Here is a 57,671-nt window from a genome sequence, read left to right on the forward strand (position 1 = left end):
ATCGAGCTGCGGAAGTAGTGCTACATCATGAGTAGGCGCGAGCGGAGCGAGCACGCAGCGGCGGACCGCGAACCGGCCGTCGGCGCGCTCCCGACCGGAGGGTGGGCACCGTGCGGATGTACCCGGAGCCGACAGGCGAGGTGCGCATGAGTCTGTCACTGCGCTTCGCCGCCGGATCGCACAAAGGCATGATCCGGGAGGGCAACGAGGACTCCGGCTACGCCGGTCCGCGCCTGCTCGCCATCGCCGACGGCATGGGCGGCCAGGCGGCGGGCGAGGTCGCCTCCTCCGAGGTGATCTCCACGCTGGTCACGCTCGACGACGACGTACCCGGCTCCGACATCCTCACCTCCCTCGGCGCCGCCGTGCAGCGCGCCAACGACCAGCTGCGCGCCATGGTCGAGGAGGACCCGCAGCTGGAGGGCATGGGCACCACGCTCACCGCCCTGCTGTGGACCGGTCAGCGCCTCGGCCTGGTGCACGTCGGCGACTCCCGCGCCTATCTGCTGCGCGACGGCGTGCTCACGCAGATCACACAGGACCACACCTGGGTGCAGCGCCTCGTCGACGAGGGCCGGATCACCGAGGAGGAGGCGACCACGCACCCGCAGCGGTCCCTCCTCATGCGGGCGCTGGGCAGCGGCGACCACGTCGAGCCCGACCTGTCCATCCGCGAGGTCCGCGCCGGCGACCGCTATCTGATCTGCTCCGACGGCCTCTCCGGCGTCGTCTCCCACCAGACGATGGAGGAGACACTCGCCAGCTACCAGGGCCCGCAGGAGACCGTGCAGGAGCTGATCCAGCTCGCGCTGCGCGGCGGCGGCCCCGACAACATCACCGTCATCATCGCCGACGTCCTCGACCTGGACACCGGCGACACCCTCGCCGGCCAGCTCTCCGACACCCCCGTGGTGGTCGGCGCGGTCGCCGAGAACCAGCTCCACCTGCAGGACAACGGCATCATGCAGACCCCGGCCGGCCGCGCCTCGCACCTGGGACGCCGGGGGCACGGCCAGGGCGGCGGCGAGTTCGGCCCGCCCGGATCCGGCGACACCACCGGCTACATCCCGGCGGGCAGCTTCGGCGACTACACCGACGACGACTTCGTCAAGCCGCGCAAGGGCCGCAAGTGGCTGAAGCGATCCCTCTACGGCGGTCTCGCCCTCGCCGTCATCGGCGGCGGCCTGTACGGCGGCTACCGCTGGACGCAGACGCAGTACTACGTCGGCGCGAACGGCGAGCACGTCGCGCTGTACCGCGGCATCAACCAGGACCTGGCCTGGGTGTCGCTGTCGAAGGTCGAGAAGGACCACCCCGAGATCGAACTCAAGTACCTGCCGCCCTACCAGCAGAAGCAGGTAAAAAACACGATCCCGCAGGGCGACCTCGTGAAGGCCCAGTCGAAGGTCCATGAGCTGTCCGTGCAGGCCTCCGCCTGCAAGAAGGAGGCCGAGCACACGGCCGCCGAGAGCCGGAAGAACTCCAAGACGGGCCAGGGCGAGGCCGGCGGCACCACGGGAACCACGAAGACCTCCCTGACGTCCAAAGCCTCACCGACACCCAACCCGTCGAACTCGGCACCTTCCTCGACGTCCCCGAAGTCTCCGTCCTCGACCCCGTCCGCGACCGCGACCCCCAGCCCCGGGCCCACGCTCTCGGAGGATGAGCAGCAGGTCGTCTCGCTGTGCGGTAAGCAGTAGGCAAGCCGTGAGAGGCCACGTCACACGATGAGCAGTACTTCCAACACGTCGACGCACCACACGTCCACGATCGGCGCCATCGGCGCACCGAGCCGGCGCAACACCGAGCTCGCGCTGCTGGTGTTCGCCGTGGTCATCCCGGTGTTCGCCTACGCCAACGTGGGCCTGGCCATCAGCAACCGGGTGCCTGCCGGGCTGCTGGGGTACGGCCTCGGGCTCGGTCTGCTGGCCGGTGTCGCCCATCTCGGCGTGCGGAAGTTCGCCCCGTACGCCGATCCGCTGCTGCTGCCGCTGGCCACCCTGCTCAACGGGCTCGGGCTCGTCGTCATCTGGCGCCTCGACCAGTCGAAGCTGCTGCAGTCGCTGCCCGACTTCGCCCCGGCGGCAACCCGCCAGCTGCTCTACACCGCGCTCGGCATCGCCATGTTCTGCGTGGTGCTGTTCTTCCTCAAGGACCACCGGGTCCTCCAGCGCTACACCTACATCTCGATGTTCGGCGCCCTGGTCCTGCTCATGCTGCCGCTGGTCCCGGGGCTCGGGGCCAACATCTACGGCGCCAAGATCTGGATCAACATCCCCGGCCTCGGTTCCCTGCAGCCGGGTGAGTTCGCGAAGATCGTCCTCGCCGTCTTCTTCGCCGGCTACCTGATGGTCAAGCGGGACGCGCTGGCCCTCGCCAGCCGCCGCTTCATGGGCCTGTACCTGCCGCGCGGCCGCGACCTCGGCCCGATCCTGGTCGTCTGGGGGATCTCGATCCTCATCCTGGTCTTCGAGACCGACCTCGGTACCTCGCTGCTGTTCTTCGGCATGTTCGTGATCATGCTGTACGTCGCCACCGAGCGGACCAGCTGGATCGTCTTCGGTCTGCTGATGTCCGCGGCCGGCGCGGTCGGCGTGGCGAGCTTCGAGCCGCACGTCAAGAGTCGCGTCGACTCCTGGCTCGACCCGATGAAGGAGTTCACGCTCAGCCGCCAGGGCGTCGCCGGTCACTCCGAGCAGCTGCAGCAGGCCCTGTGGGCCTTCGGCTCCGGCGGCACCCTCGGCACCGGCTGGGGCCAGGGCCACTCGGACCTGATCCGGTTCGCCGCCAACTCCGACTTCGTCCTCGCCACCTTCGGCGAGGAGCTGGGGCTGGCCGGCATCATGGCGATCCTGCTGGTCTACGGCCTGATCGTGGAGCGCGGTGTGCGCACCGCCCTCGCCGCCCGCGACCCGTTCGGCAAGCTGCTCGCCGTCGGCCTGTCCGGCGCCTTCGCCCTGCAGGTGTTCGTCGTGGCCGGCGGTGTCATGGGTCTCATCCCACTGACCGGTATGACGATGCCGTTCCTCGCGTACGGCGGCTCGTCCGTGCTGGCCAACTGGGCACTGATCGGCATCCTCATCCGCATCAGCGACACCGCCCGCCGCCCCGCGCCCAGCCCCGCCGCCAGCCCCGACGCCGAGATGACCCAGGTGGTACGCCCCGGAAGCTCCGGTCCCACCGCCGGATGACCGTGCGACGGACGGCTTCCGGTCCCGGCACTCGCCGGGACCGGAAGCCGTCCGCGTTTTCCGGAACCCGTCACACCTGCGGCGCGTCTACTGATCAGCTGTTGTCGACGGCCCGCCCTGAAGGCACAGCCACTGCCTCTAGACTGTGGGCGGCCGAGGATGAGCGCCAGCACCAGCGACACCGAGAGACTGAAGCGAACAGGCGCACCTGTTAGCTTGTGGAAAGGCCGGACGTGAACAAGCCACTGCGCCGAATCGCGATCTTCTGCGGACTCCTGGTCCTGGCGCTGCTGATCCGTGACAACTGGCTTCAGTACGCCCAGGCCGACAAACTGCGCACCGACCCGAAGAACCGCCGTGTGGCCATCGAGCGGTACGCATACCCGCGGGGCGACATCATCGTCGACGGCAACCCCATAACCGGCTCGGTCGAGGCCAAGAGCGGCGACTACAAGTACAAGCGCACCTACAAGAACGGGCCCATGTGGGCCCCGGTCACCGGCTACTCCTCGCAGGCCTTCGACGGCAGCTTCCTGGAGAAGATCGACGACGGCATCCTCACCGGCAACGACGACCGGCTCTTCTTCCGCAAGACCCTCGACATGATCACGGGCAAGCCGCAGCAGGGCGGCAACGTCGTCACCACGCTGAACGCCGCCGCACAGAAGGCGGCGTTCAGCGGCCTGTCGAAGCAGGGCGGCAAGGGCGCGGTGGTCGCCCTGGAGCCGTCCACCGGCAAGATCCTGGCGCTGGCCTCCTACCCGTCGTACGACCCCTCGACCTTCGCGGGTGACAGGAACAGCGACGCCGCGGCCTGGAAGAAGCTCCAGAAGAAGTACAACCCGGCCGACCCGATGCTGAACCGGGCGCTGCGCGAGACCTACCCGCCGGGCTCCACCTTCAAGGTGGTCACCGCGGCCGCCGCGCTGGAGAACGGCAAGTACAAGTCGGCGGACGAGAACACCGACTCGCCGCTGCCGTGGATCATGCCGGGCACCACGACCCCGCTGAAGAACGAGGGCAACATCCCCTGCAAGAACGCGACCATGCGTATCGCGCTGCGGTACTCCTGCAACACGGTCTTCGGCAAGATCGGCGCGGATCTGGGCAACGACGCGATGCTGGCGGAGGCGAAGAAGTTCGGCTTCGGCGCCGAGCAGTTCGTCCCGACCCGCTCCAGCGCCTCGGTCTTCTCCTCCGGCATGAACAAGTCGCAGACCGCGCTGTCCTCGATCGGCCAGTACAACACCGCCGCGACCCCGCTGCAGATGGCCATGGTCGCCTCGGCCGTCGCCAACGGCGGCAAGCTCATGAAGCCGTACATGGTCGACAAGCTCCAGTCCTCGAACGTCGACACCGTCGCGCAGACCGACCCCCAGGAGCTCAGCCAGCCGCTGACCTCGGAGAACGCGCAGATCCTGCAGAACATGATGGAGACGGTCGTCAAGGAGGGCACGGGCAAGAACGCCCAGATCGACGGCGTCACCGTGGGCGGCAAGACCGGTACCGCCCAGCACGGCGTGGAGAACAGCGAGAACCCCTACGCCTGGTTCATCTCGTACGCCAAGCTCAGCGACGGCAGCTCGCCAGTCGCCGTCGCGGTCGTCATCGAGGACGACAACGCCAACCGTGACGACATCTCCGGCGGCGGCCTCGCGGCGCCGATCGCGAAGAGCGTGATGGAGGCGGTCATCAACTCCAAGAAGTGACCCCGCTCACGTCCCCTTCACATCGGTGCACGTTGCGATACCGGTCCTGTATCGGGTGACGGGCTTGGCCAGGTCACACACAGCTAGCCGGGTACGGTAGGCCCGGACGGCAGCCTCCGGCCGCACACACGTGCCGGTCGGGACCGACGGAGAGGGCTGGTAGGTAGCTATGGAAGAGCCGCGTCGCCTCGGCGGCCGGTACGAGCTGGGCCACGTGCTCGGCCGTGGTGGCATGGCTGAGGTCTACCTCGCGCATGACACCCGCCTCGGCCGCACCGTGGCGGTGAAGACGCTGCGCGCCGACCTCGCGCGCGACCCGTCCTTCCAGGCCCGGTTCCGCCGGGAGGCCCAGTCGGCCGCCTCGCTCAACCATCCCGCGATCGTCGCGGTCTACGACACGGGCGAGGACTACATCGACGGGGTCTCGATCCCGTACATCGTCATGGAGTACGTCGACGGCTCCACGCTCCGTGAGCTTCTCCACAGCGGCCGCAAGCTGCTGCCGGAGCGGGCCATGGAGATGACCATCGGCATCCTCCAGGGCCTGGAGTACGCCCACCGCAGCGGCATCGTCCACCGTGACATCAAGCCGGCGAACGTCATGCTGACGCGCAACGGCCAGGTCAAGGTCATGGACTTCGGTATCGCCCGCGCCATGGGCGACTCCGGCATGACGATGACACAGACGGCCGCGGTCATCGGCACCGCCCAGTACCTGTCTCCCGAGCAGGCGAAGGGCGAGCAGGTCGACGCCCGCTCGGACCTGTACTCTGCGGGCTGCCTGCTCTACGAGCTGCTGACGGTCCGGCCCCCGTTCGTCGGCGACTCCCCGGTCGCGGTCGCCTACCAGCACGTCCGCGAGGAACCGCAGCCCCCGAGCGTCTTCGACCCCGAGATCACGCCCGAGATGGACGCCATCGTCCTGAAGGCACTGGTCAAGGACCCGAACTACCGCTACCAGTCCGCCGACGAGATGCGCGCCGACATCGAGGCCTGCCTCGACGGCCAGCCGGTCGCGGCCACGGCGGCCATGGGCACGGTCGGCTACGGCGGCTACCCCGACGACCAGCCGACGACGGCCCTGCGCGCGGACGCCGGCGCCACGTCGATGCTGCCGCCGATGAACCCGGACGACGGCGGCTACGGCTACGACGACCGCCCCGACCGCCGCCGCCAGCAGCAGAAGAAGAGCAACACCTCCACGATCCTCCTGATCGTCGCGGGCGTCCTGGTCCTCATCGGCGCGATCCTGATCGGGAAGTACGCGGTCAACGGAAGCGGGGGCGCGGACAAGCCCTTCGCCGCTCCGGACTTCCGGAGTCACACCGTGGCCGAGGCCAAGAGCATGGCCAACAACGTCGACCTGAAGCTGTCGATTACCAAGAAGCCCTGCGACGACCAGCCCAAGGGCAAGGTCTGCTCGCAGGATCCGAAGCAGGGCACCAAGGTCAAGAAGAACTCCACGATCAACCTGGTGGTCTCGACGGGCGCACCGAAGGTCACCGTGCCGGACGTGCGCGGCATCCAGTACGACCAGGCCGAAACTCAGCTCAGAGACAAGGGCTTCCAGGTCGAGAAGAAGACCCAGGTGTCGACCCAGACGCCCGGCGTAGTCATCACCCAGGACCCGAAGGGCGGCGTGTCGGAGCAGAAGGGCACTGTCATCACCCTCACGGTCGCCAAGGCCGAGGAGAAGTCGACCGTCCCGGACGTCACCGGCCAGACCTGTGACGCGGCCAAGGCCCAGATGACGGCCAACAACCTGACCGGCAACTGCGTCGAGGTGGACACCAGCGACCCGAACCAGGTCGGCAAGGTCATCTCGACCAACCCGCAGGCAGGTCAGCAGATCAGCAAGAACTCCACGGTGCAGATCCAGGTCGGCAAGGCCCAGCAGCAGAAGACCCAGGTCCCGGACGTCCGCGGCCGGACGGTGGCGGTGGCCAGGCAGATCCTGAACGCGGCGGGCTTCACCAACATCCAGTTCGCCAACGGCAGCGACCAGAGCGACACGGCGTTCGTCTCCGATCAGGACCCGAAGCAGAACCAGCAGGTCGACGACCCCGCCAACACCACGATCACCCTGACGACCGTGAGCGTCGGCAACGGCAACAACGGCGGCAACAACGGCGGTACCAACCTCTTCGGCGGTGTGACCGGCTGACCGCATACCGAAAGAGCCCCGGCACCCTTCTCACACGGGTGCCGGGGCTCTTGAGTAACGTGGCCGATGCACCTGTGCATGGTGGGTTTCCGCGGACCAGGAGACCTGACGAGGCGCATCCAGTCGTTGTCCGCAAGAAGGCTTGCGGCATGTGGGGGTAGGTAAACAGTGATACAACGGGTGCTTGCGGCGGGAGCCGCCGCGGCAGTGGCATCCGTGATTTTCAGCGCTCCTCCGGCGAGCGCGGCGAATACGTTCTGCGTCCAGACAACCGACAAACACACGGGGTACCCGGCAGGCGGGGAGGCCTGTTGGACGCCCAACGGGGACAAGCTCTCGGCCTGCGACCTTGAGGCGGGTCAACGACCTCCGTGAAGGCACCCGGGTCACGGTGAAGGTGTGCCTGAAGGACGGCGATGCCGGCCGAGAGGTGTACTGCAACTCGGAGAGTGGCTACGCGTAGGACTTCTCCCGGCAGGGCCGCCGGAGGTCCGGTTGACGGGTAGCCGGCCCCGCAGCGCGGAGTGGGGTCGCCGCGCTGGCCTGGTGGCTCGCGCGCAAGCGGCCTTGACCGTTCTGGCAACTACCTCGGCATTTCGTGACGGCTCGTCAGTTCAACTGGCGAGCCGTTTCGGCTTGTCCGGCTCACGTCCGCGCAGGCAGTCCCCCTCCAGAGCGAACTGGCTTTGAAAGCGCCAGGTCAGTGACTCGGCCTCGCAAAGGGGATTGGTCACGTCAGCCGAGCTCCTTCGGCGGCGTCCGCTTGCGGTCCACCTTCTCCACCCGCTCCAGTTCAGCCCCACACCACATACCGGTAGCGCGAGGTGTACACCGGCGTGCACGTCGTCAGGGTGATGTACGACGCAATCAGGTGATTGGCTCGCACGCCAGTTCTTCCGCCCATCGTGTCTTGCCATGCCACCGACTCGTTGACCGGTCAGGGTGGGGAATCGTGTCTCCGCCCCGGCCGAACGGCTACAGCCGAGTGAGAGGGGCAGAACGTGATCAACGAATCGGCGCTGCTGGAATCGAAGACCCTGCGCGACAGCGTGCTGGAGCGCACCGAGGTACTGGACCGCGTGAAGGTGCTGTCACTGCTGCCGGACGGGATGCATGTGACGACGGCGATGGCGGCGGCGTACTTCGGGATCACGCTCGAAGCCATCCGCCAGCTGACCAAACGCCACCGCGAAGAGCTGGAAGCCAACGGCATGGTAGTGCTGCGAGGCGCTGACCTGCGGAAATTCGAGAGTGACAACATGTCACTCTCGCTGGGCAGTTATCCACAAGCGCGCCGAAGTCTCACCATCTACTCACGCCGAGCCGTCCTCAACGTCGCCATGCTCCTCCGCGACAGCGATGTCGCCCGTCAGGTGCGTACCTACCTCCTCGACATGGAGTACCTGGCGCGTACACAGCCTGTGGAAAACCTGCCCCAGCCGGAAACGCTCTCCCTCGACGACCGCATCGACCAGCGCATCACCCACATCCTCGGCAAGACCGTCGTCCCCATGTTCAACGCCCTCATCGAGACATCGGGCGAGCACCGCAAGGAGCTGATCGCCCTTCGGACGGGAGTCCAGCGCATCGAGCGACGGCTCCACCAGCACCACACCCGGCTGCAGAGGCTTGAAGGGGTACGAAGGGACCGGCCCGCCATCGGAGTCATGGCCGCCATGGACGCCATGAACGGCCGCACGTTCGAGCGCCATATCGCCAAACTCCTGCGCCGGGACGGATGCACCAACGTCGTCGTACAGGGCGGTCGCGGAGACCGGGGCGTCGACATCATCGCGCTCACGGCCGACGGGCGACGCCTCGTCGTCCAGTGCAAGAGGTTCGCGCCCTACCTCAACATCACCAGCCCCGAGGTTCAGAAGTTCGTCGGATCTGCCAAGGTTCTGCACAACGCGGACGTGGCTCTCTATGTGGCAACGTGCCCCTTCACCCCAGAGGCCCTGAGCATCGCCGCCGAGACCGGGATCACCGCCGTACACCGTGGGGTGCTGGAGGAGTGGAGCGCCGGGGAGCCGCTGAGGATCCTGGTGTAGGCACGGCGTGCCCCAGAGAGGCCCGAAGCCGCAAGAGATAGTTGCGGCTTCGGGCCCTCGTCATGCTAGACGACCGAGTTACTCAAAGTACCTCTGTCAGCCACGCAGTTCCTCCGGCGGAGTCCGCTTCCCGTCCACCTTCTCCACCCGCACCAACTCGCCCCACACCACATACCGGTACCGGGACGTGTACACCGGTGTGCACGTCGTCAGCGTGATGTAGTGGCCCGGCTTCTTCTTGCCCGACTCCTTCGGGACCTGGGCGAGGACCTTGACGTCGTACTTCGAGGTCTCGTCGAGGACGGCGTAGACCTTGTAGACGTACCACTTGTCCTTCGTCTCGAAGACGATCGGGTCGCCCTTCTCCACCTTGTCGATGTTGTGGAACTTGGCGCCGTGGCCGTCGCGGTGCGCGGCGAGGGTGAAGTTGCCCTTCTTGGCGGACATGGGAAGGGTCGCCTTCACCGGGTCCGTGTAGTAGCCGGCCACACCGTCGTTGAGGACCTTCGTCGACGTGCCCTTCTCGACCAGGACCTCGCCGTTCTTCATCGTGGGCACGTGCAGGAAGCCGATGCCGTCCTTGGTGTCCAGCGCTCCGGGACCGCTGTCGTGGGCCCAGTTGTCGCGGACCTTGTCGCCCTGCCTGTCCGCCTGCCGGTCGGCGACGACATTCGTCCACCACAGGGAGTAGACGACGAACAGGCCGAGCACCAGGCCCGCCGTGATGAGGAGTTCACCGAAGACGCTGACCGCCGTGGCGATGCGGCCGGTGCCCCGACGGCGCGGGACGGACACCGACCCGGGCGCGGACGTCTGCTCTTCGGTGCCGTCGGCGGTCGCTGCCACTGTTCATCTGCCCTTACTCGACGAGCGCATCCGGCTTGCCCTTGCTGCGCGGCCGTTCCTCGACCATCTTGCCCCAGACGATCAGCCGGTACTTGCTCGTGAACTCCGGCGTGCACGTCGTGAGGGTGATGTAGCGGCCCGGTGCGGTGAAACCCGACCCCCTCGGGATCGGGTCCAGCACGCTCGTGTTGCTCGGCGCCGTCACCGGCAGAATCGACGTCATCTTGTAGACGTAGTACGTGTCCTGAGTCTCGACCACGACCGCGTCGCCCGGCTTGAGCCTGTTGATGTACCGGAACGGTTCGCCGTGCGTGTTGCGGTGTGCCGCGAGCCCGAAGTTGCCCGTCTTCGCGCTCGGCATCGCGGTCTTCAGCGCGCCCTCGCCGTAGTGGCCCACCATGCCCTTGTCGAGCACCTTGTCGTTGCTGACGCCCTCGGCGATCGGCGCCACCACGTCCAGCTTCGGAATGTGCAGGATGGCGAAGCCCTGACCGGGCTCGAAGGACCCCGGAGCACGCTTCCCGCTCGCCCAGTCGTTCTGGAGGGTGCTGGTCTCCTGGCCCGCCTGCGCGTGCGCCCGCACGTTCGTCCACCACAACTGGTAGGTCACGAACAGCAGCATCAGCACACCGGTGGTGATGAACACCTCACCGATCGCACGGCTCGCGACGACAGCCGCGCCCGGCTTGCGCGCCTGCGCCTGGCGCCGGGCCTCCATGCGCGACAGCGGCGCCTTGGACCCGCCCTCCTCCGGACCCGTCCCCGACTCCGCCGGCCTGACCGGACCGCCGTGACGCCCGCCACGCCGCTTGGCGGCCTTTCTGCGGGCCGCTCGGCCGCCCGTCGGGCTTCCAGTGGCAGAGGAGGCTGTTGAGGCCCCAGAGGCGAACACAGGCCCTCTCCCGGATACCGGAGGAGGATCCGGAAGCCGCAGAGCCACCGTCTCCTCGTCGATGGGGGGCAGGTACGACTCCTCGTACGCCCCCTGCCCGTACCGGTCCCCGAGCGCACCGGAAGCCTCGTACGACTGATCCCCGTACGAGGCATCGGTCTCGCGCTCCGGGCGCAACGCGGTCACGCCGTGGCCCTGCCCACCACCGGGGCGAGCCCCGCCGACCTCGCCACCGCTCCCTTGTCCCCGCACTCCACGAGCCAGTTCGCCAGCATCAGGTGCCCATGCTCGGTCAGCACCGACTCCGGGTGGAACTGCACTCCCTCGACGGGCAGTTCACGGTGCCGCAGGCCCATGATGATGCCGTCGTGCGTGCGGGCCGTGACCTCCAGCTCCGGCGGAACAGTGGCCGGCTCGGCGGCCAGGGAGTGATAGCGAGTCGCCGTGAAGGGAGACGGCAGACCGGCGAACACGCCCTTGCCCTCGTGCTCGACCGGCGAGGTCTTCCCGTGCAGCAGCTCCGGAGCCCGGTCCACCACACCGCCGTACGCCACCTGCATCGACTGCATGCCGAGGCAGACGCCGAAGACCGGGACACCGGTGGCGGCACAGTGGCGCACCATCTCGACGCAGACCCCGGCCTCCTCGGGAGTACCGGGACCGGGCGACAGCAGCACCCCGTCGAAACCGTCCTGGGCGTGCGCCGTCGACACCTCGTCGTTGCGCAGCACCTCGCACTCGGCGCCCAGCTGGTACAGGTACTGGACCAGGTTGAAGACGAAGCTGTCGTAGTTGTCGACGACGAGAATCCGCGCACTCACTGGTTGTCCACCGTCACATCGTTGAAGGGCAGCAGCGGTTCGGCCCACGGGAACACGTACTGGAAGAGGACGTAGACCACGGCCAGGACCAGGACAAGTGAGACCAGCGCCTTCACCCACGCGTTCCCCGGCAGATGCCGCCAGATCCAGCCGTACATGCCGTCCCTTCCGTCGCGCCACGGCACCTGACCCACGCCGTACAGCCACCAGACTAACGGCGCAGAGCCCTGGGTTTGCCTGCCTCCACGGGCTGTGTGGAGTCCAGGTGCGCCCAGACGATCAGCCTATGGCTGTGCCCCCATTCCGGATCGCACGTGGTCAGCGTGAGATAGCGGCCTGGACGCGTATACCCCGACTTACGTGGGACAGGGTCGATCACTTCAACGTCCGTCGGAACTGTTTTGTAAGGCCCTTTGTCGATCCGATACGTGAACCAGGTCGTCCCGTCCGTCAGCACCACCGCATCCCCCTGGCGCAGCTCGGGAAAGTCCTTGAACGGGTCGCCGTACGTACGCCGATGACCGGCAACCGCGAAGTTGCCCTCCTGCCCCAGCCGGGCTGTGCGGGCGTAGTGGGCGAGGCCCTTCTTCAGGACGTCCGTGCCCGTGCCCTCCAGCACGGGCTTGTTCCACGTGAAACCGAGCCGCGGGATGTACATGATCGCGAACGGTCTGCCGTAGTGGTACGCCGCGGGCTCGGCCGGACTCGCGGAGGCGCCGGGGCCCGCCGCGGGATGCTTGACCGCCCCCTTCGACCACTCCCTCTGTAACTGGTCGATCTGGTCGGCCATGACGCTGTCGGCCTTCACACCGGTCCAGAACAGCACGTACACGACGAACAGCACGATCAGAGCGCCGACGGTGATGCAGAGCTCGCTGACGGTCCTGACGATCACGCGCACCGGCGGCTCCTGAGGGGGACCTGCTCCGAACTACTCCACTGGCTTCGCGTAGTGCAGATCCACTGTGCCCGAGTAGCCGGGAAGAGTCACCGTCCCGTCCTCGGCGACTTTCCAGCCGAGGCCGTAGACGTTGACGTAGACCATGTAGTTCTGGATCGCCGGGCTCGCCGCGAGCGCCTTCTGCAGCGCGTCCGGGTCACCGACCGCGGTGATCTTGTACGGCGGTGAGTAGACGCGGCCCTGGAGGATCAGCGTGTTGCCCACGCAGCGCACCGCGCTGGTGGAGATCAGCCGCTGGTCCATGACCTTGATGCCCTGGGCGCCGCCCTTCCACAGGGCGTTCACGACCGCCTGCAGGTCCTGCTGGTGGATGACCAGGTAGTCGGGCTGCGGCTCGGGATAGCCGGGGAGCTTGGCGGTGGCGTTGGGCGGGGCGTCGTTGAGCGTGACCGTGATCGCCTTGCCGGTCAGCTTCTGGGTGCCCGCGTTCTTCTCCAGCGCGGCGAGCTTCTCGTCCTGGGCCCCGGTGCTGCCGTCGTCACTCTCGGCGAGCGACTCCACGTTGCCGCGCAGGGTCGCGTTGGACTCGTCCAGCTCCTTGTTCTTGCGGCTGCGCTCCTGGATCAGGTCGGAAAGCTTCAGCAAAGAGGCATCCGTACGGATGTCGGTGCCCTTGGCCGTGTTGAAGCTGGTGAAGAAGATGAGCCCGGCGAGGGCGAACACGGCCACCGTGAGGATCCGCACCGGTTTGACGCGAGGTGTGCGGGCAGGGCCGGAACCCATTGATCCCATCCCGGGGGAGTCGGCAGAATTGCTCAACGTACCCTTATCTCCTTCGGCGCCGCGGAAGCACTACGCTAACGGACGCCCGGGGGAGCGCTAAGTGTCCCCTTGTACGCTGCCCCGGACCGACCCAGTTACCTGCGCGGCCACGCAGCGCATCGACAGGAGAGACCCTCGTGCCGAAGTCACGTATCCGCAAGAAGGCCGACTACACGCCGCCGCCCTCCAAGCAGCCGCAGGCCATCAAGCTCACCAACCGCGCCTGGGTCGCGCCCGTCATGCTGGCGATGTTCCTCATCGGCCTGGCCTGGATCGTCGTCTTCTATGTGACCGACGGGTCCCTGCCGATCGACAAGCTCGACAACTGGAACATCGTGGTCGGTTTCGGCTTCATCGCGGCGGGATTCGGCGTCTCCACGCAGTGGAAGTAGGTCCTGCCCACCGGTGAACACACCTCTGCCCAGAGGTATCCGCCGAGTTATCCACAGGTCGAAGAAATATCCACACCCCGCCTGGGGATAAAGAACGACGATCTGTGGATAACCCGTCGGGCATTGACGCCGGTACGACTGACACACCACTACACCGGAAGCACGTTCGCCCCCTTCCTGACCTGGGAAAACACACCTGAGCAGCAGGGGGCACAGCTGTGCCCGCACAGCGTGCACAAGATCCGCCACACGCTGTGGACAACGGTTCGGTATCAGGTGAGCTGAGCGGTCCTGAGCAGGGTCAGAGCCACGACGACGGCCAGGATCAGGGCACAGGTGCCGTACTGGATGAGGTTCCGGTTCTTGCGCGGGGCGTGGACCATGGCGTAGCCGCACACGACGCCGGCGACCAGGCCACCGATGTGGGCCTGCCAGGCGATGGAACTCCAGCCGAACGTGATGATGAGGTTGATCACCAGCAGCGCGATGACCGGCCGCATGTCGTAGTTCAGCCGACGCATGAGGACGGCTGTGGCGCCGAAGAGGCCGAAGATCGCTCCGGAGGCGCCGAGCGAGCCCTGGGTGGACTCGGCGAGCAGGTAGGTGAGCGCGCTGCCCGCCAGCCCCGAGACGAAGTAGAGCGTGATGTAGCGGGCGCGGCCGAGGGCCGCTTCCAGAGGGCCGCCGACCCACCACAGGCTGAGCATGTTGAACATGATGTGGATGTAGCCGCCGTGCAGGAACATGGCGGTCAGCATCCGGTAGTACTGGCCTTCTGCGACGCCCTCGAGCGGTCCGAAGTCGTGGAACCGGGCCTGGCCGACCAGCAGGAACCGGTCGTTGAAGGAGTCACCGACGGCCAGTTGAACCAGGAAGACGGCCAGGTTCAGGCCGATCAGCACCTTGGTGACCAGCCTGGGGTCGGCCGTCACCGTGCCGCCCGCGATCGTCCGGGGCTGGGACGCGGCCGGTGTGTGTCCCGTTCCGGAGCCGCCGCGGACGCATTCGGGGCACTGGAAGCCCACGGAGGCACTGACCATGCACTCTGGGCAGATGGGTCGGTCGCAGCGGGAGCAGTGGACGCCGGTCTCGCGGTCCGGGTGCCGATAGCACACGGACAGGCTCTGGGCGTCCTGCGCGCTGCCTGCAGCCTGGTCCATGAGATCCCCTCGGTCGTCGTGGGCGATGACATCGCCCCGCTCATCCTTACGGACGAGCGGGGCGTTTGGTTCCCACCGGGAGAAACCGGCGCGCCAGTGCGGTGGCGGTCGGTGCCGCTGGGCTCAGCTCTGGCGCTTCTCGACGACGACGGACTCGATGACGACCTCGTTGACCGGCCTGTCGTTGGGCTTGGTGGTGGGGACCGCGGCGATGGCGTCCACGACCTTCTGCCCGGCCGGGCCGGCCACCTCACCGAAGATGGTGTGCTTGCGGTTCAGCCAGGTGGTGGGGCCGACGGTGATGAAGAACTGGGAGCCGTTGGTGCCGGGGCCGGCGTTGGCCATGGCGAGCAGGTAGGGCTTGTTGAAGGAGAGGTCGGGGTGGAACTCGTCCTCGAACTCGTACCCGGGACCGCCGATGCCGGTGCCGAGCGGGTCGCCGCCCTGGATCATGAAGCCGCTGATCACCCGGTGGAAGATCGTGCCGTCGTAGAGCTTGTCCGAGCTCTTCACGCCGGTCTCGGGGTGCGTCCACTCGCGCTCGCCCTGGGCCAGTTCGACGAAGTTCCTGACCGTCTTCGGCGCGTGGTTCGGGAACAGCCGGATCTCGATGTCGCCGTGGTTGGTCTTCAGGGTGGCGTAGAGCTGCTCAGCCACGATCTGCCTTCCGTTGTCTTCCTGTGATCCTCCGATCCTCGCACGGTCGGGCCCCCGCGTCGCCCGACCCCGGTCGGCGGGTACTCATCCGCGCGAATCGCTTGCGAAAAACAGGTCGACTCCCCTCTGGGCGGGGGCGCGCGGCGGCGATCCGTGGCATTGTCGTCGACAGGCTCCTGTTGCCCAGAATTCGTCTTTCATCCTTACTTGCGATTGATCGATCGGATCAGCACCCATATGCCCTCCCTCGCGTGCCCCGCAGATGGTTGGCAGGCATGATCCGTAAAGGTGTGGAAAGTCGAATTACCGTACGCCACCGAGGAGGAGGAAGCCGTGACCCGCATCGAGAGCGTGCGCGCCGCGACCGGCTCGGCGAAGGACAGCGTGCTGCACGCCGCGGAAGTGGTGGCGCCCTACGCCGACACGGCCAAGGAGCGTGCTTCGTACTACGCGCAGGAGGCACGCGTACGGCTCGCGCCCGTGATGACGCAGGCCGCCGAACAGGCCCGCGTCCAGTACGACGTCCATCTCGCACCGCGGCTGGAGCAGGCGCTGGAGCAGGCGCTGGCACATGTGCCGCCGAAGGTCGACCAGGCAGCACACGAGGCCGCCGTTCTTACCCGCAAGGCTGCCCGGCAGGCCGCCGACTATTCGCGGCCGAGGATCGAGCAGGCCGTCGCCGCGGCCGGACCGATGCGTGACGAGGCCGCCTCGCGGGGTGCCGCCGCGCTGGCCGCGCTGCGTGGGCAGGTCTCCCCGGAGGAGATCCAGAAGCTGGCCCGTCAGCACGCCCGGCGGGAGAAGTGCGGCCGGGCCGCCAAGGTGCTGGCTGTGCTGAGTGCCCTGGCAGCCGGTGCCTTCATCGCCTGGAAGTGGTGGGACAAGCAGGCCAACCCCGACTGGCTGGTCGAACCGCCCGACGCGACGGAGGTGCCCGAGTCGGGCCGGCTGACGTCGGTGGACGGAAGCCTCGACCGCGAGGCGCAGGCCAAGGAGGCCGAGGAGCAGGCGCGGGACGACGAGCCCGGCCAGTGACGCCCGGCCTCACGAATGTCGTTGGGGGGCAGGAGACTTCAGGGTCTCGTGCCCCACGGCGATGTTTCACGTGGAACGTTCCCCTGGGGCGCCTTCGCGTGCGGCTGCGGTGCTGGTGTCGGCGGTGACGTCCGCCCACCAATCGGCGCCGTCCTCGATATAGCGGAGCAGGACGCCTTCGCGGATGGCCCAGGGGCAGACGGTGACCCGGCGCAGGCCCATCAGTTTCATGGCGGTGTGCCCGACGAGGGCTCCGGCCAGGCTCTGGGCGGCGCGGGGTGCGGAGACTCCGGGCAGCTGGGCGCGTTCGACCGCGGGTAGGGCGGCGAGTGTGCCGATGGCATCCCCGAGGTTCTTTCGCAGCATGTCGCGCTGGACGAAGGGACCATGGCGTCCGGGGGCGGTGCCGCACAGGCGGGCCAGTTGCTGAAAGGTGCGGGAGGTCACGGCCGCGGTGCGTGGGCCCTCCCAGCGGACTCGCGCCGCCGCGTCCCGCAGCTCGTGGCGCACCCTGCGGCGCAGCGCTTTCAACTCGGCCTGGGTGGGCGGGTCCTGGGAGCCGAGGAACTCCTGGGTCAGCCGGTTCGCGCCGAGCGGGAGTGAGGCGGCGAAGTCGGGCAGGCGGCCGCGTCCGAAGGCCACTTCCAGCGAGCCGCCCCCGACGTCGAGGAGCGCGAGGGGACCGGCCTGCCAGCCCATCCAGCGGCGGGCCGCCAGGAACGTCAGCTGCGCCTCGGTCTCCCCAGGCAGGGTGCACATCCGGATGCCCGTCTCCGCTCGCACCCGGTCGAGCACGTCCTGCCGGTTGGGGGCGTTGCGCACCACGGCAGTCGCGAACGCCAACGGGCCCGCGGCCCTCCACTGCTGTGCTGTGCTGCCCGCCGCGGCCACGGCTTTCACCAGCCGTGCCAGCGCTTCCTCCCCGATCGTCCCGTCGGGCTCGACCTGCTCGGACAGGCGCAGTCGCCACTTCACCGTGTGAACCGGCAGCGGGACTCCGCCCTCGGCGTCTGCCACCACCAGTCTGACCGTGTTCGATCCCGCGTCCACCACGCTCACCCGCATGACACTGGCGTACCCAGCTCGTCGTCCACGACCCCACCCTTGGCACCGTCCTGACAGGCGTCACGCCGCGTGGTCTCGGACGGTGGCGGGAGCGGGCCGGTGACGGTGGCGGAGGAGGGCACAGGAGCGCTGTCCGCGGCGGCGGTGCAGCCCGGCCGGAAGCGGACGGCTCCCCTGGGCCCTGGCCTGCCGCGCCTGCGGGGACGCCCTGGCGCACAAAACCCCGCCTGGCCGACGTTTCCGCAGGCCAGGCGGGGTTTCCTGGTGTGGAGCCTAGGGGAGTCGAACCCCTGACATCTGCCATGCAAAGACAGCGCTCTACCAACTGAGCTAAGGCCCCGCGTAAGAAGCGACCACCGGAAGGATCACACTCCGGAGGGCGACGCAGACCAGAGTACCGGGTCACCCCCGGTATCTCGCAAAAAACTTGGGGGTCCCCGTGGACGACCACTCTCCGTAAGATGCTCGACGTGGTTCGCTACAGCGAACCCACGTTTTGGGGAAGCGATGGGGAGACGCAATGGACGCCGCACAGCAGGAAGCCACCGCGAGAGCGCGGGAGCTGCAGCGGAACTGGTACGGAGAGCCGTTGGGGGCGCTCTTCCGTAAGCTCATCGACGATCTTGGTCTCAACCAGGCTCGTCTCGCGGCGGTGCTGGGACTGTCCGCGCCGATGCTGTCCCAGCTGATGAGCGGGCAGCGCGCGAAGATCGGCAATCCCGCGGTGGTCCAGCGGGTGCAGCTGCTGCAGGACCTGGCCGCGCAGGTCGCGGACGGCAGTGTCAGCGCGGCCGAGGCGACCGACCGCATGGACGAGATCAAGAAGTCGCAGGGGGGCTCCGTGCTCAGCAACACCACGCAGACGACGAGCAGTTCGGGGGCGCCCACGGTCAAGCGGGTGGTCCGCGAGATCCAGTCGCTGCTGCGCTCGGTGGCCGCCGCGGGGGACATCATCGACGCTGCCGACACCCTCGCCCCGAGCCACCCGGAACTGGCAGAGTTCCTCCGGGTGTACGGCGCGGGCCGCACCTCCGACGCGGTCACGCACTACCAGTCGCACCAGAGCTGAGCCCGCGGCCCGGTCCACCGGAGGGGGTCCGGCGGGCCGGGGCCGAGGGAAGTGCTCGGGGGCGCGGAGGGGTCGTATCACTCATCACGGGGGAAGCAAGGGGCAAGCAGGGGGGAAGCAGGGGGGAAGCAGGGGGGAAGCAGGGGGGAAGCAGGGGGGAAGCAGGGGGGAAGCAGGGGGGAAGCAGGGGGGAAGCAGGGGACGCGGGGTAACCGCAGGGGGAGGAGCGACGGACAGCCATGGGTGAGGTCTTCGCCGGCCGGTACGAACTGGTCGACCCGATCGGGCGCGGAGGAGTCGGCGCGGTCTGGCGCGCCTGGGACCACCGGCGCCGGCGTTATGTGGCCGCCAAGGTGCTGCAGCAGCGCGACGCCCACTCGCTCCTGCGCTTCGTGCGGGAGCAGGCCCTGCGGATCGACCATCCTCATGTGCTCGCACCGGCCAGCTGGGCCGCCGACGACGACCAGGTCCTGTTCACCATGGACCTGGTCGCCGGCGGTTCGCTGGTCCATCTGGTCGGGGACTACGGTCCGCTGCCGCCGGCGTTCGTCTGCACGTTGCTCGACCAACTCCTGTCCGGGCTCGCCGCGGTGCACGGGGAAGGAGTCGTGCACCGGGACATCAAGCCCGCCAACATCCTGCTCGAAGCCACCGGTACCGGCCGCCCGCGGCTACGTCTGTCCGACTTCGGCATCGCGATGCGGCTGGGCGAACCGCGCCTGACGGAGACCAATCTCGTGGTGGGAACGCCCGGTTACCTCGCGCCCGAGCAGATGATGGGCGCCGAACCGGACTTCCCCTCCGACCTGTTCGCCGTGGGTCTGGTCGCGCTGTATTTGATGGAGGGTGCCAAGCCTGACGCCAAGGCGCTCGTGCAGTACTTCGCCGAGCACGGCACACCGGGTGCTCCCAAGGGCATCCCCGATCCGCTGTGGCAGGTCGTGGCCACGCTGATCCAGCCGGATCCGCAGGCCCGGTTCCGCACGGCGACGGGGGCGCGCAAGGCTCTCGTCTCGGCCATGGAGCTCCTGCCGGAGCCTGGCCCCGACGACGAGTTGACCGAGATATTCGACCAACTCGGCCCTCTCCCACCGGGCTTCGGGCCCGCCGGGCCCAGCGTGCCGGCCTCAGGGGTGGGCAGGCGTGCGGGCAGAGACGGCGACCTCGAAGCGGAGGCTGCCGGAGCGGAGGGCACGGGCGCAGTGCCGGGCTCGGGCCCGGTGCCGTCGACGTCCGGCGCCGAGACCGCCGTACCCGCCGATCCGCGCGAGGGAACCGGCTCGCGGCCCTCCTCCATGTCGGACACCGGCAGTTTCCATCTGCCCCCTCCCCGTGCGCCCCAGCCCCCGGAGAACCGGCTGGAGGACCGGCCGGAGACGCCCACTCCCCAGGGGTACCAGCCGCAGCAGCAATACCAGCCGTACCACCCGGTTTCGGATCCCCAGCACCACCAGCACCACCAACACCACCCCGAACACCCGACTCAGGTCCTCGCCCCGGTGCCGAGGCAGCGCGTGGATACATCCACCGCCTCCTACACCGCTCAGGACCCGCAGGTTCCGCCGCCCGCGCAGGAGATCTCCTCGCCCTCTCCGCGCCGCTCCGGACGCCGTGCGCGCCGGCTCCGTCGCCCCGGTCCCCCGGCGAAGGCCGCGGTCCCGATCCTGCTGCTCGCGCTGGCCTGTTACGTCGTGGGTTTCTGGGCGCTGACCCGGATCTGAGTCCCGGCCCGCCGCCGGGCCACCACGGTCCACACCGCGAGCAGGAGCAGCAGTGCGGTCCCCGTGCCGATGCCGCCGACGGCGACCGCTTTCATCGTGGGGTCCCCGCTCCCGGCGTCCCCGGTGGCCGCCGCTTCCCGGTCCTGTCGCGTGACCTCGAAGAGCTTGTGCTGCTCGGGTGTTCCGCCGTATGCGGGGCCTGTGTGCGCGGTGCCGCTGACGCGTACGCGCAGTGTCAGCCCGAAGGGCCCCTTGCCGAACCTGTCGGCCATCTGGCCGCTGAGATGGACGACGAGGTAGTAGGAGCCGGCGAAGCGCATGGCTCGCACGTCGTCGCGGACGGCGTAGCGGTTGCGGTACTCGACGGGCGGCAGGGGGTCGGCGACGGCCTCCATCTGGCTGCCGGTGTAGCCGCGGGCCACGTCGTCGACGTTTCCGCGGACGGGGTTGTGGAGCGAGAGGTCGAGGGCGCCGTTGACGTAGCCGTGTTCGCCGCTCGAACTGCCCAGTTCGGCGGTGGCGTAGAGCTGCTGGCCCCAGTCGACCGGCACTTTGTAGAAGAGGGTCTGGCCGGGCTCGATGTCGGTCTGCCACACCCCGGGTGCCAGTGCCCGTGCCGTGGCGAAGCCCGCTCCGCCGGCGCGGCGGTCGGGGTCGCCGGTGACGGCTTCGGGGGAGGCGGAGTTCCAGGCCTCGGGCGCGTTCGTGGGCCCGGCCTCCGCCGGCTGGGGCTCCGTGACGGGGGCGAGTTCCAGGCCCCAGGTGCCCGACGAGGAGGCGCCGCCGGATCCGGTGGCGGATCCGGTGGCGTCGAGACGCTTGACCAGCAGGTAGTACGTGCCCGCCTTCTGGCACAGCGCCTTGCCTGCCTCGCGCAGGCCCAGCGCCGTGACGGGACGGGGGCTGAGTCCGGCGCCGAAGCGGGCGGATGCGTAGGAACAGGCGGTGCCGTTGGCGTCCTGCACCGACACCGTGATGCCGTCGGTGGCGGAGACCGTGGCGCCGGCGGGGGGTACGACGGTGACGGGGACGTACGCGGTGGTCGTGGCGTCGTCGAGTTCGAGGCGGTAGGAGAGCTCGGCGCCCTTGGCGATGGAGCTGCGGTACGTCTCGCCCGGCTTCAGCCGTGCGGCGTCCGTGGTGCTCTTGGCCCCGGCGACGGTGCGGTCGCCCTCGGCGAAGGCGTAAGTGTCGCCGCCCGGCGCGCCGGCCGCAACCGCGCTGCCGCCCGGCAAGGCGGCCGTCGTGCACAGCACCGCGCCGACGGCGGTGGCACGCGCGGCGGCAGCGAAGAGACGGCGACTCCGGTGCCCCCCGGCCCGCCACCACACCGTACGCCGCACCATCGCGCGCCCCCCTCGTCGTCCTGCGCCGCCGGTGTGACCGAGTCGTACCGGACCGTGACCATCCTGCCTCGTCGGGCCGCGCGGCATCCTCGAAATCCGGACGGGTGTCCAAAACGCATCGCCGCAGGGACGGCGTGGTACCACTCCGGCAACACAAAACCCCGACCGCTAGGGCGGTCGGGGTCTGATCAGATTCCGGTGTCGGTACTCACGAACCCGTGGGCACGGAGTCGGTCGCCTCCGTCCACAGATCCTGCTCGGCGCGATCCGCCTGGATCTGGCGGTACACGAGGAGCCCGCCGATGGCGGCCAGTGCGACCAGGAGAAGCTTCTTCACCGCGCGACCTCGTCTTTCTTTGACGTAGGGGACCTCTGGCGCCCGACTATACACACCGACCGATATCGATCGGTGACCTGCGTCGGACCCCAACTCCCGCCCGCGACAGCGTGATAAGCGGAGCCCGCACCGCTCCGATCGGAGGGTGATCACACCTCCACGGACGGTTACTTTGCTCCCTCTTCGGTGTCATCCGACTTGTTTTTTGGGATTTCCGACACTCTTGCGCCCATCCGGGTGGTGTTCATCTGAACATCGACGCGCCACGGGCGTCGGTCCACCACTTCGCGGCCCCCATACACATCATGAGGAAAGTACGCAAATCGTCCGACCCGAAAGTGAGGGGCCATGGCCCGGAACAAGGTCATGAAGCTGTGGACCGCCATCGTCACCGCCTTCCTCGCGCTGTGCACGACGCTCGGCCTCGTCACGGCGACCACCGCCGCGGCGGTACCGCAGCCGGAGGCCCCGCGCAACAGGACCACGCACCTGACGCTGCCGACGATGCCGATGTCCCACTGGTTCTGGTCCTGGTCCCATGCCAAGGCCCTGCCCCCCACGATGAAGCAGCGCATCGGCGCCGAGGCCCACGGCAAGTCCCCCAGCTGCCGCCACCGCCCCCTCGACGACGCGGAGGCGGTCACCCCGGACGAGCCCACAGCCCCCCTCGCCTGCTGACAGACAGAAGCGACACGACTCAGAGCGACGTACCGGCGAGCTTGCGTACCGAACAACCACGCCCGCGACCCTCGGCCCCCACAGGCCGGGGGTCTTCGTCGGCTCTTCCGAGCCCTCTCGACTCTGCAAAACCTCTCGACTCATCAAGACCTCTTTAGGAGTCGATAGGCTGAAGCCGTGCCCAAGGCCTACGAGGAGATCGCGGACGACATCCGCCGCTCCATCCGGGAGGGCACGCGCAAGCCCGGCGACAGGCTGCCGTCCGAGGCGGACCTGGCGCAGCACTACGGCAGGAGCGTGCCGACGGTGCAGAACGCCCTGCGGTTGCTGAGCGAGGAAGGCCTGATCGACAAGCGGCACGGCCGCGGCACCTTCGTCCGCCGCCCTCGCACGCTCGCGGTGCGCGACAACGGGCGGCACCAGTGGGAGAAGAACCGCGCGCGGGCACCGGAGGCCACCCGGGCCGAGACCGGAGTCACGGAGCACGACACCGGTCTGCGAGTCGACGACCTCGTCTTCTACGCGCGGTACCGCGAGATCGAGGCCCCCGACGAGCTGGCGGCCGTCTTCGGGGTACGGGTGGGCACGCTGCTGCTCGAACGCACGTACAGGACGCGGTACGCGGCCGAGTCCGCGCCCTTCAGCCTCGTCACCTCCTACCTCGTCCGCGAGATGATCGCGGCCAACCCCGACCTGCTGGACGAGACCAAGGAGCCCTGGCCGGGAGGTACCCAGAACCAGCTCCACACCCTCGGCATCGAGGTCGACCGCGTCGAGGAACGCCTCACCGCCCGTCCTCCGACACCGGAGGAGGCCAAGGCCCTGGATCTCCCGGCGGGCACGTCGGTGATCCTCCTGCGGAAGACCTCGTACGACATCCGCGACCGCGTCGTGGACGTCACCCTCGTCACGCTGCCGGGCGACCGTACGGAACTGCTCTTCACCACGTCCCTGGAAAGGTGGTGAGTGCCGCCGTGAGCCGGCGCGTCGTCATCGTCACCGCTGTGCACGCTCCCTCGGCCCGGTTCCTGCCGGATGCCTACAAGTCGCTGTGCGAGCAGTGGCTCCCGGACGGCTGGGAGTGGCACTGGGCCGTCCAGGAGGACGGGCGGACCGACGAGGTCCGGCCGTACGTCCCCGACGACGAGCGGGTGACCTTCCGCCAGGGCCGGCCCGGCGGTCCCGGCGTCGCCCGGACGATCGCCCTGGCACACGCCGACGGCGACTACGTCAGGATCCTGGACGCCGACGACCAGCTCACGCCGGGTGCGCTCGCCCGTGACCTGGCCGCGCTGGAGGCCGACCGCACCATCGGGTGGGCCACCTCGCGTGCGCTGGACCTGCTGCCCGACGGCTCGACGGTGGGCTTCGCGAGCGACCCGGACGAGGGCCCCGTCGAACGCGGGGCCGTGCTCGCCTTCTGGAAGACCAACGGTTTCCTCGCCCAGGTCCACCCCGCGACCCTCTTCGTCCGCCGTGACCTGCTGCTCGCCCTCGGCGGCTGGATGGCCCTGCCGGCGTCCGAGGACACAGGTCTGCTGCTCGCGCTGAACGCCGTGAGCCGTGGCTGGTTCTCGGCGGAGGTGGGGCTGCTCTACCGGAAGTGGGAGGGGCAGGCGACCGGCCAGGCCTCCCACGCCGACCCGGTGGAACGCACGGCGCGCATGGCGGTCGTCGAGGCCAGGGCGCGGGCCCTGGCGGACACCCACTGGCACTATCCGCCTGCGTGACGCCCGCGGTGGCGTGACACCACCCGGTGCCCCGCCGTCGCGTCAGCTCATGTGTCCTCGGTGATTCCTGTGGCGGTGTCCTCGGAGATCCTTGCGGCTGTGTCCTCGGTGATCCTTATGGCCTGGGACGGACACCGCTCGGCGGCCTCACGCACCAGTGGAGCGTCTCCGGTGTCCGCGCGACCGGGCCGGACGACGCCGTATCCGTCCTCGAACGCGAACACGGACGGCGCGCGGTGGGCGCACTCGGCGGAGCCGTAACAGAGGCCGGCGTCGATGGAGACCTTCATGCGTGCCCTTTTCCCCGGGGCGCCCGCGGCTACGCGAAGGGCAGTTCCAGCATGCGGATCGCGTTCCCCCGCAGCAGCTTGTAGGCCACGTCGGCGGGCAGGCCGCCCACGTGCTCCTGGGCCACCCTCTTCGTCTCCGGCCAGGTCGAGTCGACGTGCGGATAGTCGGTCTCGAAGGTCGCGTTGTCCACGCCCACGGTCTCGATCGCCTCGATGCCGTGCTTGTCGCGGAAGAAGCAGCAGAAGATCTGCCGGTAGTAGTACGTCGACGGCGGCTCCGGGATCAGGTCCTTCACCCCGCCCCAGGCCCGGTGCTCCTCCCACACGTCGTCGGCGCGCTCCAGGGCGTACGGGATCCACCCCATCTGCCCTTCGCTGTACGCGAGCTTCAGCCGCGGGAACTTCACGAGGACCCCGGAGAAGAGGAAGTCCATCATCGACGCCATGGCGTTGTTGAAGCTCAGCGAGGCCTGCACGGCGGGCGGCGCGTCCGGGGAGGCGGCCGGCATCTGCGACGAGGACCCGATGTGCATGTTGACCACGGTCCCCGTCTCCTCGCACGCCGCGAAGAACGGGTCCCAGTAGCCGGAGTGGATCGACGGAAGCCCCAGGTAGGTCGGGATCTCGCTGAAGGTCACGGCCCGTACGCCCCGGGCCGCGTTGCGCCGGATCTCGGCGACGGCCAGCCGGACGTCCCACAGCGGAATGAGGCAGAGCGGGATGAGCCGGCCACCGCTGTCACCGCACCATTCCTCGACCATCCAGTCGTTGTAGGCGCGCACGCACGCGAGGGCGACCTCCTTGTCCTCGGCCTCCGCGAAGGTCTGCCCGCAGAAGCGCGGGAAGGTCGGGAAGCAGAGCGAGGCCTCCACATGGTTGATGTCCATGTCCTCCAGCCGGGCCTTCGGGTCCCAGCAGCCGCGGCGCATCTGCTCCCGCGTGATGCCGTCGAGCGTCATCTCGTCCCGGGAGAAGCCGACGGCCGCGATGATGCGCTTGTACGGGAAGAGCCCGCCCTCGTACTCCCACCAGTCGGTGATCTGGCCCTCCGGGTCGGTGGTGAACCGGTACTTCCCGCCGATGTACGCGAGTTCGCCGATGCCCGCGGTGAACGGCTTCGGGCCCTTGTCGCGGTACTTGCTCGGGAGCCACGTCTCGAAGAGGTGCGCGGGCTCGATCACGTGATCGTCCACGCTGATGACCTTCGGCAGCTCGCTGGTTTCGCCGACGCTGGTGACCATGGCCTCGCCTCTCACTAGCCGACGCAGATCTGACGGTCCGTCAGAAACAGGTTAGGGCCGACTCACTTGACGGGCAAGGGGAGCGTCCGCCGGGTCACCGAGCCGCCGGTGGCACACCGCATGCGCAGGCACGCGCGTCTGGCCTCTTCACCGCCGTCGTGGCACCCTGCCCGCGCCGCCGAGCCGCGTCGCACGCCGCCCCGGCGGAGGAGGAGGCAGAGATGACCGAATGGGAAGACGTACCCAGCGCGCTGTCGGCCGAGGAGCTCAGGAAGGTCCACTCCACCCGCGCGCAGAGCGCGTACGACCGCGCCGTGACCACGTGCCGCCACGCCGGATTCGACCGGGACGCGGCCGAGATCGTGCCCAGGAGCCCCGTCGGGAGGGCCGCCGGCGCCCTGCACCTGTCCGCCGACTCGATCGCCGCCCTCACCGAGCGGACGGCCGACCCCGCGGCGGACGCCCGCTGCGCCCGCAACGCCGCCGCGGCGGCTGCCCTGGCCGCGCAGGTGGCCCAGTCGCGTGACGACAGCGGCGAAGCCCTCACTGCCCTGCGCGCGGCCCTCGCCGCCTCTCGGGCAGCCGCGGTCGCGGCGGGCGGAACGGCGGCGGGAAGGGACGTGTCACTGAACCGGGCGGCCGACGACGCGGAGGCGCACGCGGTCGCCACCGCGCGCGAGGCGGGCTGGACCCGGTAGCAAACGCCCTTCCACCACCGCGTCGTGGGGGGCCCGGGCCCCCCCCCCCGGGGGGCCGGGGGGGGCCCCCCCCCGCCGGGCCGCCCCCCCCCGGCCGGCCGCGGGGCGGGGGCCCCCCGCCCCCCCCGGCGGCGGGGGGGGGGGGGGGGGGGGGGGGGGGGGGGGGGGCGGGGGGCCCGGCCCCCCCCCCCCCCCCGGGGGCGCGCCCCCCCCCCCCCCCGGGGGGGGGGCCCCCCCCCCCCCCCCGCGGGCCGTGCCGGCCCGCGCCATGACGGCGCGGGCCGGGGACAGGCCGGACCCGTCGTCGGCGGACGGCAGTCCGCGAGGGACTGTCCACACGGGTCTCTCGTGCTCGTGCGACAAGAGCGACGCCGCCGTCCCGTGACACCGGCGGAAGCTGACCGAGAACATGCGGCGTCGTGAGCTGTCTCTTCGAACGCTGAGCAGGTGGCCTGGCCGGTCGACGCCCGATCGGCGCGCCAGTGCGTCGAGATCCTGCCATCTGAGGCCCCCGCCGGGGAGGTTCCGGTGTCCGGACCCCGACTTCACCGCAGGTCAGCCATATAAAGTGAGTTTTCCGGTCCGGATGTCCAGATGCGGGGGGAAGTAAGGGGTGGAGGCCTTGAGTTCCGACTCAGGGGCACGCACAGCCTTCGCGGAACGTCTCGCGCTGCTGTACAAGGAGGCGGGCAACCCTCCCCTCAAACGCGTGGCCGAGGCGGTCGACCGACTTCACCGGGTCGACGAACGAGGGCGTCCCGTACGGGTCTCCGCCCAGCGGATCAGCGACTGGCGGCGGGCGAAGAACGTGCCGGCCCAGTTCGCCGCCCTCGCCGCGGTGCTGCACGTACTGATCCCCCAGGCACGGCGCGCGCAGCCCGCGCCGGTGTCCACGGGCCTGTACGACCTGGCCCAGTGGCAGCGCCTGTGGGAGCGCGCGGTGGCCGACCCGGTGGGCGACCGCCCCCCGGAATCCGCGGAGGAGGAGGAACAGGGCCCGGCCGAAGCCTCGACCGTCGCGGGTGTCTGCCCGTACCGGGGGCTGGCCTCGTACCGCCGGCAGGACGCCCGCTGGTTCTTCGGCCGGGAGCGGAGCACGGACGCCCTGGTCGCCCAGCTCCGCGCGGCGGAGCGGACCGGTGGCCTGGTCATGCTCGTCGGCGCCTCGGGGGCCGGGAAGTCCTCCCTGCTGAACGCCGGCCTGGTGCCCGCGCTGCAGAACGGCGCGCCGGACGGCGAGGACGGTCCGGCCAGGGACACCCTTCAGCTCGTGCCGGGAGCCGATCCCCTCGCCGAACTGACCCGCCGTATCCCGGAACTCGCACAGGCCGTCTCCTCACGGGAGGAACCCGGCACCCCGCGGTTCGCGCACGCGGTGCGGGAGGCGGTCACGGCGTGGGCACGGCGCGACACGGCATCCACCGGGCGCCCCGTCGTCATCGTCGACCAGTTCGAGGAGGCCTTCACCCTCTGCTCCGACGAGACGATCAGACGCACCTTCGTCCAGGTCCTGCACGCCGCCTGCTCACCCGCCGGCCCGGACGCCCCCGCCCCCGTCCTCGTCGTCCTCGGCATCCGCGCCGACTTCTACGAGCAGTGCCTCGCCCATCCCGAACTGGCCGACGCGCTGCAGCACCGTCACATGGTGCTCGGCCCGCTGACCACCACGGAGCTGCGCGAGGCGGTCACCGGCCCGGCCAAGGCCGTGGGACTGGAACTCGAACCGGGCCTGGCGGAGCTGATCGTCCGTGAGGTGAGCGTCGACAGCCCCGGCGGCGCGCACGACGCGGGCGCGCTGCCGCTGCTGTCCCATGCGCTGCTCGCCACCTGGCAGCGCCGCAAGGCGGGCAGGCTGACGCTGGCCGGCTACCGCGCCGCGGGCGGAATCCAGGGAGCGGTGGCGGCGACCGCCGAGCGGGCCTGGTCCGGCCTCGACCCGGCGGCCCGTTCCGCCGCGCGGCTGCTGCTGCTCCGGCTGGTGCGGCTGGGCGAGGACACCCAGGCCACCCGCCGGCGCGGGACGCGACGCCAGCTGTCGGACGAGTCGACGGACCCCGGCAAGACGGAGGAGTCGCTGGAGGCGCTGGTCCGCGCCCGCCTGGTGACCCTCGACGCGGAGACCGTGGAAATCACCCACGAAGCGCTGCTGCACGCCTGGCCGCGCCTGCGCGACTGGATCGACGAGGACCGCAGCGACCATCTGCTGCGCCAGCGGCTGGAGGAGGACGGCCGGGCCTGGGAGGGCTCGAACCGCGACTCCTCGCTGCTCTACCGCGGCTCCCGGCTGGAACAGGCGCACACCTGGGCCAAGTCCGCCGACAACACCTTCCTGACCCGCAGCGCGGTGGAGTTCCTGGCCGCCTCGGTCAGACTGCGCAAGCGCATGGTGTGGATCGGCCGCGGCGCGGTGTCGGCCCTGGTCGTCCTCGCGGTGCTGGCCGCCGGTGCGGCGGTGGTGGCCTGGCAGCAGCGGGACGACGCCGTGTTCGAGCAGGTGCTCGCCGAGGCCGACCGCGTCCAGTACACGGACCCGTCGCTGTCCGCCCAGCTCGACCTGGTGGCGCACGGCCTGCGCTCGGACGACGAGGGCACGAACAACCGGCTGATCTCGATCGTCAACGCCCCCCTGGCCACACCGCTCCCCGGCCACACCGGCGCCGTCTATCTCACCTCGTTCAGCCCGGACGGCCACACCCTGGCCACCGCCAGCTACGACCGGACCGTACGCCTGTGGGACGTACGCCGGCCGACCCGCCCCAAGCCGCTCGGCAAGCCCCTCACCGGTCACACGAGCTGGGTGAGCAGCGCGGTCTTCAGCCCCGACGGCCACACGCTGGCCAGCGCGTCGGACGACGGCACGATCCGGCTGTGGGACGTACGGGACCCGGGTCACCCGAAGCCTCTCGGTGCGCCCCTGACCGGCCACGACGGCACGATCTACCTGGTCGCCTTCAGCCCCGACGGGCGCACCCTGGCCAGCGCCGACGAGGACCACACCGTCCGCCTGTGGGACGTGAGCGACCCGAGCCGCCCGAAGACGCTCAGCACCCTGAACGGCCGGACCGCCGCCGTCCGCTCGGTGGCGTTCAGCCCCGACGGCCGGACCCTGGCCGCGGGCGGCGACGACAACACGATCGCGTTGTGGAACACCGCCGATCCGCGCCGGCCGAAGCGGCTCGACACGGAGCTGACCGGCCACACGGGCACGGTCCACTCGGTGGCCTTCAGCCCCGACGGCAAGACACTCGCCAGCGGCAGCGCGGACGACACCATACGGCTGTGGAATGTCGCCGATCCCCGGCACGCCACCCCCCTCGGCTCGCCGCTGACCGGCCACACCGGCCCGGTCTGGTCGGTGGCCTTCAGTCCGGACGGCACCATGCTCGCCGCCGCCAGCGCGGACAGCACGGCGAGCCTGTGGAACGTCAGCGACCCGGCGTACCCGTCACAGGTCGGCGAGCCCCTCGCGGGCAGCAGCGGCGAGATGTACGCCCTGGGCTTCAGCCCCGACGGCAAGACCCTCGCCACCGGAAGCGGCGACAGCAAGGTGCGTCTGTGGTCGATACCGACGTCCGACATGATCGGCCGCAGCGGAGCGTTCCGCCCGGACGGGCAGGTGCTCGCCACGGCCGCGCGCGACGGACGGATCCGGCTGTGGAACGTGGCGCGCCCCGACCGGCCCCACTCCCTGAGCAAGCCGTTCATGCCCGGGGACGGCGGTGACCGGGCCCTGGCGTTCTCCCCCGACGGCCACACCCTCGCGGTCCTCACCGGCGACCGTGCCGTGTACCTGTGGAACGTCACCGACCCCGCCCAGCCGGTCTCCTACGGGCCGCCCATCACCCTGCGCACCCGGTTCATGGGCCCCGACGCGCTCGCCTACAGCCCGGACGGCCGCACCCTCGCCACCGCCTACGACGACCGCACCATCGCGCTGTGGAACGTCGGCGACCCCTCCCACGTCAAGGCCCTCGGCACCCCGCTCACCGGCCACAAGGGCTACGTCAACGCGCTGGTCTTCAGCCCGGACGGCCGCACCCTGGCCAGCGGCAGCGCCGACACCACCATCCGCCTGTGGAACGTGACGGACCCCCGGCACGCGACCCCGCGCGGCGCGCCTCTCGAAGGGCACCACGGCCCCGTCAACGTGCTCGCCTACAGCCCTGACGGCCACACCCTGGCCAGTGGCAGCGACGACGACACGGTCCGCCTCTGGGACATCGGCGATCCCCTGAGGCCGAGCCGGCTGGGCTCCCCCCTGACCGGCCACACGGAGGCGGTGGTGTCGCTGACGTTCCGCCAGGACGGCAACACCCTGGCGAGCGGCGGCAACGACAACACGGTCCGTCTGTGGAACGTGTCCAGCCCGGCGAAGGCCGAGGCCATCGGCCAGTCGATGAGCCCCAACGCCAAGACCGGCAACTTCCTGTCGTTCAGCCCCAACAGCCATCTGCTCGGCGTCTCGAGCGGCGCCGACACGATCCGGCTGTGGGACCTGGACGTCGACGAGGCGATCCACCGCATCTGCTCGACCACCGGGGGCGTCCTGACGCCGGAGAAGTGGCACGAGTACCTGCCCCGGCTCTCGTACGAGCCCCCCTGCGGAAGGTGATCGGACCGACCGTTTCCGACCCGTTTCAGACAGCGCTTGCGTGATCCCGATCACAACTGCTCATCACAGCAGAGCAGTCGGCTCCCGCCGTGCGAGCAGCCTTGTTACTGTTGGCCACAGCCCGATCGCTGGTGCATCCCCCGTCGCCAGCGGTCGGGCGCTTTCATGCCCCGGCGCGCCACGGCTGGGCCGCCTTCCGGCGCCGTGTGCTCCCACAGCGGTCCCAGCGGTGATCTGACGAGGACCAGTGCTGACGAGGACTAGTACTGGGGATCATCGCCGAAGACGAGCGCCAGCATCAGCGCGGCCAGCGTGATCGCCACGATGAGGAACGCACCGAGAAGGATCCGGCCGCAGGAGGCCCGGTCCAGCTTCCCGCGTTCATAGGGATCGTCGTAGTGATGGTGACCGCCGGCGGGTCTGTCAGGGTCGGCCATCGCACCTCATCGGTTGGTGTCGGCCGTATATGCCGAAGACCCCCAACCGTGATCGGCTGGGGGTCTTCGTGCTGGTGGGGCTAACAGGATTTGAACCTGTGGCCTCATCCTTATCAGGGATGCGCTCTAACCAACTGAGCTATAGCCCCGCCGCGCCTTGCGGTGTGTGTCCCGCGCGCTGACTCCTGAAGATTAGCGCACGACCGGCGCAGTCCCAAAATCGGTTGTCGGGGGACCGTCAGTGGAGGTTTGGAACCGCCAGGACGAGGAACGTCACTCGTCCTCGGCCAGCGTCAGCTCGATGCCACCGACGAAGCCCGCGGAGAGGTTGTAGATGAACGCGCCGAGGGTGGCCAGGGCCGTCGCGAGGACGACGTCGATGACCGCGATGATCGTCGTGAACGTCAGGACGTGCGGGAGGGACAGGAAGGCCTGCAGGTCGAAGCCGTTCGCCTCGTTCGAGCCGGTCGCCTCCGAGATCGTGCCGCCGACCGTCGAGAACACGCCCATCGCGTTCATGACCATCCACAGCACGGCGGACGCGACGACCGTGCAGATGCCCAGGGCGATGGAGAGCAGGAAGCTGACCTTCATCACCGACCACGGGTCGGCCTTGGCCACGCGCAGCCGCGCCTTGCGGGTACGGGGCGTGGTGCGAGCGCCGGTGCGCGGCCGGCGCACGGCACCCGTCGCGGCCTGCGCCGGGTAGGCCTGCGGCGGGTGGTAGGGCTCGGACGACTCCTGGGGCTGGCGCTCACCCGGCAGCGGCGAGGCCGCCTGCGCCTCGGGCGCGGGAGCCGAGGGCTGGGCGCCCGGAGCGGCCGGGGAGGCCGCTCCAGCCGCGTGCTGCTGGGTCCCCGAGCCTCGGGTGTCCGTCACAGTTCCCCCCTGGGATCCATGCGTGTCGGGCGAGTGCGCGTCGGTCTCGGGGGACTTGACCGCCTTGAGATTGGTCGTGTGCGGGTCCGTCGCGTTCGCCGCGCTCGTGGCGGAGCCACGGCCGCCGCCGTCCTTGTGCTTGTCGGCAGAGGTACCGGTCGAGGTACCGACCGAACCGGCGCCCGTGGCTCCGCTCACGATGACTCTCTCCTCGTCCTACTCGGCCGAGGGCGCCTCACCCTCGTCCGTGCCGGCGGTCGCGGCACCCTCGGCGGACTCGTCCACGGCCACGTCGCCGTCGACTTCCTCCGCCTCGCGCCCCGCCTCGGCGTTACGTGCGATACCGACCACGGCATCGCGCTTGCCCAGGTTGATCAGCTGGACGCCCATGGTGTCACGGCCCGTCTCCCTGACCTCGTTGACTCGCGTACGAATCACACCGCCGCCGAGCGTGATGGCGAGGATCTCGTCGGTCTCCTCGACCACCAGCGCGCCGACGAGAGAACCGCGGTCCTCCACGATCTTGGCGGCCTTGATGCCGAGGCCGCCGCGACCCTGGACGCGGTACTCGTCGACAACGGTCCGCTTCGCGTATCCGCCGTCCGTGGCAGTGAACACGAACGTACCGGGTCGAACAACGTTCATCGACAAAAGTTCATCGCCCTCGCGGAAACTCATGCCCTTGACACCCGAGGTGGCCCGGCCCATGGGCCGCAGCGACTCGTCCGTGGCGGTGAACCTGATCGACTGAGCCTTCTTGCTGATCAGCAGCAGATCGTCGTCGGCCGACACGAGTTCGGCTCCGATCAGTTCGTCATCGGAACCGTCCTCACGCTCACGCAGGTTGATCGCGATGACGCCGCCCGAGCGCGGGGAGTCGTAGTCCTTCAGCGGTGTCTTCTTGACCAGACCCGCCTTGGTGGCCAGCACCAGGTACGGCGCCGCCTCGTAGTCGCGGATCGCGAGGATCTCGGCGATCGCCTCGTCCGGCTGGAAGGCGAGCAGGTTCGCGACGTGCTGCCCGCGCGCGTCCCGGCCGGCGTCCGGAAGCTCGTACGCCTTCGCCCGGTACACCCGGCCCTTGTTCGTGAAGAACAGCAGCCAGTGGTGCGTGGTCGACACGAAGAAGTGGTCGACGATGTCGTCTTCCTTCAGCTTCGTGCCGCGTACGCCCTTGCCGCCGCGCTTCTGGGCGCGATAGTCGTCCGTCTTCGTCCGCTTGACGTAGCCGCCGCGGCTGACGGTGACGACGATGTCCTCCTCGGCGATGAGGTCCTCGATGGACATGTCGCCGTCGTAGGGCACCAGCATGGTCTTGCGGTCTTCGCCGAACTTCTCGACGATCGCGGCCAGTTCCTCGCTGACGATGCCCCGCTGACGGACCGGGGAGGCGAGGATCCCGTTGTACTCGCTGATCTTCGCCTGGAGCTCGTCGTGCTCCTGGACGATCTTCTGACGCTCCAGGGCGGCCAGGCGCCGCAGCTGCATCTCGAGGATGGCGTTCGCCTGGATCTCGTCGATCTCCAGGAGCCCCATCAGGCCGGTGCGCGCGATGTCGACGGTCTCGCTGCGCCGGATCAGCGCGATGACCTCGTCGATGGCGTCCAGGGCCTTCAGCAGACCGCGCAGGATGTGCGCCCGCTCCTCGGCCTTGCGCAGCCGGAAGCGCGTACGGCGGACGACGACCTCGATCTGGTGCGTCACCCAGTGGCGGATGAACGCGTCCAGCGAGAGCGTGCGCGGAACGCCGTCGACCAGCGCCAGCATGTTCGCGCCGAAGTTCGTCTGCAGGTCGGTGTGCTTGTAGAGGTTGTTCAGCACGACCTTGGCGACCGCGTCCCGCTTGAGGACGATGACCAGGCGCTGGCCCGTGCGGGACGAGGTCTCGTCACGGACGTCGGCGATGCCGCCGATCTTGCCGTCCTTCACCAGGTCGGCGATCTTCTGCGCCAGGTTGTCGGGGTTCACCTGGTACGGCAGCTCCGTCACCACCAGGCACTGGCGGTTCTGGATCTCCTCGACCTCGACGACCGCGCGCATGGTGATCGAGCCGCGGCCCGTGCGGTAGGCCTCCTCGATGCCCTTACGGCCGACGACGAGCGCGCCGGTGGGGAAGTCCGGGCCCTTGATGCGCTCGATGAGCGCGTCCAGGAGCTCCTCGTGCGAGGCCTCCGGGTTCTCCAGGTACCACTGGGCACCGGCCGCGACCTCGCGCAGGTTGTGCGACGGGATGTTGGTGGCCATGCCGACCGCGATACCGGCCGAGCCGTTGATCAGCAGGTTCGGGAAGCGCGACGGCAGGACGGTCGGCTCCTGGGAGCGGCCGTCGTAGTTGTCCGTGAAGTCGACGGTCTCCTCGTCGATGTCGCGGACCATCTCCATCGACAGCGGCGCCATCTTGCACTCGGTGTAGCGCATGGCGGCCGCCGGGTCGTTGCCCGGAGAGCCGAAGTTGCCGTTGGAGTCCACCAGCGGCATCCGCATCGACCACGGCTGGGCGAGGCGCACCAGCGCGTCGTAGATCGAGGAGTCGCCGTGCGGGTGGTAGTTGCCCATGACGTCGCCGACGACACGGGCGCACTTGTAGAAGCCGCGCTCGGGACGGTAGCCGCCGTCGTACATGGCGTACAGGACGCGGCGGTGGACGGGCTTGAGACCGTCGCGGACGTCGGGCAGCGCGCGGGACACGATGACGGACATCGCGTAGTCGAGGTACGAGCGCTGCATCTCCGTCTCGAGCCCGACGGGCTCGACGCGGACGGTCGCCTCGCCGCTCTCTTCAGGGGTGACAGGGGTGTTCTCGTCGGCCATTGCTGGTGAAGATCCTTCCTGGTGCGGTCAGCTGAGACCGACTCAGATATCGAGGAAGCGGACGTCCTTGGCATTGCGCTGGATGAACGCGCGGCGGGCCTCGACGTCCTCGCCCATGAGGACCGAGAACAGGTCGTCGGCCTGGGCGGCGTCGTCGAGTGTGACCTGGCCGAGGACGCGGTGCTCGATGTCCATGGTGGTCACGCGCAGCTCCTCGGCGTTCATCTCGCCGAGACCCTTGAAGCGCTGGATCGAGTCCTCGCGGACGCGCTTGCCGCGCTGACGGCCCAACTCCAGCAGCGCGTCGCGCTCGCGGTCGGAGTACGCGTACTCGACCTCGTCCCGGCCCCACTTGATCTTGTAGAGCGGGGGACGGGACAGGAACACGTGCCCGGCCTCGACCAGCGGCCGCATGAAGCGGAACAGGAAGGTCAGCAGCAGGGTGTTGATGTGCTGGCCGTCGACGTCGGCGTCCGCCATCAGGATGATCTTGTGATAGCGGAGCTTCTCGATGTCGAAGTCCTCGTGCACGCCCGTGCCGAAGGCGGAGATCAGCGCCTGGATCTCCTGGTTCTGCAGGATCTTGTCGATCCGCGCCTTCTCGACGTTGAGGATCTTGCCTCGGATCGGGAGGATCGCCTGGTACTGCGGGTTGCGGCCGGACTTGGCCGAGCCGCCGGCGGAGTCACCCTCGACGATGAAGATCTCGCACTTGGTCGGGTCGTTCGACTGGCAGTCCGACAGCTTGCCCGGCAGGGACGCGCTCTCCAGGAGGCCCTTGCGGCGGGTGAGGTCACGGGCCTTGCGGGCCGCCACGCGCGCGGTGGCCGCCTGGATGCCCTTGCGGATGATGTCCGCCGCCTCGTTCGGGTTGCGGTCCAGCCAGTCGTTGAGGTGCTCGTAGACCGCCTTCTGGACGAAGGTCTTCGCCTCGGTGTTGCCCAGCTTGGTCTTGGTCTGGCCCTCGAACTGCGGCTCGCTCAGCTTCACCGAGATGATCGCCGTCAGACCCTCGCGGATGTCGTCGCCCGTGAGGTTGTCGTCCTTCTCGCGGAGCAGCTTCTTGTCGCGCGCGTACTTGTTGATCAGCGAGGTCAGCGCGGCACGGAAGCCCTCTTCGTGCGTACCGCCCTCGTGGGTGTGGATGATGTTCGCGAAGGAGTACACGCCCTCGCTGTAGCCGCTGTTCCACTGCATCGCGACCTCGAGGGACAGGCTCTTGTCCTTGTCCTCGGCATCCAGGTCGATCACGGTGGGGTGGACCACGTCCCCCTTGCGGGAGTTCAGGTACTTCACGAAGTCGACGATGCCGCCCTCGTAGTGGTACGTGACGGTCTTGACCTCGGCCTTCTCGTCGGCGCCCGCCTCGTCCGCTCCGGACGTGGCCTTCGCCGACTCGCGCTCATCAGTGAGTTTGATTGTCAAACCCTTGTTGAGGAACGCCATCTCCTGGAAACGCCGCGAGAGCGTCTCGAAGGAGTACTCGGTGGTCTCGAAGATGTCCGGGTCGGCCCAGAAGGTCACCGAGGTGCCGGTGTCGTCGATCGCCTCGTGCTGGGCGAGCGGAGCCGTCGGCACGCCCATCTTGTAGTCCTGCGTCCAACGGTGGCCGTCGGTCCTGACCTCGACCGACACCTTGCTGGACAGGGCGTTCACGACGGAGACGCCGACGCCGTGCAGACCGCCGGAGACGGCGTAGCCGCCGCCGCCGAACTTGCCGCCCGCGTGCAGCACCGTCAGGACGACCTCCAGGGCCGGCTTCCCCTCGGAGGGGACGATGCCCACCGGGATGCCACGGCCGTTGTCGACGACGCGCACACCGCCGTCGGCCAGGATCGTCACGTCGATGGTGTCCGCATGACCGGCCAGTGCCTCGTCGACCGAGTTGTCGACGACCTCGTACACCAGGTGGTGCAGACCGCGCTCGCCGGTAGAGCCGATGTACATACCGGGTCGCTTGCGGACCGCGTCCAGCCCTTCGAGGACGGTGATGGCGCTGGCGTCGTACGAGGCGGTGACCTCACCGTTCGCGCCGGCGTCGGTGGACGGGATGTTCTCGTTGGGGTTGCCGGAATCGGCCACGAAGCGCCCTTTCTGGCACATCAGCACGAGCCGGGCTCCTGGGGACACCCCCTCTGGGGGAGGGTTGCCGGAGCGGCTGCGGCATGTTGCGTTGGTAAGCCTTGACTCAGCGTTGCTCAGCTTTTCCCGGACCTCCCCACGACTGGGGCGGGATTGGCTTCCAGTCTACCGGTAGCGCCGACAGTGATGGGGGTTTGCCGGTACCTGAGTCCCCATGTGCCGCCCTGAACCGGTCCCGACCGGGTCCCGATATACGGATGGGGGCTCCAAGAGGCTCACGGAGGCACTCAGCGCTTCCGGCTGTCAACCCTTGGCTACTCCGGGGTCAGGTCGGGATTCGCAACAGCGTGCGGTTGTACGACAAAGGCACGCACGAACTCCGGTACGTGACGTAAGTCACCCGTAGGTGTCGCCGGGGCCCGTGCTCCCCGGGGCCCGCAGAGAGCCGTAACGACGGGCCGGACCACCCGGGCCGAACACCTTGATCAGCCTCACCGCCCCCTGCCCGAGATCCTCGTTGAGGCGGGCGACCAGCGTCGGGGCGAGTAGACGCAGCTGCGTCGCCCACGCCGTGGAGTCGCACTGCACGGTCAGGACACGCTCGTCCTCGTCGTACCGCTGCGGCACACAGTGCTTGGCCAGGTCCTCACCGACGATCTGCGGCCAGCGCCCCATGACCCCGCCCACCGCGGCCGGAGTCTCCCACCCGCGCTCATTGATCAACCTGTTGATCGCGGCACCGAGCGCCATGGGGTCACGCCCGTCGGCACGCGCGCCCGAGCGCAGGCCCCCGCCCCGCCGAGCCTGCTTCTTCTGCTGCGCCGCGGCCCCACGCGCGCGTGCCTGCTCCTTGGCGGCACGAAGCGCCACGCGCGCGAGGTCGACTCCGGAGGGCTCGGGACTCTTCCCGGATCCCTGAGGGGTGGGTTCGTCCGTGCTCATACGCGCTCCACCGTCCCGTCGGACACGGCGTACCGCGCCCCCGCCAGCACATGCGGTACGTCGTCGTCCACAGCGGCGGTCACCAGGACCTGCTCGCCGGGCGCGACCAGCTCCGCCAGCCGTTCGCGACGCCGGGCGTCCAGCTCGGCGAACACGTCGTCGAGGATCAGCACCGGCTCGTTGCCCTCCGCGCGCAGCAGGTCGTACGACGCCAGGCGCAGCGCCAGCGCGTAGGACCAGGACTCACCGTGGGAGGCGTAGCCCTTCGCGGGCAGCTGACCGAGCTTGAGCACCAGGTCGTCCCGGTGCGGGCCCACGAGCGTGACACCCCGCTCGATCTCCTGCTTGCGGGCGTCGGCCAGGGCCGCCATCAGCTGGGCGTAGAGGTCCTCGCGCGTATGGGCCTCGCCGGGCGCGGACGGCTTGTACTCCAGGGCGACGGGACCGCCTCCGGGGGCCAGCTGCTCGTACGCTTTGTCGGCCAGCGGCTGGATCGCGGCGACCAGGTCGAGGCGCTGGGCGAACAGCTCGGCACCCACCCGCGCGAGGTGCTGGTCCCAGACGTCCAGCGTGGACAGGTCCATGGAACGGCCCCCGTGCCGGCGGGCCAGCGCGGCCGTCTTCAGGAGCGTGTTGCGCTGCTTGAGGACCCGCTCGTAGTCGGAGCGCACGCCCGCCATACGCGGGGAGCGGGCCGTGATCAGCTCGTCGAGGAAGCGCCGACGCTCACCGGGGTCGCCCTTGACCAGGGCTAGATCCTCGGGCGCGAACAGCACGGTCCGTACGATCCCGAGCACATCACGAGGCCTGACCTGCGAGGACCTGTTGATACGGGCACGGTTGGCCTTGCCCGGGTTCAGCTCCAGCTCGACCAGCTGCTGCCGCTCGCCCTGCCGGACCTGCGCCCGGATGATCGCGCGGTCGGCACCCATACGGACCAGGGGCGCGTCGGAGGCGACGCGGTGGCTGCCGAGGGTAGCGAGATAGCCGACCGCCTCGACGAGGTTCGTCTTCCCCTGCCCGTTGGGGCCGACGAAGGCGGTGACGCCCGGGTCGAGCGGGACCTCGACCCGGGCGTACGAGCGGAAGTCGGCCAGCGACAGATGCGTGACGTGCATGGTCGTTTCGCCGACCTCCCCCAGGGTTGTGGATCGCGAAGCGACCCTGTGGACTACTTCTTCTCTACGGCGTGGCCGCCGAACTGGTTGCGCAGCGCGGCGATCATCTTCATCTGCGGCGAGTCGTCCTGGCGGGACGCGAACCGCGCGAACAGCGAGGCGGTGATCGCGGGAAGCGGCACCGCGTTGTCTATGGCGGCTTCCACAGTCCAGCGGCCCTCGCCGGAGTCCTGTGCGAAACCTTTCAGCTCCTCCAGGTGCTCGTCCTCGTCGAGGGCGTTCACCGCGAGGTCGAGCAGCCAGGAACGGATGACCGTCCCCTCCTGCCAGGAGCGGAAGACCTCACGGACGTCGGTCACCGAGTCGACCTTCTCCAGGAGCTCCCAGCCCTCGGCGTAGGCCTGCATCATCGCGTACTCGATGCCGTTGTGGACCATCTTCGCGAAGTGGCCCGCGCCGACCTTGCCCGCGTGCACCGCGCCGAAGTCGCCCTTCGGCTTGAGCGCGTCGAAGACCGGCTGCACCTTGGCGACGTTCTCGGCGTCGCCGCCGTACATCAGCGCGTAGCCGTTCTCCAGGCCCCAGACGCCGCCGGAGACGCCGCAGTCGACGAAGCCGATGCCCTTGGCGGCCAGCTCCTCGGCATGCCTCTCGTCGTCCGTCCAGCGGGAGTTGCCGCCGTCCACGACCACGTCGCCGGGCTCGAGAAGCTCGGCGAGCTGGTCGATCGTGGACTGCGTGGGCTCGCCGGCCGGGACCATCACCCAAACCACGCGCGGGCCGGAGAGCTTGCCCACAAGCTCTTCCAGGCTGTGGACATCCGCAAGGTCCGCGTTGCGGTCGTATCCGATGACGGTGTGGCCCGCGCGGCGAATCCGCTCGCGCATGTTGCCGCCCATCTTGCCGAGGCCGACGAGACCGAGGTCCATCAGTTGATCCTTAGGTTGCTGTGTGACGTGTGGGGCACGTTCGTACCTGTGTCCGAGCCTAAACCCGGACGCTCACGCACATCTGTGGGCATACGCGCTCATGCGTATGCCCTCACCTGCGGCTTCGACCGACGGAGGGCGGTGAACGGCATCAGCCGCTCAGCCGCACCGGCATGATCAGGTACTTGTAGGCCTCGTCCGCCTCGGCGTCCAACGCCGGCTTGCCGCTGAGCAGCGCGGGCTTCGTGGACGTCGTGAAGGACAGCTGGGCCACCGGGGAGTCGATGGCGCTCAGGCCGTCGAGCAGGAACGTCGGGTTGAAGGCGATCGAGATGTCGTCGCCGTCCAGCTGCGCGTCCACCCTTTCCACAGCCTGTGCGTCGTCGCTGGAGCCGGCCTCCAGGATGAGCACGCCCTTCTCGAAGCTGAGCCGCACCGGGGTGTTCCGCTCCGCCACCAGGGCCACACGCTTGACGGCCTCCACGAAGGGGGCGGTCTCGATCACGGCGATGCTGTTGAACTCGGTCGGGAACAGCGTGCGGTACTTGGGGAGGTCACCCTCCAGCAGCCGGGTCGTCGTCCGGCGTCCGGCGCCCTCGAAACCGATCAGCCCCTCGCCCGCGCCCGAACCGGACAGCGCCAGGATCACGCTGTCGCCGCTTGTGAGCGCCTTTGCGGTGTCCAGGAGCGTCTTGGCGGGCACCAGGGCGACCGCGGAGGCGTCCGGGTTCTCCGGCTTCCACAGGAACTCGCGGACCGCGAAGCGGTAGCGGTCGGTGGAGGCCAGGGTGACCGTGTCGCCCTCGATCTCGATGCGCACACCGGTGAGGACGGGCAGCGTGTCGTCGCGGCCCGCGGCGATGGCGACCTGCTGGACGGCGGAGGCGAAGACCTCGCCAGGGACCGTGCCGGTCGCGTTCGGCATCTGCGGCAGGGACGGGTACTCCTCCACAGGCAGGGTGTGGAGTGTGAATCGCGAGGAGCCGCAGACCACCGTCGCCCGTACACCGTCTGTGGAAATCTCCACCGGCCGGTTGGGGAGGGCGCGGGAGATGTCGGCGAGCAGGCGGCCGGAGACGAGGACCGTGCCCTCCTCCTCGACCTCCGCCTCCACGGACACCCGGGCGGAGACCTCGTAGTCGAAGCTGGACAGGCTCAGCTGGCCGTCCTCGGCCTTCAGCAGGAGGCCGGCGAGGACAGGCGCCGGCGGACGGGCCGGAAGGCTGCGTGCCGCCCAGGCCACTGCCTCCGCGAGTACGTCGCGTTCCACCCGGATCTTCACCGTAAGCCGCCTCCTGCTGTTGCTACTGAGCCCTACGACTCGGTGTCACTGCCCTCTGCGACGGGAAGGACACCGGGGACCAGTCTGACGCACCGCACTGACAGTAGGTGCCTGTCGGGGTCAAGTCGTGCCGAGGGGCAGCCGGGCTCGAGACGGCGAGTTGTGCACAGGCCCCACTTCGAAACGGATTCCGCACTCTCTCTAGTTGGAAGTAGTAGTAGGGCCTGTGGATACCGTGGATAACCACGTTTGCCCAGCTCAGCGCGGAAATTTTGTCCACCGGCCCTGTGGGTGACAGCAGTGGACAACTTGGCGTTTCTGTGGAGAACAGAAAGTTCTGCACACACCGCCCACAGCCCGAGGGCAGTTCTCCCCAGCTGCGTCCCCAGGTTTACCCACGTTTCCCACACCCCAATCCGGCATCTCGGTGTGACGCCTTTCACTCGACGCGGTGATCAGGGGCGTCGTGTTGCCGAACAGTGGACAGCCATGTGGAGAAGCCACGGATCGCTGGGGACAACCGGCCCCAGCCTGTGGGGCGCCGGTGGACAACTTCGTGCACAGCCTGTGGATCTTCGCTTCATCCACAGGCTGTGGAGATCGTTCGTCCACGAATCCACAACCCGATGACCTGGTCTGATGGTCTTTCAACCGGCTCCGCTGTGGACACGATCTGGACAACTCCACAGTCCCCAGGATGTGGACGGAAGAAAGTCACCGAATCTGTGGAGAGCGGCCGTAACCTCGCGGCTAATCGAACACCGGGTGGCTGCGGACCGATGGTCCGGGGCCTGCCGGACCCGGGTCCGGAGGTGTGGCCGGGCCGGTGTGGCGGGGCCGGTGCGGCCGGTCCGGTGTGCTCGCGGAGCCACGGCGGGGCACGGCAGCGGAACGAGACGAGGGGCGCCCCCGGATGTCCTCCGGGGGCGCCCCTGAGCGTCGTACGCCTGCGGTCGTCAGCCGTTCTTGATGCGGTTGGTCAGCTCCGTGACCTGGTTGTAGATGGAGCGCCGCTCGGCCATCAGCGCGCGGATCTTGCGGTCGGCGTGCATGACGGTCGTGTGGTCACGGCCGCCGAACTGCGCGCCGATCTTGGGCAGCGACAGGTCGGTCAGCTCGCGGCACAGGTACATGGCGATCTGACGGGCCGTGACCAGCTGGCGGCCCCGCGAGGTGCCGCACAGGTCCTCGACCGTGAGGCCGAAGTAGTCGGCGGTCGCCGCCATGATGGCCGGCGCGGTGATCTCCGGAGTCAGGTCCTCGCCGCCGGGGATCAGGTCCTTGAGGACGATCTCCGTCAGGCCCAGGTCCACCGGCTGCCGGTTGAGCGAGGCGAACGCCGTCACCCGGATCAGCGCGCCCTCCAGCTCGCGGATGTTGCGCGAGATCCGGGAGGCGATGAACTCCAGGACCTCCGGAGGGGCGTTCAGCTGCTCCTGGACCGCCTTCTTCCGGAGGATCGCGATGCGCGTCTCCAGCTCGGGCGGCTGGACGTCGGTGATCAGACCCCACTCGAAGCGGTTCCGCAGTCGGTCCTCCAGCGTGACCAGCTGCTTCGGCGGCCGGTCGGAGGACAGCACGATCTGCTTGTTCGCGTTGTGGAGCGTGTTGAAGGTGTGGAAGAACTCCTCCTGCGTCGACTCCTTGTCCGCCAGGAACTGGATGTCGTCGACGAGCAGGATGTCCATTTCGCGGTAGCGCTTGCGGAAGCTGTCGCCCTTGCCGTCGCGGATGGAGTTGATGAACTCGTTGGTGAACTCCTCGGAGCTCACGTAGCGCACTCGCGTGCCCGGGTAGAGGCTGCGCGCGTAGTGCCCGATGGCGTGCAGCAGGTGGGTCTTGCCGAGCCCCGACTCTCCGTAGATGAAGAGGGGGTTGTACGCCTTGGCGGGAGCCTCGGCGACGGCGACCGCGGCGGCGTGTGCGAAGCGGTTGGAGGCGCCGATGACGAAGGTGTCGAAGAGGTACTTCGGGTTCAGCCGCGCGGTCGGCTCGCCGGGACCGCTCGCCGGCCCGGGCTGTGCGGTCTGCGGGCCGGGGGCACCGGTGGCCGGGCGCCCGGAGACGCCTGGGCCGCCGCGGTGCGCCTGATGACCGGAGCCGGGCGGCTCGGGCAGGTCGCGGCGGGCGGGGTCGCGCTGGTCGTATTCGACGCGTGACGGGTCGTAGTCGGAGCGCTGCTGGTCGTACGAAGGGCGTTCCATCGGCTGCGGGCGGTACTCCTGGGACGGGGCCCTGTATGTGTCCTGCCCGGAGCCGTACGTGTCCTGGGGCGGCGGCCCGTAGCTGTCGCGCGACGGCGGTCCGTAGGAATCCTGGGACGGCGACGCGTAGGGGTCGCGCTCCGGGAAGCCGAGCCGGGGCTGCTGCCAGCTGTACTCGTCCTGTGCGGGGCGCGGCCAGGCGCCGGGCTCGGGGCGCTGGTACTCGGAGGGATAGGCCGGCCGGGCGGTGGGGAGCTGATCGGCGCGGGAGGCCGGGTCACCGCCCTGCCGCTGGTCGGCGCGGTGGCGGCCGTAGCCCTCGTACTGCCCGTGAGGGATTTCCGGCTCCTCGTAGCGCGACTGCGGCTGCGGGGAGGGCGCCGGCGGGGCGGGAGGCTCGCCCGCGGAGTCGTCGACGGTGATCGCGATGCGGATCGGGCGGCCGCACTCGCGGCTCAGGGTGTCGCTGACGATCGGGGCGAGGCGGCCTTCGAGCACGCCTTTCGCGAATTCGTTCGGTACGGCGAGCAGGGCGGTGTCCGCGACCAGCGCGAGGGGCTGGCAGCGTCGGATCCAGTGCTCGTCCTTCGCCTCGACCCCCTGGCCGCGGCCCTCTCCGAGGAGCTGCTCCAGAACTCGTGGCCACACTGCGGCAAGATCGGCAGGTACGTCAGCCACAGGGCACGCTCTCTCACAGGTCCCACGAACGTGTGGTTGTGGGACGGGTCGGGATGCAAATCGGGTGAGCGGGCGGGAAGGACCCGGCTCGGCTGGGGACTAGGGAACGAATCGGAGTTCAGCCACGGTAGTCAGCGCGGCGGGTGCGGTTCAAGTTGTTGTCCCCAGCCTGTGGATAGTGTCTCTTAGTGCCCCGTGGTTTGACCGGACGGCGCAGCCCCGCGTACCGTAACCAGGTCGAGTTGTCGATGGCTGCTGCCGCCTGCCTCCGATGGGCACAGGTCACTGAAGGTGACCGGTAAGCGGTGCACTCGGGCGTGACGCGAGCTACTCGTGGGCGCACGGTGACAGCCAGGACGGCACCCCGCAACTACCCGATATTTTCTGGAGCCCCCGAGTGAGCAAGCGCACCTTCCAGCCGAACAACCGTCGTCGCGCGAAGACCCACGGCTTCCGGCTGCGTATGCGCACCCGTGCCGGCCGCGCGATTCTCGCGTCCCGCCGTGGCAAGGGTCGCGCCCGTCTGTCCGCCTGATCCCGATCAGGTCATGACGTCGTGCTGCCCACCGAGAACCGGCTGAGGCGGCGCGAGGACTTCGCGACCGCGGTACGACGAGGCCGTCGGGCTGGACGCCCGCTCCTCGTCGTCCACCTTCGTAGCGGTTCCACGGACCCGCACGCGCCTGGGGAGAGCGCTCCCCCGACGCGTGCGGGTTTCGTCGTGAGCAAGGCAGTAGGTGGTGCGGTCGTGCGGAACACAGTGAAGCGCAGACTTCGCCATCTGATGCGTGACCGAGTCGCCCTTTTTCCCCCCGGTAGCCTGGTAGTCGTACGAGCGCTGCCCGGAGCGGGTGACGCAGACCATGCACAGCTGGCCCGAGACCTGGATGCCGCCCTTCAACGGCTGCTGGGAGGGGGCGCGCGATGAAGTACCCACTGCTGGCCCTGATCAAGCTGTACCAGTGGACGATCAGTCCGCTGCTCGGGCCCGTGTGCAAGTACTACCCGTCGTGCTCCCATTACGGCTACACGGCCATCGACCGGCACGGTGCGGTCAAGGGAACGGCGCTCACCGCCTGGCGAATCCTCCGGTGCAATCCGTGGTCGCTCGGCGGTGTGGACCATGTTCCGCCGCGCAAGCGCCCGCGGTGGCACGAAATGCTGCGCAGCGCCTGGCGCGCACGCAGGGGCGGGCCCTCCGCCGCCGAACCGGCCATCGAGGGGAAGCTTCCTTCGAGCCCGGCCGCAGAGACCCCGTCCCATGCCCAAGGAGCATGATTAGTGGACACGATTGCCAGCCTGTTCAGCTTCATCACGACACCCGTTTCCTGGGTCATCGTCCAGTTCCACACGGTGTACGGCGCCATCTTCGGTCCTGACACCGGATGGGCCTGGGGCCTGTCGATCGTGTCCTTGGTGATCCTGATCCGTATCTGCCTGATCCCGCTCTTCGTGAAGCAGATCAAGGCGACCCGGGCCATGCAGACGCTGCAGCCCGAGATGAAGAAGATCCAGGAGCGCTACAAGAACGACAAGCAGCGCCAGTCCGAAGAGATGATGAAGCTGTACAAGGACGCGGGCACCAACCCGCTCTCCTCGTGCCTTCCCATCCTGGCGCAGTCCCCGTTCTTCTTCGCCCTGTACCACGTGCTCAACGGCATCGCGTCGGGTGACACCATCGGCGTGATCAACCAGAGCCTGCTGCAGAGCGCGCAGAAGGCACACATCTTCGGCGCCCCGCTGGCCTCGAAGTTCCTGGACAGCGCCGACACGGTCCAGAAGCTCGGTGCCTCGCTGACGGACGTCCGGGTCGTCACCGCGATCATGATCGTCCTGATGTCGGGGTCGCAGTTCTACACGCAGCGTCAGCTGATGACGAAGAACGTCGACACGACGGTGAAGACGCCGTTCATGCAGCAGCAGAAGATGCTGATGTACGTCTTCCCCATCATGTTCGCCTTCTTCGGCATCAGGTTCCCGGTCGGTGTCCTCATCTACTGGCTGACCACCAACGTGTGGACCATGGGTCAGCAGATGTACGTCATCCACAACAACCCGACCCCGGGTTCCAAGGCCCAGGCCGCCTTCCTGGAGCGCCTGACCAAGCACGTCACGCACCACGGCAAGACCCGCAGCCGGGGTGAGAAGGCCATCATCAAGGCGATCGTCGCCAAGGGCCGTGACCGCAACGATGCCGAGCGCATGTTCATCAACGCTCTGAGCAAGGCCGGCCTCGCGGCCCAGGCCGACGGCACCGTGGTGAAGGGCGAGGCCCAGGCCGTCGCCCCGACCGAGGACGGCGCGGCCGCCGCCCGGCGCCAGCAGCCCAAGCGCCAGAGCAAGTCGCAGCGTCAGTCCGGTGGCCCCAAGCAGGCCGGTGACCCCACGCCGTCCACGTCGCTGGAGAAGTCCGACGAGCCGCAGGACGCCACGCCGCAGGACGCCAAGCCCGCCGCCAAGAAGGCCACTGCGCCCGGCACCGGCACCCGCAGCAAGGCCCAGTCCGGTCAGCGCAAGGGTCCGCAGCGGCCCAAGTCCCCGTCCAAGAAGTAAGAAGGAGCCCATCCCGTGACGGAAGGCACCACCTCCGCCGCTGCCGAGGGTGCAGACACCCTGACCCGCCTGGAGCAGGAGGGCGAGATCGCGGCGGACTACCTCGAGGGTCTGCTGGACATCGCCGATCTCGACGGCGATATCGACATGGACGTCGAGGCCGACCGCGCCTCTGTGTCGATCATCAGCGACACGGGCGGCCGCGACCTGCAGAAGCTGGTCGGCCGTGACGGCGAGGTGCTTGAGGCGCTGCAGGAGCTGACCCGGCTGGCCGTGCACCGGGAGACCGGGGACCGCAGCCGGCTGATGCTGGACATCGCGGGCTACCGCGCCAAGAAGCGTGCCGAGCTCTCCGAGCTGGGCGCCAAGGCCGCCGCCGAGGTCAAGAGCAGCGGCGAGCCCGTGAAGCTCAAGCCGATGACTCCGTTCGAGCGCAAGGTCGTGCACGACGCGGTCAAGGCCGCGGGGCTGCGCAGCGAGTCGGAGGGCGAGGAGCCGCAGCGGTTCGTCGTCGTGCTGCCCGCCTGATCGGTCTCTACGTTCCACCGGCCCCGTCTGTTGCGCAGGCGGGGCCGAACTTTGTCAGCCTGGTAGTTCTGGTGGTCGACGCTCGGTGCGTCGGCGCTGTACGGAAGGACGGTCCCCGTGACGGAGGCAGCGGAGCTCCCCCCTGCGCCCGAAAAGGCGCGGGAGGTGTTTGGTGATCGCTTCGCCGATGCGGTCCGCTACGCGGAACTGCTCGCCGAGGCGGGCGTGCAGCGTGGTCTGATCGGCCCACGGGAAGTGCCCCGCTTGTGGGAACGCCACCTGCTGAACTGTGCGGTGCTCTCGGAAGTCGTCCCCGAGGGGGTGACGGTGTGCGACGTCGGCTCGGGCGCCGGCCTCCCGGGCATCCCCCTGGCGCTCGTCCGGGACGACCTGAAGATCACTCTTCTGGAGCCGTTGCTGCGGCGTACGAACTTCCTGACCGAGGTCGTCGAGCTCCTGGGCCTGGACCATGTCACGGTCGTTCGTGGCCGTGCGGAAGAGGTCATGGGCAAGCTGCAGCCGGTCCATGTGGTGACTGCGCGTGCCGTGGCTCCGCTGGACCGGCTGGCCACCTGGGGGATCCCGCTGCTGCGGCCGTACGGGGAGATGCTCGCACTCAAGGGGGACACCGCGGAGGAGGAGCTCAAGAGCGCGGCCACGGCACTGAGCAAGCTCGGCGCGGTGGCGACGTCCGTCCTTCACGTGGGTGAGGGGGTCGTGGACCCGCTGTCCACGGTCGTGCGTGTCGAGGTCGGGGAAAGCCCCGGCGGCGTACGGTTTGCGGCCAAGCGGGCGAAGGCTGCCCGCGCGGGGCGCGCTCGTCGGCGCCGCTGATCGACCCTGCGGACGAGACGTACTCCACACAAGGTGCCAAACCGAACCGGGTCGGAGTGTCGCGAGGGCCCGGCCGCGAACGCTGTGCATCGTGTTTCACGTGAAACGTCGCTCACTGTTGCACGGCATCATCAGTCGCGGCCGCGCTGCGGCCGAACCTCGCGACCGTAAGCCTCTCGGGTCCCTGGGAGAGGTAACGAAGTTGTCCACAGAGGTGGATTTCTCCACAGAAGAACAGGCCTCACTGGTTCGCGACCCCGAAGACATGGCAGGCTCTGTTCATCGCGAGCCTGAAGCCGAGGAGAGTGAATCCTTGCGGTCCGACGCCAACATCGCGGGACCGATGACCGATCCGGTCCCCGGTCCCCGTACCGAGTCGATGGGGGTGGATGTTTCACGTGAAACACCGCCTCCGATGGACGACACTCCCATCGGTCGTGCTGCCCAACTGGCGGTGGAGGCTCTGGGCCGTGCTGGCGAAGGCCTGCCACGGCCCGAGCAGACCCGTTTCATCGTGGTCGCCAACCAGAAGGGCGGTGTGGGCAAGACGACGACGACCGTCAACCTTGCCGCTTCACTGGCCCTACATGGTGCCCGTGTCCTGGTGATCGACCTCGATCCGCAGGGCAATGCGTCCACTGCTCTGGGGATCGACCATCACGCCGAGGTTCCTTCCATCTACGACGTGCTGGTCGAGAGCAGGCCTCTCGCGGAGGTCGTCCAGCCGGTCCCCGATGTCGAGGGTCTCTTCTGCGCCCCCGCCACGATCGATCTCGCCGGTGCGGAGATCGAGCTGGTGTCCTTGGTGGCGCGAGAGAGCAGGCTGCAGCGGGCGATTCAGGCGTACGAGCAGCCGCTGGACTACATCCTCATCGACTGCCCGCCCTCGCTCGGCCTGTTGACGGTCAATGCGATGGTCGCGGGCCAGGAGGTCCTGATCCCGATCCAGTGCGAGTACTACGCGCTGGAGGGCCTCGGTCAGCTGCTGCGCAATGTCGACCTGGTGCGGGGACACCTCAATCCCAATCTGCATGTGTCGACCATCCTGCTCACCATGTACGACGGCCGGACGCGTCTCGCTTCCCAGGTCGCGGACGAGGTGCGCAGCCACTTCGGTGACGAGGTGCTGCGGACGAGCATTCCTCGCTCGGTCCGTATCTCCGAGGCGCCGAGCTATGGGCAGACGGTGCTGACCTACGATCCAGGATCAAGCGGTGCCCTCTCCTATCTTGAGGCGGCCCGTGAAATCGCGCTGAAGGGAGTCGGTGTCAGCTATGACCCGACGCAGGCTCATATCGGCGCCCAGAACAACCCAAGCATGGTGGAGGGGATCCAGTGAGCGAGCGACGGAGGGGTTTGGGTCGTGGTCTTGGCGCACTGATCCCTGCTGCCCCGACGGAGAAGACCCCGGCCCCGGCCGTGGTGGGTGGTGCGGCTTCCCTGTCCCCCGCAGTGGTTCCGGTGGCGTCGACGGACCGTGGGGTGGCCGCGGCGAAGGTGGCCAGTCTGTCGCCTGTTTCACATGAAACCGAGGAGCCGTTGCTGAACGGCTTCGCGGAGACGCCCGCCCCTCCCGTGGGGGCCCACTTCGCCGAGCTCCCCCTCGACTCGATCACACCGAACCCGCGCCAGCCCCGTGAGGTCTTCGACGAGGATGCGCTGCACGAACTGATCACCTCCATCAAGGAGGTCGGTCTCCTCCAGCCCGTCGTCGTACGGCAGCTCGGTCCGGCCCGCTACGAACTCATCATGGGCGAGCGGCGCTGGAGGGCCTGTCGCGAGGCCGGCCTCGAAGCGATCCCGGCGATCGTGCGGGCCACGGATGACGAGAAGCTCCTCCTGGACGCGCTCCTGGAGAACCTGCACCGTGCCCAGCTGAACCCGCTGGAAGAGGCTGCTGCCTACGACCAGTTGCTGAAGGACTTCAACTGCACGCACGACCAGCTGGCGGACCGCATCGGGCGCTCTCGTCCTCAGGTCTCCAACACCCTGCGCCTGCTGAAGCTTTCACCGGCGGTCCAGCGACGCGTCGCCGCCGGAGTCCTCTCCGCCGGGCACGCCCGTGCGCTGCTCTCCGTGGAGGATTCGGAGGAGCAGGACCGGCTGGCCCATCGGATCGTGGCCGAGGGCCTCTCGGTGCGGGCCGTTGAGGAGATCGTGACCCTGATGGGCTCGCGACCCCAGACGGTGCAGCGCTCCAAGGGACCGCGTGCCGGTGGCCGGGTCTCCCCGGCGCTGAACGAGCTCGCGACACGTCTGTCGGATCGCTTCGAGACACGGGTGAAGGTCGACCTGGGGCAGAAGAAGGGCAAGATCACTGTCGAGTTCGCCTCCATGGAGGACCTTGAGCGGATCCTCGGCACCCTTGCTCCGGGAGAGGGCCCGGTCCTTCAGACGGGTCTCCAGGACGATCAGTCCGAGGAGCCGGAGGACTGATTCACGACCGGTCCTGCTCGGGCGGGGCTCAGTCGTGTGAGGCAGTTGAGCGGATCGTGTCCGGTGTGTGCCGGAACACGGTTCGCTCTTTGCTTTCAGGCGGTATCGATGCAATCGCATCGTCGATACGATGCGATCGGGTTTGGCGCATCCACCTGGCAGTACCTCTGATCCACCTGGCAACACCGCGGAGTGGGAGGCGGGGGCCATGCGAACGATGAGCCGTACCGGTCTGGTGAGCGCGGGCCTGGGCCTGGGCGCGGTCGGCGGGTTCGTCGGCAGTCTGCTCAGGGAACGCAGCGCTCTGACAGCCGCTCGCGATGCCGCGGGCGAAGGAAGCGAGGAACAGCCTTCATGGGGCGTCGGCTCGTACCGCTCACGCTGGACAACCTTCAGGACCTTCCCAAGCGCTGTCGCTCGTGTGTCTTCTGGGAGCTGGACCCCGTCAGCGGTGCGGCCGCGATAAAGGCGGGCACCCCCGCACTGGAGAAGGAGGCCTGGATCTCCGCCGTCCTGCTGGACTGGGGGTCCTGCGGCCGGGTGGTCTATGTCGACGACGCGCCAGTGGGTTTCGTGCTCTACGCTCCGCCCGCTTACGTTCCCCGTTCGACGGCGTTCCCCACGAGCCCGGTGTCACCGGACGCCGTGCAGTTGATGACCGGCTTCATCCTGCCCGGCTATCAGGGACAGGGGCTCGGCCGTGTGATGGTCCAGACGGTCGCCAAGGATCTGCTGCGACGCGGGTTCAAAGCGATCGAGGCGTTCGGTGACGCCCGCTGGAGAGAGCCGGCCTGTCTGCTGCCCGCCGACCACCTCCTGGCCGTCGGCTTCAAGACGGTCCGGCAGCACCCCACCCATCCGCGGCTGCGGCTGGAACTGCGGTCGACGCTCTCGTGGAAGGAAGACGTGGAGCTGGCGCTCGACCGGCTGCTGGGAGCCGTACAGAAAGAACCGGCGCTGCGGCCGCTCTGAGAGCCTCCGGAATGTCGAATGGGCCAACCCCTTCGGGTTGGCCCATTCGTGTTTCACGTGAAACATGTGCCGTCGCCTCGACGGCCCCGCCGGCTACTCGGCGATGAAGTCCTCAAGGTCGCGGACGATCGCGGCCTTCGGCTTGGCGCCGACGATCGTCTTGGCGACCTCGCCGTTCTGGTAGACGTTCAGCGTCGGGATGGACATGACGCCGTACTTGGCGGCCGTACTCGGGTTCTCGTCGATGTTGAGCTTGACGATCTCGATCTTGTCGCCGTGCTCGGCGGCGATCGCCTCAAGGGACGGCGCGATCTGGCGGCAGGGACCGCACCAGGCGGCCCAGAAGTCCACCAGGACGGGCTTGTCGCTCTTGAGGACATCCTGCTCGAAGGAGTCGTCGGTCACGTTCTTCAGGGTGCCGGCCACGGATGGCTCCTTAACTTGATCGTGCTGTGAGGCGGAAGGGGAATCAGACGGAGGTCTTCTCGTGCTCGGCCTTCTCTTCGTCCGCGAGGGCGGAGAGGAAACGCTCGGCGTCGAGAGCGGCGGAGCAGCCGGTGCCGGCCGCGGTGATCGCCTGGCGGTAGGTGTGGTCGACCACGTCACCGGCGGCGAAGACACCGGTGAGGTTGGTACGGGTGGAGGGCGCGGCGACCTTCAGGTAGCCCTCCTCGTCCAGGTCGAGCTGGCCCTTGAACAGCTCGGTGCGCGGGTCGTGGCCGATCGCGATGAACAGACCCGTCACCGGCAGGTCCGAGAGCTCACTGGTCTTGACGTTGCGCAGCTTGAGGCCAGACAGCTTCTGCTCGCCCTGGACCTCGGCGATCTCGCTGTCCCAGACGAACTTGACCTTCGGGTCCGCGAAGGCACGCTCCTGCATCGCCTTGGAGGCGCGGAGGCTGTCCCGGCGGTGGACGATCGTCACGGACTTGGCGAACCGGGAGAGGAAGGTGGCCTCCTCCATCGCGGTGTCACCGCCACCGATCACGGCGATGTCCTGGTCCTTGAAGAAGAACCCGTCACAGGTGGCGCACCAGGAGACCCCGCGGCCGGAGAGGGCGTCCTCGTTGGGCAGGCCCAGCTTGCGGTGCTGCGAGCCCGTGGTGACGATCACGGCCTTGGCCTGGTGGACCGTGCCCGCGGTGTCCGTGACGGTCTTGATCTCACCCGTCAGGTCGACGGAGACGATGTCGTCCGGGATCAGCTCGGCGCCGAAGCGCTCGGCCTGGGCGCGCATGTTGTCCATGAGCTCGGGGCCCATGATCCCATCGCGGAAGCCGGGGAAGTTCTCCACCTCGGTGGTGTTCATCAGCGCACCGCCGGCGGTGACGGCGCCCTCGAACACCAGGGGCTTCAGCGACGCGCGCGCGGTGTAGAGCGCCGCCGTGTACCCGGCGGGCCCGGAGCCGATGATGATCACGTTACGGACGTCGCTCACGGCTTGATTCCTCGTCTCTGGTCTGTGTCATTCGACCGGTGGGAGCCCCTCTCGGAGCTCTCACCCCACCCAACGGATCCTAAGGGTCCCGCATTCCCGGTGTGTCAGGGCACACGGGATGCCACACGGTAGGGAATCACCGCGGTGGTTCGAGTCGAAGAACGATCACTCAGTGACGTGCGAAAGACTGCTTCAGGAGGACCTTGCCCGGAGCAGCATCCTGCCGGCCCACGCAGGAGGCGTCGACGACGTACGCCGTCACTCGCGTGATGTCGCCGGCGACGGGCACGACGACGAGGTAGGCGTTCTTCCCCTCGTACGTTCCTGTCTTGGCGCCCAGGATGTCGCCCACGCTGTTGATCCCCTGCCGTACGCAGTCCGGCACCGGGATCTGGGTCTGGATGAGGGTACTCACGCTCGGGGTCGATCCAGGTGTGTCCGTCTGGGACTCGATGCCCAGCCGCGGCTTCCCGGTGCCCTGGTGGATGCCCTGCTTTGCGGCCAGCAGGTCTGTCACCTGGCTCTTGAGGCTGCTGCCGGAGAAGGTGCCGTGTGCCGCGGTGGTGGACCCACCGTTCCCGAGCGACTGCAGGAACAGTGACCCGGCCCCCAGGAGGGCGGCGGTGAAGACGGCTCCCAGGACCACCCCCCTGCGGCGTCGGCCCCGCTCGCGATCCTTGCGGCCTGGGCCGGTCGCCGCGTGCGGACGTCCGGCGGGTCGGTTCACCGGAACCGATGTTTCACGTGAAACATGTGTCTCGGTGTCCTCGTCGGTCCGTCCAGGGGAAGCGAAGATCTGGGTCGGCGTGTTCACGGAATTGGGTGTGGTGGCATTCAGGAGGGCCTCGGCGGCGAGGGCGGCATCGATACGGCCCACTACGTCGGCAGGCATGTGCACCGGGCCCGCCGGCGTGCCCAGCAGGCCCCGGATCTCCTCCAGCGAGGCATGGACGTCCGCGCAGAGTTCGCACTCGTCCAGATGGCGCCGTACGTCCGCCGTCCGGGAGGGCGGAAGCAGGCCTTCGGTGAGGTCGGAGATCTCGGCGACGTCCGGGTGCCCGGTCGCGTCCGTCGTGGAAGTCACGCTCGCCCACCTCCGCCCTTCACTGCAGCTGAATCGCTCGGCCCCGTGGTGTGTGGACCTCCGTCCTGAGGTCCCGCTGCCGGTGGGACGGATGTCCCCGGCCCCCGGTTCCGTGCCGGGTCCGGCTCTGGCCCGCCACCGGCGCTTTCCGGCCGGAGATGGGAGATCAGCGGCAGCAGTTTGGCTCTACCCCGAGCGCAGCGGCTTTTCACTGTTCCGGTCGGGACGTCGAGGATGCGGGCCGCTTCCGCGACGGGGTAGCCCTGCATGTCCACCAGGACGAGGGCCGCCCGCTGGTCATGGGGAAGCGTGCCGAGGGCTTCGAGGAGCTGGCGGTGCAGGTCGTTCCGCTCGACCGGAGCTGAGGCCGACTCATGTGGTTCCAGCAGCTGCTCCAGGCGCTCGGTGTCGTCGACAGGAGCGGTCTTCCGGGAGGCCGCCTTGCGGGCACGGTCCAGGCATGCGTTCACCGTGATCCGGTGGAGCCACGTTGTGACGGCCGACTGGCCCCGGAAGGTATGGGCGGCCCGGTACGCGGACACCAGAGCGTCCTGGACCGCGTCAGCGGCCTCCTCGCGGTCCCCCAGCGTCCGCACCGCCACGGCCCAGAGCCGATCCCGATGCCTCCGCACGATCTCACCGAAGGCATCGGGGTCGCCTTCCACATGGCGGGCGAGCAGGTCCTGGTCGCTCACTCCGTCGTATCCGGCGCCTTCCGCCATCTGCCCCCTCCGCCTCCGGTGAGACGTCAGCCCGTGAACTTCACTTCCGTGATGGCCTGCTTGAAGCCGGTGTCGGCATACGCCTCGGGGTCAGGACCCGATTTCGGTACGGCGGTCAGCCAGACGAGCACGTACCGCGTCTTCACGGTCTTGGCGTGCTCCACCGTGGCGGTGTTGCCCGTCGTGGTGACCTTGCCGATCCTCTCCATCGACCCCAGCGACGACGGCGCCGGCGTCAGGGAGTCGGCCGCGTACAGCTGGACCGTCGTGTGATCGCCAGGGTAGCGAAGCCCGATGCTGGCCGTGGAGAGTTCCTTCACGGAGCCGAGGTCGTAGACGATGCCGACGCCCGGCTTGTAGGGCGCGAGCTCGGGACCGGCGGTGAAGGTCCTCGTCCTCCAGTAGGTCGAGGTGCTGCCGTCGTAGGTCTTGCTCACGTCGTTGGGGTGCTGGCTGCCGCCGTCGGTGACGAACTCCTGGCTGTTCTGGATCTTTATCGGAGCGGCGGGTTTGGTGGTCGTCTTGCCCTTGTCGCCGTCGCCCGTCGGCTGTGTGCTCGGAGTGTCCCCGGGCTTGCCGTCCTGGCCCATCAGGGCGTCCGCGAGCTGCCAGCTGCCCAGGCCCAGGGCGGCGATCAGCAGGGCGGAGACCGCCCACTTCAGGGCCTTGCCGGTGCGGCTCTGCAGCGGGGGCGGAGGCGTGGTGATCGGCTGGGTGGCGCCGGGGTGCGGTGCCGGGCGGCCGTACGTGCCCTGCTGGTACGTCGTGCGCTGGTACTCGGGCGGCGCCGTGAACGCGGGCTCCGGCGGGCGGATACGGGGCATCTCGCCGATCGCCTTCACCAGCTCCTCCGGCGTGGTGCAGGCGGACTCGTGCCGGGAGGCGGTGGCACCGTCGTTGGCGAGCGCGCGCATGGTGAGCTCGGACAGGCCCCGGTGGACGCCGGCGCGCACCTGGTCGGGTGCGATCAGGCCGACGTCCTTGGGCAGCCCGGACAGGCCGTACGCATCGCTCTCGTAGGGCCACCGCTGGGTCAGCGCCGCGTAGAGCAGGGCACCGATCGCCTCGGTGTCCGTGCGCTGCGGGGTGTCGGAACTGATGCCGCGCAGCGCGGCGTTCACGGCGAGCCCCCGGATGCGCCACTGACCGGTGGAGGCGCGCAGCACGGCGTTCGGGTTGAGCCGCAGATGGGCGAGGCCCTCGCGGTGGGCGGCGGCCATGGCGGAGGCCACCTGGCTGACCATCTGATAGGCGTCGTGCGGCTCCAGCGGCCCCGAGGAGAGCAGGGTGCCCAGCTCGGTGGCGTCGGGCAGCCACTCGTGCACGACATAGACCAGGTCGTTCTCCTCGACGGCGTCCAGGACTTGGACGAATCGGGGATCGCCGAGCAGCGCGGAGGAGCGGGCCGCGGCCAGCACCGAGCGGGCTCGTGAGTGGTCCGCGGGCAGGATGTGGACGCCGACGGCGCGACGGAGTTTCTCGTCGACCGCACGCCAACTGCTGAATCCGTCCAGACGGGTGACGCACTCCTCCAGGCGGTAACGCCTGGCGAGTTTGTGACCGCTGTGCAGTTCGGGAGGCGAGGCCTTACCCGGACCGCCTGTTCCGCCGCTCCCCTGTGCCTCGTTGCTGTCCGTGTCCCGCTCCGGGTTCTTGGTTACCCCGTCGGCCGTGGACTGGTCCGCCTTGGCGGTCAGCGGCTCGTCACCGCTGTTGTCTGCCACGTCGACGGCAGCCGTGCTCCGTTCCGCCACCGTCGTCCCTGCCTCCCCATCCGTTGCACGCTGTCCGACGCCGAAACCAATTGTGCCCACAGTCTGCCGCTATGCACGACACGCGGCGGCAGACGATGGTTGTGCGCGTACCCCCTACTCAGCGCCCCAGACGCCCGCGCACCATACCTACGAGCGAGTTGAGTTCCTCGATACGCATGCGGCGGGCCGCGACGTAGAAGATGCCGAGCAGTACGGCGCCGCCGACCACCAGCGCGGCGAAGGAGCCGATGACGCCCTGGCCGAGGGTGTGTCCGATCCCGTAGCAGGCGGCGCCGCTGAGCAGCGCCGCGGGCACCGATGCGATGCACAGGCGCGCGTAGGTGCGGGTGACACGGGCGCCGTCCAGGTCGCCGCCGAGCTTCTTGCGCAGCCGGTTCCAGGCGACGCCCACGCCGATCGCGTAGGCGAGGCCGTACGCGGTGGCCATGCCGACCACGGCCCAGCGGGGCGGAAGCAGCATGTAGCAGAGGGCGGAGGCGATCGCGTTGACCGCGGCGACGATCACCGTGTTGTAGAAGGGCGTCCGGGTGTCCTCGTAC

General features: G+C 68.9%; 52 protein-coding genes, 2 tRNA genes and 1 pseudogene (2 of these 55 only partly in view). 24 read left to right on the top strand and 31 right to left on the bottom strand.

Annotated elements, in window-relative coordinates; all coding sequences use genetic code 11:
* From ACIPSA_RS23330 to pknB, 5 genes are all read left to right on the top strand, one after another.
* Window positions 1-18 carry the final stretch of an FHA domain-containing protein gene (locus ACIPSA_RS23330; RefSeq protein ID WP_402637900.1) on the top strand. Its footprint begins 504 nt before the window's first position, so the window shows 18 of its 522 coding nt (coding positions 505-522); its start codon lies beyond the left edge, outside the window; it ends in the stop codon at window positions 16-18.
* A gap of 128 nt (window positions 19-146) precedes the next feature.
* Window positions 147-1,700, top strand: a complete 1,554-nt coding sequence (locus tag ACIPSA_RS23335) for a Stp1/IreP family PP2C-type Ser/Thr phosphatase (RefSeq protein ID WP_402637901.1) — start codon at window positions 147-149, stop codon at window positions 1,698-1,700.
* Between the two features lie 27 nt (window positions 1,701-1,727).
* Window positions 1,728-3,191 carry an FtsW/RodA/SpoVE family cell cycle protein gene (locus ACIPSA_RS23340; protein WP_402637902.1) on the top strand — a complete coding sequence of 488 codons (1,464 nt, stop codon included), beginning with the start codon at window positions 1,728-1,730 and terminating at the stop codon, window positions 3,189-3,191.
* A gap of 233 nt (window positions 3,192-3,424) precedes the next feature.
* Complete coding sequence (locus ACIPSA_RS23345) at window positions 3,425-4,900, top strand: peptidoglycan D,D-transpeptidase FtsI family protein (RefSeq protein WP_402637903.1); 1,476 nt, start codon at window positions 3,425-3,427, stop codon at window positions 4,898-4,900.
* A gap of 169 nt (window positions 4,901-5,069) precedes the next feature.
* Complete coding sequence (gene pknB, locus ACIPSA_RS23350; protein ID WP_402637904.1) at window positions 5,070-7,064, top strand: Stk1 family PASTA domain-containing Ser/Thr kinase; 1,995 nt, start codon at window positions 5,070-5,072, stop codon at window positions 7,062-7,064.
* Window positions 7,065-7,799: 735 nt separating this feature from the next.
* On the opposite strand, the pseudogene ACIPSA_RS23355 reads toward pknB, so the two are convergent.
* Window positions 7,800-7,923 (bottom strand): annotated as a pseudogene (locus tag ACIPSA_RS23355) (class E sortase); the annotation flags it as partial.
* Between the two features lie 142 nt (window positions 7,924-8,065).
* Here ACIPSA_RS23355 and ACIPSA_RS23360 point away from each other — a divergent pair.
* Window positions 8,066-9,115 carry a restriction endonuclease gene (locus ACIPSA_RS23360; RefSeq protein WP_402637905.1) on the top strand — a complete coding sequence of 350 codons (1,050 nt, stop codon included), beginning with the start codon at window positions 8,066-8,068 and terminating at the stop codon, window positions 9,113-9,115.
* A 96-nt stretch (window positions 9,116-9,211) separates the two neighbouring features.
* Here the strand turns inward: ACIPSA_RS23360 and ACIPSA_RS23365 are convergent, their stop codons facing one another.
* Genes ACIPSA_RS23365 through ACIPSA_RS23390 form a run of 6 tightly spaced genes read right to left on the bottom strand, consistent with a single transcriptional unit; the run spans window position 9,212 to window position 13,394 of the window.
* The gene (locus ACIPSA_RS23365) at window positions 9,212-9,961 is read right to left on the bottom strand and encodes a class E sortase (RefSeq protein ID WP_402637906.1); all 750 of its coding nucleotides are present in this window, start codon (window positions 9,959-9,961) and stop codon (window positions 9,212-9,214) included.
* Window positions 9,962-9,974: 13 nt separating this feature from the next.
* Window positions 9,975-11,039, bottom strand: a complete 1,065-nt coding sequence (locus ACIPSA_RS23370) for a class E sortase (RefSeq protein WP_402637907.1) — start codon at window positions 11,037-11,039, stop codon at window positions 9,975-9,977.
* Entirely contained in the window at window positions 11,036-11,674 is a 639-nt protein-coding gene (locus tag ACIPSA_RS23375; protein WP_402637908.1) for an aminodeoxychorismate/anthranilate synthase component II, read from the bottom strand. Before ACIPSA_RS23375 ends, ACIPSA_RS23370 begins: the two co-directional genes overlap by 4 nt.
* On the bottom strand, window positions 11,671-11,832 hold the full coding sequence (locus tag ACIPSA_RS23380) for a hypothetical protein (protein WP_190016099.1): 162 nt from the start codon (window positions 11,830-11,832) through the stop codon (window positions 11,671-11,673). Before ACIPSA_RS23380 ends, ACIPSA_RS23375 begins: the two co-directional genes overlap by 4 nt.
* Window positions 11,833-11,885: 53 nt before the next feature.
* Window positions 11,886-12,575, bottom strand: coding sequence for a class E sortase (locus tag ACIPSA_RS23385; RefSeq protein WP_402637909.1), 690 nt, complete (start codon window positions 12,573-12,575; stop codon window positions 11,886-11,888).
* A 30-nt stretch (window positions 12,576-12,605) separates the two neighbouring features.
* Window positions 12,606-13,394, bottom strand: coding sequence for a DUF881 domain-containing protein (locus ACIPSA_RS23390; protein ID WP_402637910.1), 789 nt, complete (start codon window positions 13,392-13,394; stop codon window positions 12,606-12,608).
* Window positions 13,395-13,534: 140 nt separating this feature from the next.
* Here ACIPSA_RS23390 and crgA point away from each other — a divergent pair, with 140 nt between their 5' ends.
* Window positions 13,535-13,789, top strand: a complete 255-nt coding sequence (gene crgA / locus ACIPSA_RS23395) for a cell division protein CrgA (protein ID WP_402637911.1) — start codon at window positions 13,535-13,537, stop codon at window positions 13,787-13,789.
* A 272-nt stretch (window positions 13,790-14,061) separates the two neighbouring features.
* On the opposite strand, the gene ACIPSA_RS23400 is transcribed toward crgA, so the two are convergent.
* Window positions 14,062-14,949: a rhomboid family intramembrane serine protease gene (locus tag ACIPSA_RS23400; RefSeq protein ID WP_402637912.1), complete on the bottom strand. Its 888-nt coding sequence runs from the start codon at window positions 14,947-14,949 to the stop codon at window positions 14,062-14,064.
* A gap of 123 nt (window positions 14,950-15,072) precedes the next feature.
* Entirely contained in the window at window positions 15,073-15,606 is a 534-nt protein-coding gene (locus ACIPSA_RS23405; protein WP_402637913.1) for a peptidylprolyl isomerase, read from the bottom strand.
* Between the two features lie 333 nt (window positions 15,607-15,939).
* On the opposite strand from ACIPSA_RS23405, the gene ACIPSA_RS23410 reads away from it, so the two are divergent.
* On the top strand, window positions 15,940-16,641 hold the full coding sequence (locus tag ACIPSA_RS23410; protein ID WP_402637914.1) for a DUF5324 family protein: 702 nt from the start codon (window positions 15,940-15,942) through the stop codon (window positions 16,639-16,641).
* 66 nt (window positions 16,642-16,707) lie between these two features.
* Here the strand turns inward: ACIPSA_RS23410 and ACIPSA_RS23415 are convergent, their stop codons facing one another.
* The gene (locus ACIPSA_RS23415; RefSeq protein WP_402637915.1) at window positions 16,708-17,706 is read right to left on the bottom strand and encodes a Ppx/GppA family phosphatase; all 999 of its coding nucleotides are present in this window, start codon (window positions 17,704-17,706) and stop codon (window positions 16,708-16,710) included.
* A 267-nt stretch (window positions 17,707-17,973) separates the two neighbouring features.
* Window positions 17,974-18,046: transfer RNA gene (locus ACIPSA_RS23420), tRNA-Ala, on the bottom strand.
* Window positions 18,047-18,226: 180 nt separating this feature from the next.
* Here ACIPSA_RS23420 and ACIPSA_RS23425 point away from each other — a divergent pair.
* On the top strand, window positions 18,227-18,775 hold the full coding sequence (locus ACIPSA_RS23425; RefSeq protein WP_402637916.1) for a helix-turn-helix domain-containing protein: 549 nt from the start codon (window positions 18,227-18,229) through the stop codon (window positions 18,773-18,775).
* 239 nt (window positions 18,776-19,014) lie between these two features.
* Window positions 19,015-20,496 (top strand): protein kinase, encoded by a 1,482-nt coding sequence (locus tag ACIPSA_RS23430; RefSeq protein WP_402637917.1) that lies wholly within the window; start codon window positions 19,015-19,017, stop codon window positions 20,494-20,496.
* On the opposite strand, the gene ACIPSA_RS23435 is transcribed toward ACIPSA_RS23430, so the two are convergent.
* On the bottom strand, window positions 20,460-21,842 hold the full coding sequence (locus ACIPSA_RS23435; RefSeq protein WP_402637918.1) for a hypothetical protein: 1,383 nt from the start codon (window positions 21,840-21,842) through the stop codon (window positions 20,460-20,462). The genes ACIPSA_RS23430 and ACIPSA_RS23435 overlap by 37 nt on opposite strands.
* Before the next feature lie 208 nt (window positions 21,843-22,050).
* A complete protein-coding gene (locus tag ACIPSA_RS23440) occupies window positions 22,051-22,179 on the bottom strand; it encodes a DLW-39 family protein (protein WP_003999697.1) in 129 nt (42 codons plus the stop codon).
* A 348-nt stretch (window positions 22,180-22,527) separates the two neighbouring features.
* Here ACIPSA_RS23440 and ACIPSA_RS23445 point away from each other — a divergent pair, with 348 nt between their 5' ends.
* From ACIPSA_RS23445 to ACIPSA_RS23455, 3 genes are all read left to right on the top strand, one after another.
* Window positions 22,528-22,857: a DUF6344 domain-containing protein gene (locus ACIPSA_RS23445; RefSeq protein WP_402637919.1), complete on the top strand. Its 330-nt coding sequence runs from the start codon at window positions 22,528-22,530 to the stop codon at window positions 22,855-22,857.
* Window positions 22,858-23,034: 177 nt separating this feature from the next.
* Window positions 23,035-23,823: a GntR family transcriptional regulator gene (locus ACIPSA_RS23450; RefSeq protein ID WP_402637920.1), complete on the top strand. Its 789-nt coding sequence runs from the start codon at window positions 23,035-23,037 to the stop codon at window positions 23,821-23,823.
* A gap of 8 nt (window positions 23,824-23,831) precedes the next feature.
* Window positions 23,832-24,587, top strand: a complete 756-nt coding sequence (locus ACIPSA_RS23455) for a glycosyltransferase family 2 protein (RefSeq protein WP_402637921.1) — start codon at window positions 23,832-23,834, stop codon at window positions 24,585-24,587.
* Window positions 24,588-24,634: 47 nt separating this feature from the next.
* Here the strand turns inward: ACIPSA_RS23455 and ACIPSA_RS23460 are convergent, their stop codons facing one another.
* Together ACIPSA_RS23460 and ACIPSA_RS23465 are read right to left on the bottom strand one after the other, a co-directional pair.
* Window positions 24,635-24,877, bottom strand: coding sequence for a ferredoxin (locus ACIPSA_RS23460; protein WP_402637922.1), 243 nt, complete (start codon window positions 24,875-24,877; stop codon window positions 24,635-24,637).
* Window positions 24,878-24,906: 29 nt separating this feature from the next.
* The gene (locus ACIPSA_RS23465; RefSeq protein ID WP_402637923.1) at window positions 24,907-26,118 is read right to left on the bottom strand and encodes an amidohydrolase family protein; all 1,212 of its coding nucleotides are present in this window, start codon (window positions 26,116-26,118) and stop codon (window positions 24,907-24,909) included.
* A gap of 221 nt (window positions 26,119-26,339) precedes the next feature.
* Here ACIPSA_RS23465 and ACIPSA_RS23470 point away from each other — a divergent pair, with 221 nt between their 5' ends.
* Both ACIPSA_RS23470 and ACIPSA_RS23475 read left to right on the top strand, forming a co-directional pair.
* Complete coding sequence (locus tag ACIPSA_RS23470; protein ID WP_402637924.1) at window positions 26,340-26,816, top strand: hypothetical protein; 477 nt, start codon at window positions 26,340-26,342, stop codon at window positions 26,814-26,816.
* Between the two features lie 613 nt (window positions 26,817-27,429).
* Entirely contained in the window at window positions 27,430-31,428 is a 3,999-nt protein-coding gene (locus ACIPSA_RS23475; RefSeq protein ID WP_402637925.1) for a hypothetical protein, read from the top strand.
* Window positions 31,429-31,688: 260 nt separating this feature from the next.
* Here ACIPSA_RS23475 and ACIPSA_RS23480 read toward each other — a convergent pair whose 3' ends face one another.
* The 10 genes from ACIPSA_RS23480 to dnaA form a co-directional block, all read right to left on the bottom strand.
* Window positions 31,689-31,865 carry a hypothetical protein gene (locus ACIPSA_RS23480; protein WP_402637926.1) on the bottom strand — a complete coding sequence of 59 codons (177 nt, stop codon included), beginning with the start codon at window positions 31,863-31,865 and terminating at the stop codon, window positions 31,689-31,691.
* Between the two features lie 72 nt (window positions 31,866-31,937).
* Window positions 31,938-32,014: transfer RNA gene (locus ACIPSA_RS23485), tRNA-Ile, on the bottom strand.
* A gap of 124 nt (window positions 32,015-32,138) precedes the next feature.
* Window positions 32,139-32,942, bottom strand: coding sequence for a DUF3566 domain-containing protein (locus tag ACIPSA_RS23490; protein ID WP_402637927.1), 804 nt, complete (start codon window positions 32,940-32,942; stop codon window positions 32,139-32,141).
* Between the two features lie 18 nt (window positions 32,943-32,960).
* On the bottom strand, window positions 32,961-35,555 hold the full coding sequence (gene gyrA / locus ACIPSA_RS23495; RefSeq protein ID WP_402637928.1) for a DNA gyrase subunit A: 2,595 nt from the start codon (window positions 35,553-35,555) through the stop codon (window positions 32,961-32,963).
* Window positions 35,556-35,597: 42 nt separating this feature from the next.
* Window positions 35,598-37,661, bottom strand: a complete 2,064-nt coding sequence (gene gyrB, locus ACIPSA_RS23500) for a DNA topoisomerase (ATP-hydrolyzing) subunit B (RefSeq protein ID WP_402638132.1) — start codon at window positions 37,659-37,661, stop codon at window positions 35,598-35,600.
* 372 nt (window positions 37,662-38,033) lie between these two features.
* Entirely contained in the window at window positions 38,034-38,579 is a 546-nt protein-coding gene (locus ACIPSA_RS23505) for a DUF721 domain-containing protein (protein ID WP_402637929.1), read from the bottom strand.
* Window positions 38,576-39,697: a DNA replication/repair protein RecF gene (gene recF / locus ACIPSA_RS23510; RefSeq protein ID WP_402637930.1), complete on the bottom strand. Its 1,122-nt coding sequence runs from the start codon at window positions 39,695-39,697 to the stop codon at window positions 38,576-38,578. The genes ACIPSA_RS23505 and recF overlap by 4 nt, the downstream gene beginning before the upstream one ends.
* 53 nt (window positions 39,698-39,750) lie before the next feature.
* Window positions 39,751-40,626, bottom strand: a complete 876-nt coding sequence (gene gnd / locus ACIPSA_RS23515) for a phosphogluconate dehydrogenase (NAD(+)-dependent, decarboxylating) (RefSeq protein WP_402637931.1) — start codon at window positions 40,624-40,626, stop codon at window positions 39,751-39,753.
* A gap of 151 nt (window positions 40,627-40,777) precedes the next feature.
* Entirely contained in the window at window positions 40,778-41,908 is a 1,131-nt protein-coding gene (gene dnaN / locus ACIPSA_RS23520; protein ID WP_402637932.1) for a DNA polymerase III subunit beta, read from the bottom strand.
* Window positions 41,909-42,864: 956 nt separating this feature from the next.
* Window positions 42,865-44,790, bottom strand: a complete 1,926-nt coding sequence (gene dnaA, locus ACIPSA_RS23525; protein WP_402637933.1) for a chromosomal replication initiator protein DnaA — start codon at window positions 44,788-44,790, stop codon at window positions 42,865-42,867.
* Between the two features lie 397 nt (window positions 44,791-45,187).
* Here dnaA and rpmH point away from each other — a divergent pair, with 397 nt between their 5' ends.
* From rpmH to ACIPSA_RS23570, 9 genes are all read left to right on the top strand, one after another.
* Window positions 45,188-45,325, top strand: coding sequence for a 50S ribosomal protein L34 (gene rpmH, locus ACIPSA_RS23530; RefSeq protein WP_003949374.1), 138 nt, complete (start codon window positions 45,188-45,190; stop codon window positions 45,323-45,325).
* 21 nt (window positions 45,326-45,346) lie between these two features.
* Window positions 45,347-45,718 carry a ribonuclease P protein component gene (gene rnpA / locus ACIPSA_RS23535; RefSeq protein WP_402637934.1) on the top strand — a complete coding sequence of 124 codons (372 nt, stop codon included), beginning with the start codon at window positions 45,347-45,349 and terminating at the stop codon, window positions 45,716-45,718.
* Window positions 45,715-46,068 carry a membrane protein insertion efficiency factor YidD gene (gene yidD, locus ACIPSA_RS23540; protein ID WP_402637935.1) on the top strand — a complete coding sequence of 118 codons (354 nt, stop codon included), beginning with the start codon at window positions 45,715-45,717 and terminating at the stop codon, window positions 46,066-46,068. The genes rnpA and yidD overlap by 4 nt, the downstream gene beginning before the upstream one ends.
* 3 nt (window positions 46,069-46,071) lie before the next feature.
* Entirely contained in the window at window positions 46,072-47,343 is a 1,272-nt protein-coding gene (gene yidC / locus ACIPSA_RS23545; protein ID WP_402637936.1) for a membrane protein insertase YidC, read from the top strand.
* 15 nt (window positions 47,344-47,358) lie between these two features.
* Entirely contained in the window at window positions 47,359-47,871 is a 513-nt protein-coding gene (locus ACIPSA_RS23550) for a protein jag (RefSeq protein WP_402637937.1), read from the top strand.
* 117 nt (window positions 47,872-47,988) lie between these two features.
* Window positions 47,989-48,705 carry a 16S rRNA (guanine(527)-N(7))-methyltransferase RsmG gene (gene rsmG, locus ACIPSA_RS23555; protein ID WP_402637938.1) on the top strand — a complete coding sequence of 239 codons (717 nt, stop codon included), beginning with the start codon at window positions 47,989-47,991 and terminating at the stop codon, window positions 48,703-48,705.
* Window positions 48,706-48,970: 265 nt separating this feature from the next.
* A complete protein-coding gene (locus tag ACIPSA_RS23560; protein WP_402638133.1) occupies window positions 48,971-50,044 on the top strand; it encodes a ParA family protein in 1,074 nt (357 codons plus the stop codon).
* A complete protein-coding gene (locus ACIPSA_RS23565) occupies window positions 50,041-51,141 on the top strand; it encodes a ParB/RepB/Spo0J family partition protein (RefSeq protein ID WP_402637939.1) in 1,101 nt (366 codons plus the stop codon). The genes ACIPSA_RS23560 and ACIPSA_RS23565 overlap by 4 nt, the downstream gene beginning before the upstream one ends.
* A gap of 354 nt (window positions 51,142-51,495) precedes the next feature.
* Window positions 51,496-52,113, top strand: a complete 618-nt coding sequence (locus ACIPSA_RS23570) for a GNAT family N-acetyltransferase (protein ID WP_402637940.1) — start codon at window positions 51,496-51,498, stop codon at window positions 52,111-52,113.
* Window positions 52,114-52,206: 93 nt separating this feature from the next.
* On the opposite strand, the gene trxA is transcribed toward ACIPSA_RS23570, so the two are convergent.
* The 6 genes from trxA to murJ all read right to left on the bottom strand — a co-directional run.
* Window positions 52,207-52,539, bottom strand: coding sequence for a thioredoxin (gene trxA, locus ACIPSA_RS23575; protein ID WP_402637941.1), 333 nt, complete (start codon window positions 52,537-52,539; stop codon window positions 52,207-52,209).
* 43 nt (window positions 52,540-52,582) lie between these two features.
* Window positions 52,583-53,551 carry a thioredoxin-disulfide reductase gene (gene trxB, locus ACIPSA_RS23580; RefSeq protein WP_402637942.1) on the bottom strand — a complete coding sequence of 323 codons (969 nt, stop codon included), beginning with the start codon at window positions 53,549-53,551 and terminating at the stop codon, window positions 52,583-52,585.
* 169 nt (window positions 53,552-53,720) lie between these two features.
* Window positions 53,721-54,635 (bottom strand): anti-sigma factor family protein, encoded by a 915-nt coding sequence (locus ACIPSA_RS23585; RefSeq protein WP_402637943.1) that lies wholly within the window; start codon window positions 54,633-54,635, stop codon window positions 53,721-53,723.
* On the bottom strand, window positions 54,632-55,357 hold the full coding sequence (sigM, locus tag ACIPSA_RS23590) for an RNA polymerase sigma factor SigM (RefSeq protein WP_402637944.1): 726 nt from the start codon (window positions 55,355-55,357) through the stop codon (window positions 54,632-54,634). The genes ACIPSA_RS23585 and sigM overlap by 4 nt, the downstream gene beginning before the upstream one ends.
* 26 nt (window positions 55,358-55,383) lie before the next feature.
* The gene (locus ACIPSA_RS23595; protein WP_402637945.1) at window positions 55,384-57,111 is read right to left on the bottom strand and encodes a protein kinase family protein; all 1,728 of its coding nucleotides are present in this window, start codon (window positions 57,109-57,111) and stop codon (window positions 55,384-55,386) included.
* A 118-nt stretch (window positions 57,112-57,229) separates the two neighbouring features.
* Window positions 57,230-57,671 carry the 3' portion of a murein biosynthesis integral membrane protein MurJ gene (murJ, locus tag ACIPSA_RS23600; RefSeq protein ID WP_402637946.1) on the bottom strand. 1,895 nt of this gene lie beyond the right edge of the window, so 442 of the gene's 2,337 nt are visible here — the last part of the coding sequence; its start codon lies off the right edge, out of view; the stop codon is at window positions 57,230-57,232.

Origin of the sequence: Streptomyces sp. NPDC086549, from assembly GCF_044746205.1 — a bacterium.
In the GTDB taxonomy this organism is placed as follows: Bacteria; Actinomycetota; Actinomycetes; order Streptomycetales; family Streptomycetaceae; genus Streptomyces.

Excerpts from the sequence above, each read along its gene's own strand:
- pknB (WP_402637904.1), top strand. The coding sequence starts at position 5,070 with ATGGAAGAGCCGCGTCGCCTCGGCGGCCGGTACGAGCTGGGCCACGTG.
- ACIPSA_RS23480 (WP_402637926.1), bottom strand. The coding sequence starts at position 31,865 with ATGGCCGACCCTGACAGACCCGCCGGCGGTCACCATCACTACGACGAT.
- sigM (WP_402637944.1), bottom strand. The coding sequence starts at position 55,357 with ATGGCGGAAGGCGCCGGATACGACGGAGTGAGCGACCAGGACCTGCTC.
- ACIPSA_RS23435 (WP_402637918.1), bottom strand. The coding sequence starts at position 21,842 with ATGGTGCGGCGTACGGTGTGGTGGCGGGCCGGGGGGCACCGGAGTCGC.
- ACIPSA_RS23380 (WP_190016099.1), bottom strand. The coding sequence starts at position 11,832 with ATGTACGGCTGGATCTGGCGGCATCTGCCGGGGAACGCGTGGGTGAAG.
- ACIPSA_RS23335 (WP_402637901.1), top strand. The coding sequence starts at position 147 with ATGAGTCTGTCACTGCGCTTCGCCGCCGGATCGCACAAAGGCATGATC.
- recF (WP_402637930.1), bottom strand. The coding sequence starts at position 39,697 with ATGCACGTCACGCATCTGTCGCTGGCCGACTTCCGCTCGTACGCCCGG.
- ACIPSA_RS23425 (WP_402637916.1), top strand. The coding sequence starts at position 18,227 with ATGGACGCCGCACAGCAGGAAGCCACCGCGAGAGCGCGGGAGCTGCAG.
- ACIPSA_RS23400 (WP_402637912.1), bottom strand. The coding sequence starts at position 14,949 with ATGGACCAGGCTGCAGGCAGCGCGCAGGACGCCCAGAGCCTGTCCGTG.
- ACIPSA_RS23570 (WP_402637940.1), top strand. The coding sequence starts at position 51,496 with ATGGGGCGTCGGCTCGTACCGCTCACGCTGGACAACCTTCAGGACCTT.
- gyrA (WP_402637928.1), bottom strand. The coding sequence starts at position 35,555 with ATGGCCGACGAGAACACCCCTGTCACCCCTGAAGAGAGCGGCGAGGCG.
- ACIPSA_RS23560 (WP_402638133.1), top strand. The coding sequence starts at position 48,971 with ATGGCAGGCTCTGTTCATCGCGAGCCTGAAGCCGAGGAGAGTGAATCC.
- gnd (WP_402637931.1), bottom strand. The coding sequence starts at position 40,626 with ATGGACCTCGGTCTCGTCGGCCTCGGCAAGATGGGCGGCAACATGCGC.
- ACIPSA_RS23430 (WP_402637917.1), top strand. The coding sequence starts at position 19,015 with ATGGGTGAGGTCTTCGCCGGCCGGTACGAACTGGTCGACCCGATCGGG.
- ACIPSA_RS23465 (WP_402637923.1), bottom strand. The coding sequence starts at position 26,118 with ATGGTCACCAGCGTCGGCGAAACCAGCGAGCTGCCGAAGGTCATCAGC.
- ACIPSA_RS23505 (WP_402637929.1), bottom strand. The coding sequence starts at position 38,579 with ATGAGCACGGACGAACCCACCCCTCAGGGATCCGGGAAGAGTCCCGAG.
- ACIPSA_RS23445 (WP_402637919.1), top strand. The coding sequence starts at position 22,528 with ATGGCCCGGAACAAGGTCATGAAGCTGTGGACCGCCATCGTCACCGCC.
- yidD (WP_402637935.1), top strand. The coding sequence starts at position 45,715 with ATGAAGTACCCACTGCTGGCCCTGATCAAGCTGTACCAGTGGACGATC.
- ACIPSA_RS23460 (WP_402637922.1), bottom strand. The coding sequence starts at position 24,877 with ATGAAGGTCTCCATCGACGCCGGCCTCTGTTACGGCTCCGCCGAGTGC.
- ACIPSA_RS23470 (WP_402637924.1), top strand. The coding sequence starts at position 26,340 with ATGACCGAATGGGAAGACGTACCCAGCGCGCTGTCGGCCGAGGAGCTC.
- ACIPSA_RS23415 (WP_402637915.1), bottom strand. The coding sequence starts at position 17,706 with ATGCGGGTGAGCGTGGTGGACGCGGGATCGAACACGGTCAGACTGGTG.
- ACIPSA_RS23340 (WP_402637902.1), top strand. The coding sequence starts at position 1,728 with ATGAGCAGTACTTCCAACACGTCGACGCACCACACGTCCACGATCGGC.